The sequence below is a fragment of the Plantactinospora solaniradicis genome (assembly GCF_042658085.1).
Lineage (GTDB): Bacteria > Actinomycetota > Actinomycetes > Mycobacteriales > Micromonosporaceae > Plantactinospora > Plantactinospora solaniradicis.
In genome coordinates, this window is the sequence record NZ_JBHSPR010000001.1 from 714,841 (window position 1) to 769,960 (window position 55,120).

Below are 55,120 nucleotides of genomic sequence, written 5' to 3' on the forward strand. Positions count from 1 at the left end.
GCGCCCGCTCCGACACCGCCACCGCGCCCCGCTCCAGCAGCCGCAACGCCAACCGCGCACAGGCCGCCGCCGCCTCCCCATCCGTACGCAACGTGTGCCGAGCCGGCAACTCATACAGCGCCCACCCCGTAGCCGCCGCCAACTCCAACGCCTCGTCCACCGCCCCACCCCCGAACCCAGCAGCACTGAACGCCAACGACCGCTGCTCAGCGGTAGTCCCCGCCGAGAACCCGGTGAACGGATAGAACGCCTCGGCCACCACCGGTGCCGCCGACGCCGGCAGCCGCCACGACACCGGTAACCGGTGTACCGGCAGCTCCGGGTTGTGCCGCAACAACGCCGCCACCGCAGACTGCATCGGATCCCAGGTCAGCCCGGTCCACCGCTCGGTCTCCACAGTCGAGAACGGATCGAGCTGCCCCGGATCACCCACGAACAACGCCCGGTCGAACCGCCCCGCCACCCTCAACAGCGCATCGGACCGCATCTGGTACGCCTCGTCCACGATCGCCCACGGCCAGCGCCCCTCCGGCACCAGCGCCCATTTGGCGGCCGTACCGATGATCACGGACGACCCGCCGAGATCCGCGACCTTCGCCGCGACCCGGACCGTCGAGTAGTTCTTGATCCGCTCTGTCGCGGTGTACTCGTTGGCGGACAGCCGCCCGATCGGCAGCTCCGGCTTCGCCTGGGCCAGCCGCCCGATCAGGTCGTCGACCTGCTCATTCGTCTGCGCGATCACGATCAGCGGCTCGCCGGCCTCGGCCAGCTCTCCCGCCGCCCGCACCACCAGCGTCGACTTCCCCGCTCCCGGCGGTGAGTCGACGACAACCCCCCGATGCTCCCCAGAATGCAGGTCCGCCAGCACCTCGGCGATCACCCGCCCCGCCGCCTCCCCCGGTGGCAGCGCCAACCTCCCCACCCCGCCACCAGGCACCAACAACCCCGAGGAACCGCTCACGACCACTCCTCCCCGGCGTCCTCGACCGTCGGCTCGACGGCATCCTCGTACGCCGTCGGCGGCCCGCCATGCGTCCACGGCGTCTCGTCCCGCCCCGGGAACTCCCCCGGCGGCATGTACGAGTCGGAAAGCGTCGTGTAGCAGAGCCGCTCCCCCACCTCCGGCACACTTCCCGGCGCCGGACTCAACGATCGTCCCAACCCACCCGACAGCTCCAGCACCACATCCGTCTGGCCGGAGGATTCGTCCGGCGTCACGAACACCACCCGAGCCTTCTGCCCCGGCCGCGCCGGACAGAACATCACCGCCCCCGGCGTAACCAGCACCGGATCAGCCGTCGTCACCTGGATCCGAGGCCGCAGCACCCGCCGCTTCCCGCTGTCGTCGATCCGGTTCGGCTGGGCCAATGTCACCTCACCCACGAAGGCTTCCCCAGTCAGCCGATGGTCGGCCATCACCAGCGGATCGTCGTAGGCCCGCTGCACCGCGTACGACTGCAAGGCCCGCTCCAGCCGGTGCAGCCGTTGCGCCGCGTTCACCGCCCCGTCCCGGCGTGGCTGCGGATGCCCGCCCCCGTCCACGTACAGCACGAAGTTGCTGAACGCGTCCCGGTCCTCGGCCCAGCGCCCCTCCACCCGCGCCCCGGCCGGCAACGCCCGCAACAGTGAAATCGCCCGCCACATCAGCCGCCATGTCGGCTCGACCTGGGCCCGCAGCGCCTCCTCCACCACACCTCGGGCCCGAGCCTGCCGGGAAGCATCACCGGCCGCCTCCTCGTACCCCTTGATGGCCGCGCCCAGGATCTCGTTGTCGAACGTCGGATCGGTCGCCGGCCCGGCCGGCGGCCAGCTCACCGGGTCCTCCGCAACAGCCGCCGCCTGCGCCCCCGTCATCCCGTCCGGCGGGTCGATCCAGCCCAGCAGCGCCGCGAGCTGCGCGTCCTCCAGTCCACTCTGTCCGGTCGCCCAGTGCATGCCCAGCGCCTCGGTCATCGACAGCAGCATCGACGACCCGGGATGTTCGGCCCGATCCGCCAGGAACGTCAACCACTGCCCCAGCAGCGGCACCGAATGGTGCACCGGATAGTCCCCGTCGGTACGCCGGAACCGGGTCGACCGGCCGAACAGCCGCACGAACCCGACCCCGGCCGAGTTCGGCACCAACACCTGCGGCGCGTCGACGTACCGGTAGCGGACCTCCTTGCCCCGGTTCGCCGACACCGCCTCCGTCACGCCCCGGCAGCTTCCCAGGTACGGCAGCAGCACCTCGGCCAGCTCGGCCGCGAACCCGAACCGCTGGTCCCGGTTACGCGGCTGCGGCACGACCAGCAGTTTCGGGTCACCGGGATCGGTGCCGACCATCGCCGCCAGCGGCGCGTTCGCCTCGCCGGCCATGCTCAGCGGGATGAACACCAGCGGCCGGTCGGCGAGGTGCAGGTGTCGTACCGTCGTGATCCGCTGTGCGACCCCGGCCACCACCGCCTCGGCCCGAGCCAGCGTGGTCAGTGTGCTCACGCCACCGCCCCGCGACGCCCGACCCCACCGGAAGCCCAGCCCGCACGAGACCTCACGACCCGACCCCGGCCATCAACTCCGCCCGCAGCCGCGCGGCGGACCGGAGCAGCGCCGCCGCCTCCGCCTGGTCCTCGGCCGGCGCCAGCTTGTCGTGGGCCAGCGCCAACGCCGTCTCGACCCGCTCGATCCCGCCCAGTTCCTCCCGGGCCGAGGTACCGAGGGCAGCGGTGCACCCCTTCGCCTCGTTCCGGCAGAAATATGCCAGCTCGCAGACCGCCAGGCAGTCCGGCGCGTACCGGGCGTCGACCGCGTGCAGCGCCTCGACGAGCGCACCCGGGGCCCGGGTCGGCACCCCGGCCGCGTCCGGCGCCAGGTCGAAGCTCAGGTTCGCCGGCAGCGCGGCCAGCATCTGGTCGACCTTCGTCATCCGGCTGAGCTGCCGCCGCAACACCGACAACTGCTTGCGTACGTCGACCAGCACCGCCGTCGGCTGGTTGGAGAAGTCGCGCGGGCAGACCAGCACCACGTCATGCGACACGATCGTCGGGTCGTACCCAGCATCTGCCAGCATCTCGCGCATCGCCAGCACGTAGACGGCGGCCTGGATCGCCGCCGCCGACACCTTGCTCGGATCGGCCTGCCCGTCCACCACCGCGAACGACTTGATCTCGACGACGTGGAACCGGCCCTCGTGCTGGAACGCGATCAGATCCGGTTCGAGGTAGACCCGCTGCCCCGCCACCTCCAGCCCGAGCAGCGGATGGTCGAAGAGCGTGCCGGCGCCCTCGTCTCCGGAGGCGGCCCGGGTGAGCAGGGCGCGCGAGCGGGCGTACCGGACCTCGGGGCTCTCCTTGTCCCGGCCGGTCACCGACTCCAGGTCGTCGTACGCCACCTCCGGGATCGGCAGCCCCAGCCGCTCCCGCAACAAACTCAGCAGATCAGCGCAGCCGTTCGCCTTCACCTGTGCCTCGAACGCGTTACCCCGAGCGAGCGCGAACTGCGACTGCCCGAACCGCGACGGAAAGTCGATGTACGCCGCCAGTCGCTGCTTGTCCACGCCGGCACCGTCCAGCACGGCCCGCCGGGCACACCCCGGATTACGGGTCAGCGCGGCAATGGTCCGGGCGTTGTGCCGGGTCGGCCGGACCCCGCCCCGGATCGCGGCCAGCCGCTCGGCGGTGCTGTTGCTCGTACCGATGATGCTCGTGCTCGTCATGCCGTCTTCCCCTCGAGCGTCCGCAGCGGGCTGCCGAAGAGCTGCTGCACGTTGTCGAGCTGCCGGCGGGCCCGATCGGCGGCCGATGCCCGCTGCGCCTGGTCGGCGTCGGCGTGCACCTCGCGTTCGGCCTCGGCGGCCCTGATCACCACCTGGGGATCCACTGTGTCATGTCCGGCAAGCCCTGACCGGGAGCTGGTGGCACCGGGAATGTTCGTGGCGAACCGCCACAGCAGCCGGCTCACGGTCGCGGCGCTCCCGTCCGGCACCGAGCCGGTCGCCCGCTCGGCGAGCCGGGCCGCCGCGGTCAGGAAGTCGACCCGTGGACTGAGCGGACCGACGATCCGCCGTTCCAACGGCCAGGTGGAGACCGCGACCAGGCCGCGCGCCGGCGCCAGGTGCTCGGCCGTCAGCGCGGAACAGAGATAGTACGGCCGCGCGTACGGCGCCGTCTCGAACGAGCGCTTCTCGTCCCGGCGCAGGTGGGTGAGCTTGTTGGCGGCCAGGCTCGTCGCCGCCCCGCCGAAGAACGCGGCGTGCACCTCGGCGACCAGTCTCGGCGCGGCCGGTACCGAGAGCAGGGTGAGCGCGTGGTGCACCTGTTCGCGTACCGGCACCAGCGACCCGGCAACCGACCTCTCCGAGTCGGAACCGGAATCGCCGCCCTCCGCGGCACCGCCAACAGCAGCCGGTCCACTGTCGCCGCCGTCAAGGCTGGCAACGGCATCGGATTCGTCGGCGAGGTCGGCGATGGCCTGCTCCCACGTCCGCTCCGCGGTACGCAGCTCGGCCCGCAACGCACGGGTCCGCGCACTGTCCCGAGCCACCACGGAACGCCGGACCTCCGCCCGCAGGGCGTCAATCCGACGCTCGAGCATTTCCATGGACTCGGCCACGGGAAGGAATGGTACAAGTTCCAGTATTCTCCAGCAATCACCATCCATTAGTGGCGTGCGACGAGCTGCCGTACGAGCGCCTGCATTCGAGTACGGTCCCTGGACGAGGCCGACATCTGCTTGAGTCCGGCAGCACCCGGCGTGCCGAAGAATCGGTGCAGCACCTGCGCCGCCTGACGTCCGGTGATGCCTCCGGGCCATGCCGATTCGGACAGACCAGCGGCATACCCGGCGTTGAGCAGCCGCCACAGGTCCGTCGCGTCCTTGGCGGCGAACCGTCCCCGATAGGCGAGCGCCTTCAGACAGAGCGCCGACGACAGGTCCGGCAGCGCCAGCCGCATGGCCAGGTCGCCACCGCTGGCAAGGCGTACCCGGAGATCCACCGCCGTGCCTGGACGACTCAGTGCGAGAAGCAGTCCCGGCACCTCGTCCACGACCAGATCGCCGTATCGCTGGTTCGGTACGAGGGTGCCCAGGTAGGACGGTGCCAGGATGTCGACCACCAGTTCCAGTGGCCCGTACGCGTCCGCATGTCCACGGACGAACCGGTTGGCCGCGCCCTGCGGCAGGTACCCATGATTGGTCAGCGCCGCCGGTAGCCGAGGGTCGGCGATGACCGCCGGCAGCGCGGCAAAGTCGGCATCCGCCGTCTCCCGCATCGGCACCTGATCCGTCACCCCGTACGCGGCGACGAGCAGGGTCACCATGTGTCCACCGACGATCCGGTAGTCAATCTCCAACTCGGCCGCGATCGCGGACAGGTCGGCGAGCGTCAGGTAACCGGCGTCCGACGCGCGGCTGGTGGACGTGACGGAGACCGGCAGAGGCTCCCGAACACCGTCCTGGGTCGGCACTGGCTCGGTCATGCCGCACTCCCCCCGTGGCCACGCTGGCTACGGCGAAGTAGCTCCTGCTCAAGCCGTGCCACCGCTTCGTCGGTGTCCGGCCCGGACGCGCGCCGAACGTCCCAGAGGATCTGCAACGGATCCGCCAGCGGCAGCGGCACCCCGTCCCGGGTCAGGTCCGCCGACAGCACCGGCCACACCCCGGGATCCTCGGGTACGACGAACTCCAGGGTCGCGTCCTCCGCTGCCGCCGGAACCAACCCGACCGCGGTCAGGTCAACTCCCGCACGCGCGTAGACGACCAGACGCTCGGGATTGCGCCAGGGTGCGATGAGATCGGCGGCGACATCGCCGGAGAGCACGGCACGAGGTCGGTCAGCCGATCGCTGAACCGGAAACGCCGCACTGTCGAGCACCGTCACAACCGAGTTCAGCTGTTCGAGGAGGGGACTCAGCCCGTACCAGTACGTGCTGAACCCGCCCGGCCCCGGGTACGCGTCCAGCCACCATCGGACCGTCTGACCGAAATCCCGTACCCGCCAGCCGGCTTCACCACGCTCGACAAGTCGCCCGCTCACTAGGACCTGGAGCGCCTGGGACACCCGGGGCTGCGACACGCGGACTAGGTCCGCCATCTCCCGTTGGGTCGCGTACGGCCGTTCGATCAGCCGCCGTACCAGCGTGAGCGCACCCCACGGCACCCGGCCGGGACGGCGCTGCCGGGAGGCACGTCCGACCCGCCGGTCCGGCCGGTCGAGCTCGATCCGCTGCCCCGCGATCCGCAACGCGCCGATCACTTGCTGACCGTCGTCGACGAGCCAGGACCAGCCGGCAGCCTCGATCGCCGCCCGTACGGCGGGCGTGGCCGCCGGCACGATGACCAGACCCGGCTCGGCTTGTCGACTCACCAGAGCGGCGACATTGCTGGGGGTGACCGGTGTCGGGAAGACGTGGACCCGGACGGTGGCCTGCTGGCCGTCGCGCCGCAGTACGACGCGTTGCGGGTCCAGTGGTACCGCGCCGATCCCCGCTTCGATCAGCGCCCGCCAGGAGTTCGTCGATATAAGCATTATGCGGCTCCCTCAGATAATACTTATAACACGACACCCGGACCGATGCCGGCACGATCCCTTGACAGCAGTCGGTTGCGCTCGACTACCCTCGGACGGAGCGCGTCGGGGATCGCGCCGAGACTCGCCGGAAGGCTCGAAGCCACCCTCATTTTTTGTCGGTACGAGCGACGGACACCGAAGCTCTGTTCCGCCCGTGCGAGTCCGGGCGACGAGCGAGGTGTTTCGTGAAGACGCTCCCCGACAACCCGAACCTCGACCACCTGCGCCAACAGGCCAAGGACCTCCTCGCCGGGCTGCGGGACGCGGATCCGACGTCGACCCTGACCCAGGCGCAGGCGGCACTGGCGGAGCAGTACGGCTTCCGCGGTTGGACCGACCTCAAGGCCGAGGTCGACCGTCTGCGCGGACAGGCCGAAGTCGCCGACCGGGCTCTCGCACGGGCGATTGCCGAGCATTACGGCCTGGGTGAGGTCGTCGGCGAGATGCGACCGATCGCCAGGGCCGACGACACGGGCCGCCGATGGTCGCTTGCCACGGACCGGGGCCGGTGGGCCGTACGCACCATGGACACCTGGTGGCCCATCGTCGACGCCGAGACGGACGTCGCCCTGCAACAGGCCGCCGATGCCGCCGGCGTTCTGCTGCCCGCCCCGGTACGGAGCCGGGCGGGCGGCATAGTCGAATCGATCGGCGGGCACAGCTGGCGCGTCTACGAGTGGCTGCACTCCGGACCGCCGCTGTCGGCCCCGGCCAGCTCGTCGGTCACCCGCGAGGTCGGCCGGATCCTCGCCACCATCCACGGACTCGCCCTGCCGGTGGACCGGATCAGCCCATGGCACCACTCCCGCCTCTCCACCGTGGGATGGCCGGAACTGGCGGCCACCGCGACCGCCGCGCGCGCCGGTTGGGCCGCCGCACTGGGCGAGGCCGTACCCACCTTGCTGGATCTCGACGCGATCGCCGCCCCGGACACGCCCGCACCGGAACCAGTGCTGACCCACAACGTTCTCGGCCCGGCGAGCACCCGGCTGACGGCGAGTGGCCGCCTCGTCGTCGTCGGTTGGGAACACGCGGGCGGCCAACCGCCGAGCTGGGAACTGGCCAACGCGTTGCTGGACTGGACCGTCAACCCGGCGGCGGGGTGAACAGGGCCGGCGCCCGCGCCCTGGTCGACGGCTACCGCGCGAGGGCCGGTGCGCTTCCGCCGCTGGACCTGACCATGTTCCGCGGCGCCGTCAACAGCCTCGCCAACTACGTGTTCGGGCAGGTGCGGACCGCCCTCGACACCCACGAGAGGGAAGACCGACGGTACGCCGACCGCAGCGTGCGACATCTGCTGTCGCACCTGCCGACGCGAGCCATCCTGGAACAACTCCTCAGCGTGGCCGTTGCCACGACGCGCCTGTGACACCGGCGCTGATCCCCACAGAACCGGGCGACGCCGGATAACTCACTCCGTACCCACATGATGCTGGCTCCGGCGGGTAAGCGGGCAGTCGAGATGATCGGTGGGCGGAACGTCCCCCGTGGGGCACCCGTGCCACCGCCGGAGACCTGAGGAGTCGTCTTGTCGCTCTGCTACTCCCTCCACGTCGCGCCGCCCAAGCCGACGGCTACCGGCGACCCGGCGCCGGGCGAGAAGCAGCAGACCTGGTCGCCGACCACCGCCACCCTGATATCCGGGGACCGCGACGCGGTGCTGGTGGACGCGCTGATGACCGTGGCCGAGGCGCGGAAGCTGACCGACTGGATAGTCGCCACCGGCAAGAATTTGACCACCATCTACATCACGCACGGCCACGGCGACCACTTCTTCGGCGTGTCGACCGTACTGGAACGCTTCCCGGACGCGCGGGTCGTGGCGACGCCACGGGTGGTGAAGGCCATGCACGAGCAGGTGGGGCCAAAGGTACTGGACGGCTTCTGGCGCCCCCTCTTCCCGGACCAGATCGCCGACCGCCCGGTCGTCGCCGAACCGCTGACGGAGCCCTCCTTCGAGTTGGAGGGCGAGCCACTGATCCCCGTCGAGCTGGGCCACAGCGACACGGACAACACGACCGCCCTGCACATCCCGTCCATCGGGGTCGTGATCGCCGGAGACGCGGTCTACAACGACGTACACCCCTACCTCGCGGAGTCGGCGGACGGCGGGATGGACGCCTGGTTGGTCGCCCTGGAGGTCATCGAGGCGCTGGATCCGCACACTGTGATCGCCGGGCACAAGCGCCACGGCGCCGACGACGGCCCGCACAACATCACGGAGACCCGCCGCTACATCCACGACTTCGCCTCGGCGGCCCGGGACACCGGCACCGCCCTCGAACTGTACGAACAGGTGCTCGCCCAGCATCCCGACCGGGTCAACCCCGGCGTGCTCTGGAACTCCGCCCGAGCCGCCAAGGGGTAGCACGGCGTGCGACAAACTGCGCAACGGCGGGAACGGCTTCCACCAACACCCGCTCGCCGTCGTACCGGTTCACGGGGTTGACGCCCGACACCTCGTACACCTGGATGGTGCGGGCCTCCGACGGCCGCGACCAGAGCGGCTTCTCCGCACCGGTGACCTTCCGGACCGACCCGGCGCCGCAGGACACGGAGCCGCCGAGCCCGCCCGACGCACCGGTGATCTCGGACGTCACCGCCACCACGCTGACGCTGGACTGGGCCCCGTCCACCGACAACGCCTCCGCGCCGACCTACCAACTGCACGCGGACATCGAGGGCACCGGCAGCACCCCGATGGTCGGCGGCCTACCCGAGACCTCGACCCGACTGAACCGGCTCATCCCCGACCTGCACTACCGGTTCCACCTGGTCGCCCGCGACCTCTCGGGCAACGTCTCCGCTCCCTCGCCGACCGCCGGGCAGCGCACCGCCGCCGATCCCACCGCGTCGTGCCGGGCCGGCTACCGACCGGCCACCGCCGGCAGCCCGGCGGCCGTGCTGGTGACCAACACCGGGCCCACACCGCTGTCCGGCTGGTCGGTCCGGTTCAGCTTCCCCGGCGACCAGCAGATCTGGTACGCCTCGCACGCCTGGGCCCAGCACGGGCGGGACGTGGTGCTCTGGTGGTCCGGTTGGGCCGACGAATTCGGCGTGGGCGAGACGGAGGACCTGGCGCTGGAACTCGCACCCGGCACTCCGGCCGTCCCGCTTAGCGGCGTCACCCTGAACGGCGCCCGCTGCACCGAGGACTGACGCCCGGTACGACCTCAGGAGCCCGTACCCGGGGTCCGCAACGGTTTGTCGGCCCTCGGCGGCTCGTACTGCCGGCACGCCTGTCGGGCGCCGCGCATCACCGGACCGTTCTCCGTCGCCCGCAACTGGTCCGACATCGGGAAGTTGCCATCGGCGTCGGGATCGGGGAAGTCCGGTACGCCCTTCTCCCGCATGCACGCGGAATACCGGCGCCGTTGTTGCATCTCCTCGGCCGTCGGCCCGTCCTGCTCCTTGTCATTGGCCTTCTGGCCCCGCACCAAGTCCGCACACGCCTCCGGCACGGAGTAGTCGGAGATGCTGTCCGGGTAGGTCCAGTTGCCCTCGTCGTCCCGGACGGGGTCCGGAAAGTCGGGGTGGCCGTTGGCCCGCATACAGTTCGCGACGTCGGGGGCCGAGGGGGCGTCAGCGGTGAGTGAAGGGGCCACCTGACCATCGGGGTCGCCACCGGTGCAGCCGGCCAGGGCGAGCGTCGCCGCCACGACCGCCACCAGCGTACGTAACTGATTCATCTGCCCAGACTCCCGGCGGGCGGCCGGCACCGCTCCCCCCAAATGTGGCGACCCCCGACCCGATTCTGGGGGACGGACCGAGGAGCCTGAGGTAGTAGTCCGATCAGTCGGCCCGGACCAGCCACTCCAGCATCGCAGGGGTGGCATCGAAGTGGCCGGCGTGTCCGACGTCGGCCCGGGTGGCCAGTGTGGCGCCCGGAATGCGCGCCGCCAGCCACCTGCCGTGGCCGACCGGTACGGCCTCGTCCAACTCGCCGTGCCACAGCCGCACCTGCCGGCTGATGGTCGCGGGGTCGAAGCCCCACGGCAGGCCGAACAGGGCGAGGGTCTCGTCGACCCAACCGGCGATTCCCGGCCGTAGCGCCTCGGCGAACGCCGTACGGACCATCGCGCCGATCTCCGGTCGGGCCAGGATCGCCTGGTCGTTGGCGGGGAGCAGCGACGGCGCGCTCGCGGACGCGTGCGCGCCGAGGTGCGCCGTGAGCGCCTCGACCCCGCGCATCGCCTCGGCGGCGCTGGCCCGGTTGCCCGCCCCCATCCCGTCCGTCCAGTCCAGCCCGTCGGCGTCCCGGGGCGCGAGGCTGGCCAGCGCGGCGGCCCTGACCACCCGGTGCGGGAAGCGGGCCGTGAAGGCGAGCGCGTGGGGCCCGCCGCCGGAGACACCGAAGATCGGGAACCGGGCCATCCCCAGCGCGTCGGCGATGGCGGCGATGTCCTCGGCGGCGTCGACGACCCGGCGGCCGGGTTTCGGGGTGGAGTAGCCGAAGCCCGGCCGGTCGTACGTGATCAGCCGGATCCCGAGCCGCGCGAAGAGTCCCGGGTCGGGGTACCGGGCGAGCCGGCTCATCGGACTGCCACAGACGTAGAGGACCGGCGTGCCGTCCGGCTCGCCCCACTCCTCGACCGCCAGCACCCGACCATCGTTACCGATCACCTTCTGCATGGCCGTAAAGCTAGCCGCGCCCGCCGGCCGGCACCTGACGCGCCGACCGTGGTTCGCTGCCCGCGTAATCCGGTTGGCCCCACGGCGGGCGCCGGACGCCGGACGGCGCTCAGGCGATCCAGTGCGGTCGCCGGGTGCCGGACGACGACGTTGCGGATCCGACGGCGAGTGCGGTCGCCATCCGGCGTACGGCCTCGCGCAGGGTGTTCGGAGACGTGGTGTACGGGATGCGGAGGCGCTGTTCGAAGATGCCCGGATCGGTGGCGAAGTAGCTACCGGCCTCGATCCGCACCCCGTAGTCCAGCGCCCGCTCGGCCAGCACCGAGGCGATGGGCTCGCCCAGGTCGACCCAGAGCGACAGACCGCCGGCCGGCGTCTGCCAACTCCACTGTGGGATCTGCTCGGCCAGGGCGGCGGCCAGCGCGGCACGCTGTTCGCGGATCCGTTCGAGGCGGGGCGGCAACAGTTCGGCCGACCGGGCCAGCAGGGCGAGGGCCAGCAGTTGGTCCACGACCGGTCCGCCCATGTCGGTGGCGACCCGCTGGCCGGCGAGTTCGGTGACCAGCCGCGCCGGGGCGCGCAGCCAGCCGATCCGCAGCCCGGCCCAGTGGGTCTTGCTCATCGAGCCGATGGTGATGACCTGACTGGTCTCGCCGGGAGTGCCGTGGGAGGCGAGCGGCGGCGGAGCCGGAACGTCGAGGGCGAGGTCGGCCAGGGTTTCGTCGACGACCAGCCAGGTGCCGGAGCGTGCCGCCGCCCGCAACAGGCGGACGCGCTCCTGATCGGGCAGGAGGCAACCGGTCGGGTTCTGGAAGTCGGGGATCAGATAGGCCAGCGGGGGAACCGCCTGACGCAGGGTCGACTCGATGATCTCGATGTCCCAGCCGGTGTCGGTCACCGGGACCGGCACGGTACGCAGCCGGGCGCGGCGCATGGCGTCCAGGGCATTCGGGTACGACGGGTTCTCAACCATGATCCGGTCGCCGGGCCGGCACAGCAGCGCCAGGACCAGTGTGAACGCGTGCTGGGCGCCCGAGGTCACCAGGATCTGTTCGGGCACCGTGGCCAGGCCCCGCGCGGTGAATCGCTCGGCCACGGCGGCGCGCAGTTCCGGAAGGCCGTACGGGTGGTAGCCGGGCGTGTGTGCGTGCTCGGCCAACAGCGGCGTGACCTGGACGAGAGCCTCGGTGAGCGTCCGCACCGGCATTGCCGGGGCGGCTCTGGCGAGGTCGATCGCGGTGTCTCCGGACCCGAGGAGCCGGGTGACGCCCTTGGGCGTACGGCCTGCCGGCAGGTCAGTCCAGGTACCGGAGCCCTGCCGGCTGTGCGCGTAGCCACTCTCCCGCAGCAGGTCGTACACGGCGGTGATGGTGGCCCGGCTGGTTCGCAGGGCGGTGGCCAGTTCCCGCTCGGCGGGGAGTCTGACGTGCAACGCGATGCGTCCGTCCAGGATCAGGGTGCTGATCGCCTGGGCCAGGTGCCGGTAGGCGGGCCGCGCTCCGGCCGGGTCGGGCAGCATGCCGGCCAGTTGCCGGCTGCCCAGGGTCCGGTCGGCGTGGTCCGCCCGCTCCACTGACCGGACCGCATCGGCGTCCGCCATGCCATTCTCCCGAAATTGGCCGGGGTTTCTCAGCCAATCACCCTACAGACTCGCTCCCATTGGCCTGATGGCATCCCCGCACCACCTGGAGGCGACCGGCATGGCGCAGCAGATCACGGACCACCACGGGCGGAAGCTCCTTCCGCCGCTCACCTATGTCCGCCTCGGTGAGCGTCCGTTGCGACGCCTTCCCCAGCTCTTCGTCGGACTCGCCCTGTACGGATTCAGCCTCTCCGTCATGGTCCGGGCCGCCCTGGGCGTCAACCCGTGGAGCGTGCTGTACGAGGGCCTGGCCCGGCACACCCCGCTGAGCTTCGGCACGATCAGCGCCGTCGTCGGTGTGCTCGTCCTGCTGCTGTGGATCCCCCTCCGGCAGAGGCCGAGGTTCGGCACCTTCGCCAACATCGTCGTCCTGGCGTGCTCGGCCGACCTCGGTCTCCTGCTCGTCCCGCCGTACCTCGGGTTCCCCGCCCGGGTCGGCCTGCTCGTCGGCGGGATCCTCCTCAACGGACTGGCCGTCGCCGTCTACGTCGGCGCGCGTCTCGGCCCCGGGCCCCGGGACGGCCTGATGACCGGCGCGTCCGCCGCGACCGGGCACTCCATCCGGCTCGTCCGCACCCTGATCGAGATCACCGTGCTCGCCGTGGGCTGGCTGCTCGGCGGGACCGTGGGCGTCGGCACTGTGCTGTACGCGCTCACGGTCGGACCGGTCACGCAGTTCTTCCTGCCCCGGCTCAGCTACCGCAGCGTGGCCGAGCCCTCAGACGGTCAGCGTGGGGAGTGCGCGTCGACCGGGGTCGGCGCGGCCAGGTGCTGACGGGCGAACTCCAGCGCCTCCCGCAGGTCACCCTCCCGGTCGGCCCGGCTCTTCGCCCGGCGGGTGGAGACCTCCACCGCCACCGACCCGGTGAAGCCCCGACCGGACAGCGAGGCCAGCAGTTCACCGCAGGGCTGGGTGCCCCGGCCGGGCACCAGGTGCTCGTCCCGGCCCTCGCCGGTGCCGTCCCCGAGGTGTACGTGGGCCAGCCCGGCCCCCATCTGGTCGGCCATCTCCAGCGAGTCGCTGTGCGAGGCGGCGCAGTGCGACAGGTCCAGGGTGTAGGCGTCGTACCCGGTGTCGGTCGGATTCCAGCCCGGCATGTACGGGACGAACTCCCGCCCCGCCATCCGGACCGGGTACATGTTTTCCACCGCGAACTGGACTCCGGGGTGCTCGGCGCTCAGTTTGCCGATTCCGTCCGCGAACGTCCGGGCGTAGTCGCGTTGCCAGGTGAACGGCGGGTGCACCACCACCGTCGGCGCCTCCAGGGACTCGGCCAGCACCGCCGACCGGCGCAGCCGCTCCCACGGGTCGGAACTCCAGACCCGCTGGGTGACCAGCAGGCAGGGCGAGTGCACCGAGAGCACCGGTACGCCGTAGTGCGCCGCCAGCCCGCGCAACGCCCCCGCGTCCTGGCTCACCGCGTCGGTCCAGACCATCACCTCGACGCCGTCGTAGCCGAGCGCCGCCGCCATCTCGAAGGCGGCCGCCGTCGGCTCGGGAAAGACCGAGGAGCTGGACAGCAGTACGCGGGTGGTCACGTCCTCAGGGTAGCCCCACCGGGAAAACCCCACCGGGGACAAGCCGGCCGGCCGCGCCCATCAGGTCGATGAATCCCCAGCTCAGCACGGCTGCGCCGGCAAAGTCAGACCGTCTCTCTCGGGTCCTGTGCCGGCTCCAGCAGGTCCAGCCGGCGCAGGATGACGCCCTCCCGGAGCGCCCACGGGCAGATGTCCAGCACCTCCACCCCGAACCGGCGCATCACCGCCTCGGCCACGATCGCCCCGGCGAGCAACTGGTGGGCCCGGCGGGCGCTGACCCCTTCCAGTTCCGCGACCTTGCTCGGCGGAATGTGCCGGATGAACCCGATCACCTGCCGCAGCCCGGTCTGGGTCAGGCTGCGCCGGGCCCAGAGCCCGTCGGACGACGGCGCCGCCCCGGCCAACCGGGCCAGGGTCCGGAACGTCTTGCTGGTGGCGGCGACCCGGTCCCACCCGATCTCGGTCATCTCGTCCACCACCGCGTCGAGCATCTCCTCGACGTACTCCTCCAGTTTTGCCACCGCCGCCGCCGACGGGGTGTGGTTGCTGTCCGGACCCACATCCAGCCAGTCCCTGGTCAGCCGGCCGGCGCCGAGCGGCAGCGACTGGGCGAACTCGGGCTCCTCGTCGATCCCGGCCGCCATCTCCAGCGAGCCGCCGCCGATGTCCAGCACCAGCAGCCGACCGGCGGACCAACCGAACCACCGGCGTACGGCGAGGAAGGTCATCCTGGCCTCGTCGGCGCCGGAGAGCACCTGGAGTCGTACCCCTGTCTCGGCCCGGACCCGGGCCAGCACCTGCGGCGCGTTGGTGGCGTCCCGGACGGCGGAGGTGGCGAACGCCAGCACGTCGTCGGCGGTCAGCCGGGCCGCCGCCATCTTCGCCTCGGTCACCGCCGCGACCAGCGCGTCCGCTCCCGCCGTGGTCAACGCACCGTCCCGGCCGATCTGCTCGGCCAGCCGGAGTACGGCCTTTTCCGAGTGGGCCGGCCACGGGTGGGCGCCGTGGTGCGCATCCACCACCAGAAGGTGCACCGTGTTGGAGCCGACATCAAGCACGCCGAGTCGCATGGGAAAGACACTAGACGCAGGTCGCGGGACGATAGCGGGCGTAGGCTGGCCGGGTGGCAGCACGCAACCAGCTCCGGATCCTGGTGGACGACCCCGGCGACCCCCGCAACCGGGAGGTCCCACTCGACTTTCCTCGGGAATGGATCGAGTTCGCCGACCCGGCCGACCCCGAGCATCTGATCCGCGCCGACCTGACCTGGCTGCTGTCCCGCTGGACCTGCGTCTTCGGCCAGGCCTGCCACGGCATCATCGCCGGCCGCGCCGCCGACGGCTGCTGTTCGCACGGCGCCTTCTTCACCGACGCCGACGACGAGAAGCGGGTCCGGGCGGCGGTCAAGCTGCTCACCCCGCAGACGTGGCAGCACTACCGGCGCGGCTTCAAGAACTACACCGAGATGGACTCGGTCGACGGCGAGACGCCGGCCCGGCGTACGGCCACGCAGTCCGACGAGGCGCCCTGTGTCTTCCTCAACGACGCGGACTTCGCCGGTGGGGGCGGGTGTGCGCTGCACGCCCAGGCGTTGCGCGACGGCGTACATCCGCTGGAATACAAGCCGGACGTCTGCTGGCAGCTCCCGGTACGCCGGGACCAGGACTGGGTGAAGCGGCCGGACGACACGAAGGTGCTGGTCTCGACGCTGGGCGAGTTCGACCGGCGCGGCTGGGGCGCGGGCGGGCACGACCTCGACTGGTGGTGCACCTCGTCGCCGGAGGCGCACGTCGGCACCGAGCCGATGTACGTGTCGTACTCCCCGGAGCTGACGGCGCTGATCGGCAAGGCCGCGTACGCCAAACTGGCCGAGTTGTGCGCCGAGCGGGAACGGCGTGGCCTGGTGGCGATGCACCCGGCGACCGCCGGAGCCGATCCGGTGCTCACCACCGGTCCCCAGGAGGGCGGCCGGGAACCGGCCAGCCCGAAGGCCGCCGCCGCTGGCCGCCGCCCCGCGCCACAACGCAACCGCGGCGCCACCCTCTGACCTCCGGCGCCACCCTCTGACCTCCGGCGCCACCCTCTGACCTCCGACGGCGGGCTCCGACCTCCGCCGAGTCGGCCCGCCGGTCCGGCCTACGGCTCGAACTTGTAGCCTAGGCCCCGGACGGTGACGATGAACCGGGGCGTCGACGGCTCCGGCTCGACCTTCGAGCGCAACCGCTTCACGTGTACGTCCAGCGTCTTGGTGTCGCCGACGTAGTCCGCGCCCCAGACCCGGTCGATCAACTGTCCCCGGGTCAGCACCCGCCCCGCGTTGCGGAGCAGCAGCTCCAGCAGTTCGAACTCCTTCAGCGGAAGCTGCACCGCCGAGCCGTCCACGGTCACCACGTGCCGTTCGATGTCCATCCGCACCGGCCCGGCGGCCAGGGTCGGGGTGCCCGGCTCGACGGTCTCGTTGCCACGCCGCCGGAGTACGGCCCGAACCCGGGCGACCAGCTCGCGCGGCGAGTACGGCTTGGTGACGTAGTCGTCGGCGCCGATCTCCAGCCCGACCACCTTGTCGATCTCGCTGTCCCGGGCGGTGACCATGATGATCGGCACCTGGGAACGCTGGCGGAGCTGACGGCACACCTCGGTGCCGGACATCTCCGGCAGCATCAGGTCGAGCAGCACGATGTCCGCGCCGGTGCGGTCGAACTCGGTCAGCGCGGCGGTGCCGGTCGCCGCCGCCGAGACCTCGAATCCTTCCTTACGCAGCAGGTAGGAGAGGGCGTCCGAGAACGACTCCTCATCCTCGACCACGAGTACGCGGGCCACGGACTTTCCTTTCTCTGTCGGTACGGCCGGAACTATCCGAACGAACCGGTTTCGATCTCAACTGACGGGGCTGGCGGTAGGAAGGCGTCTGGTGGACGTGCGGGGAGCCGGAGGGTGAACGTCGAGCCACCCCCAAGAGTGCTGGAGACCTCCACCCGACCGCCATGGTTGGTGGCGATGTGTTTGACGATCGCCAACCCGAGGCCGGTCCCGCCGGTCTGCCGCGACCGGGCCTGGTCGGCCCGGTAGAACCGCTCGAAGATCCGGTCCACGTCGTCCGGGGCGATGCCGATGCCCTGGTCGGCGACGGAGATCTCGATGTGCTCGGCGCTGCTCCGGACGGTCACCGTCACCTGGGTCCGTTCGCCGGAGTAGGCGATCGCGTTCTCCACCAGGTTGCTGACGGCGGTGGCCATCTGGCTGTCGCTGCCGTACACCGTCAGGTCGCGTTCGCCCTCGACGACGACGGTGACCTCCCGGGCGGAGGCGGCGGTACGGGTCCGGTCCAGCACCTCGGCGGTGACCCAGTCCAGCGAGACCGGGTCCGGGGCGGGGAGCGGCTCGGCACCCTGCAACCGGGTGAGTTCGAGCAGTTCGTTGACGAGTTTGCCGAGCCGGGTCGACTCGTGCTGGATCCGTACGGCGAATCGGCGGGCGGCCGCCACGTCCTCGGACGGGTCGAACACGCCGTTTCCGGGGGTCTGGTCGGTGGCGTCCAGCAGCGCCTCGGCGAGCAGTTGCAGCGCGCCGATCGGGGTCTTCAGCTCGTGGCTGACGTTGGCGACGAAGTCCCGGCGTACCCGGGCGACCCGGTGCGACTCGGTGACGTCGGCCGCCTCGACGGCGATGTACCCGGAGCCCAGGCCCATCGCCCGGAGGTGTACGCCGAGCGGGTCGGACATCCCGCCCTCGCGTCCGCGCGGCAGGTCCAGTTCCACCTCCCGGCGTACGCCGGTCCGCCGTACCTGTCCGGCGAGGGTGCGGATGATCGGATGCGCGGCGACCGTGCCGGGGGCGGTGCCGACCCGGAGCAGACCCATCGCCCGAGCGGCGGGGTTGACCAATACTGGGACATCATGGGCATCGAGGACAACCACCCCGACCCGGAGCGAATCAAGACTCTTCCGGCCGAGTCCGGGCAGGCCGGCGGCCATTTCGTCGTTGGCGATCGCCGGCCTCCTGTTGCCTAGTGCGCCACCCCTGCTGGAGGCGACGCCACCCGACCTGAACCGGCCCACGATCCGGTGACGGAGCGGATTGAGGGCCAGGCCGAGGCCAAGCCCTGCGAGCACACCCACGACCACCCCCCACTCCACGCGGCGATCGTAGGGTCATCGTTAACCTATCGACCAGGCAAAATTGGGCGAATCACGCTCGCAACCAGGAATGTTCACCCACCGGTCCAGTGCCGTTCACCGATGTTCACCCCGGCGCCGCCGGATCGCCCTACCGTGGGCGGCACCCAACCATCCGTACCGCCGCAGTCGGTCCGCCGGTGCGGCATCCGTACGGCAATCCCCCCGACCACGGCGAACCCAGTGGGACGTGATCATGCGCGAGGAATTCCGGATCGACCTGAACATCGTGAGCCAGTTGCTGGTGGACATGGCGGAAGCGGTCCGTGCCGCCATGCGCCAGGCCACCCGGGCACTGCTCACCGCCGACCGGAAAGCCGCCGAGGACGTGATCGCCCGGGACGCGGAGATCGACTCCCTCTACCGGCAGATCGAGGAGCGGGTCTGCGACCTGCTGGCCCGGCAGGCCCCGGTCGCCTCCGACCTGCGGGCCCTGGTCACGGCCCTGCACGTCGCCGCCGACCTGGAACGGATGGGCGATCTCGCCGACCACGTGGCGAAGACCGCCGTACGCCGGCACCCGTCGCCGGCCGTACCGGCGGAGCTGCGCAAGGTCTTCACCGAGATGGCCGCCGTCGCGGACCGGATCGCCAACAAGATCGCCACGGTGCTCTCCAAGCCCGACGCCACCCTCGCGGCCGAACTGGAGCAGGACGACGACGCGATGGACGACCTCCACCGCGAACTCTTCGCGCTCCTCCTCGCCGACGACTGGCCGTACGGCGTCGAAACCGCCATCGACGGCACCCTGCTCGGCCGCTTCTACGAGCGCTACGCCGACCACGCCGTCAACGCCGGCCGCCGCGTCGTCTACCTCGTCACCGGCGAAACCATCACCGACTGAAGTGCAAGGAAGGGCCCCTTCTTATCGCTTTTTGCATAAGAAGGGGCCCTTCTTAACACCTATGCTCTAGCGGCCCTGGTTGGCGACGGCGGCGGCGGCCTCCTTCGCGGCCTCGGGGTCGAGGTAGGCGCCGCCGGCCACCAGCGGACGCATCGACCGGTCGAGGTCGTAGCGCAGCGGAATGCCGGTCGGGATGTTGAGCTTGGCGATCGCCTCGTCGGAGATGCCGTCGAGGTGCTTGACCAGGGCCCGCAGCGAGTTGCCGTGCGCGGCGACCAGCACGGTCCGGCCAGCCAGGACGTCCGGGACGATCGAGTCGAACCAGTACGGCAGCATCCGGTCGACGACGTCCTTCAGGCACTCCGTCTTCGGCATCAGCTCGGGCGGGAGCAGGGCGTAGCGCGGGTCGCCGGCCTGGGACCACTCGTCGCCGTCGGCGATCGGCGGCGGCGGAGTGTCGTACGAGCGGCGCCAGAGCATGAACTGCTCCTCGCCGTACTCGGCCAGGGTCTGCTTCTTGTCCTTGCCCTGTAGTGCGCCGTAGTGCCGCTCGTTCAGCCGCCAGGACCGGCGTACCGCGATCCAGTGCCGGTCGGCGGCGTTCAGGGCCAGTTCGGCGGTGCGGATCGCCCGGCGCAGCACGCTGGTGTGCAGCACGTCCGGCAGCAGGTTGTGCTCGCGCAGCAGTTCACCGCCGCGTCGGGCCTCGCTCTCGCCCTTGGCGGTGAGGTCCACGTCGACCCAGCCGGTGAAGAGATTCTTGGCGTTCCAGTCGCTTTCGCCATGCCGGAGCAGCACCAACGTGCCCACCGCGGCTCCCTCGCCCGCCACCGTGGATCCTCCCGGCTCAGTCCTCGTGCTCGCAGTCATGCGCATCATCCTGCCGGAACCGTCGAGCAGGCACGCGGCGACCCAGGGTGACGACCGACACGTGGAAAAACGGATGACCGGTCAGGACCTGTCCGACTAGCTTCGTAAGGAATACAAGAACAAATGGTCATTACCGGACGGGGGGCGGCCGGGTGCGGACGGTTCGAGATTGGTTCCAGGACACCACTGGTGGACTACCCAGGACGTTCTGGTACCTCTGGACCGGCACCCTGATCAACCGCCTCGGCTCCTTCGTGATCATCTTTTTGGCGATCTACCTGACCGAGGTACGCGGGTTCGACGAGTTCCAGGCCGGGCTGGTGCTCGGCCTCTGGGGAGCCGGCGGCGCGGCCGGCACGCTCACCGGCGGTGTCCTGGCCGACCGCTGGGGACGCCGCCCCACCCTGCTCACCGCCCACCTGGGCGCGGCCACGATGATGCTGGCCCTCGGGTTCGCCCGGGAACTGTGGATGGTCGCACTCGGGGCCCTGCTGCTCGGGATGTTCGCCGAGGCGGCCCGCCCGGCCTTCTCCGCGATGATGATCGACGTCGTGCCGGAGCGGGACCGGCTGCGCGCCTTCACGCTCAACTATTGGGCGATCAACCTGGGCTTCGCCTGCGCGGCGACCCTCGCCGGGCTGGCCGCCGAGGCCGGTTACCTGCTGCTCTTCGTCGTCGACGCGGCGACCACCCTGACCACCGCAGCGGTCATCTTCCTGAAGGTGGGCGAGACGCGGTCGGCGCGCGGCGGCCAGCAGCCGCAGGCCCAGGCCCACGGCCAGCAGTCCCAGGCCCACGGCCAGCAGTCCCAGGCCCACGGCCGGCAGCCCCAGGCCCACGGCCAACCGACCGCCCCGCTGGCGGCTCCGCATCGCGGCGGTCTGCGTACGGCCCTGTCCGATCGGGTGTTCGTCGGCTTCGTGGCCCTGAACGTCCTACTCGCGCTGGTCTTCATGCAGCACGTCTCGATGCTGCCGATCGCGATGAGCCAGGACGGGCTGTCGCCGTCGACCTTCGGGGCGGTGATCGCGGTCAACGGGGTGCTGATCGTGGCCGGGCAGCTCTTCGTACCCCGGCTGATCCGGGGGCGCAGTCGGTCCCACGTACTGGCCCTGGCCGCGCTGGTCGTCGGGGTCGGCTTCGGCCTGACCGCGTTCGCGGACGCGGCCTGGTTCTACGTGCTGACGGTCCTGATCTGGACGCTCGGCGAGATGTTGAACTCGCCGTCCAACTCGACCCTGATCGCCGAGCTGTCGCCGTCGGCGCTGCGCGGCCGGTACCAGGGGGTCTTCTCGCTCTCCTGGTCGTTGGCGACGTTCGCGGCCCCGGTCGCCGGCGGCTTCGTCCGGGATCGGCTCGGCGACTCGGCGCTCTGGATCGGCTGCGCGGCCATCGGCGGCGTGGTGGCGGTGGCCCACCTGCTCTCCGGTCCGGCCAGGGAGCGCCGGGCCGCCGAGCTGCGTACGCCGCCGACCAGTCCCGCTCCACGGAGCACCACGCCGACCGGTCCCGCCGGACAGGGCACCGCGCTGGCCGGCACCGGCACGGGTACCGGCACCGGCGTCTGACCCCCGCACCGACCGGCCTATCCGGACCTGTCGTTGCCGGGTCAGGCATCAGGTCAGGCGAAGTCGACTGGCCGGATCTTACGTAATTACGTAAACTCGAAAACATGACGCTGGAGGAGCGGGTAGCGGAGCTGGAACGCCGGCTCGACACCCTGGAGCAACGGACCGGCGGAGACGGGCCCCAACCGCACCGGCGGCCGACCGACGGCGACTTCTGGGCCCTGCAGGGTCTGAAGGCGCAACTGGCGGAGCACGGCGCCGAGCAGGGCGGCGTCCTGTTCACCGGCTCGGTCCGGCTACCGACCCACGACCGGTACGACTGGCAGTACGCCCTGCCGACGGAGGCGCTCCTCGACGCCGAGGAGCGCTGGACGGAGGCGGCGGAATCCTTCGCCGCGCTCGGCCATCCGGTCCGGATGCGACTGCTCCGCGAAATTCTGGGCGGCCGCCGCACCGTCGCCGAGCTGACCGCGCTCGACGGCATCGGCACCACCGGACAGGCGTACCACCATCTGCGGCAACTGACCGCCGCGGGCTGGCTGCACAACCCGGGCCGGGCGCGCTACGAGGTGCCGCCGGGCCGGGTCGTCCCGCTGCTGGTGGCGTTGGCCGCCGCCCGCCCCTGAACCGGGCACCGCCCTCGAAAGGAGAACCTGATGCTCAAGACACTGATGATCCTGCACCGCTGTTGCTGGGCGTCGTTCCTGGTAATCCTCGTGGCAGGGTTCTTCCTCGACTTCTCCTCGCTCTGGGGATGGCTGGTGATCGCGGCCGCCATCGCCGCACGATTCGTGATGGGCCGACTGCTCAAGCCGTCCACCGAGGAAGCCGCCGATCCCCCGCGACCGGTCGAGGTACTGGCACCGGTCACCGGCCGCTGGTCGGCACTGAACAGCCCGGGGAGCAAGGTGCCGAGTCACGGCACCCGGGCCTACGGTCAGGCGTACGCGATCGACGTGCTCGCGGAGCCGGAGGACCGGGTCCGCCCAAGCTTCGGTTGGTGGCCGGTGGCCCGGCGCAACCGGGACTTCCCGGCGTTCGGGGCGCCGCTGCTGGCGGTCGCCGACGGCACCGTGGTCCGCGCCGTCGACCGCAACCGCGACCATCTGAGCCGCAACTCGTTCCCGGCCCTGCTGTACCTCGTCGTCGAGGGACTGTTCCGGGAAATCGCCGGCTCCGGCCAGATCCTCGGCAACCATCTGATTCTGGATCTTGGCAATGGGACCTACGCCGCGTACGCCCATCTACGTCGGGGCTCACTACTCGTCGGTAAGGGCGATCGGGTCCGGGCCGGGCAACCGGTGGCACAGTGCGGAAACTCCGGCAACTCCACCGAGCCGCACGTGCACTTCCAACTGATGGACAATCCGGATCTTGACGTGGCCCGGGGAATTCCGTTCACCTGGCGCGGCCTCGGCGTACCGGCCAACGGTGAGGTTTTCTCGGTCGACCCGGCACAAGGTGCGGGCCCGGCACAAGCCGGCCCGGCGCAACCTGCGGGCCCGACACGCTCGACGGAGCGCGCTCAGCCGGCGGAACAGGCAGAAGTGACCCGGTAAAAGAATGGACCGGCGGCGGCGGGCGACGTTCACCCCCGTAAACGTCGCCCGCACACACCGCCGGTTACAGGTGGCCGCGCCGTCCCCCAACGGCTCATGCGCCACCCGTCCCCCTGCGCCGTCACTCGGTGCACGAATCTGATCGATCCGCGGTTCCCCCGAACTTTTCCGAGCGTGGCGCGTGCAATAACGTTAGTTGTCGCCGGATCAGCCACACAACCCGGTATCTCTGTCTCGCCGATCACACCGGGTGAGAGCGGTCGATCTCAGCGCCTCGTAGAGCACAACCACTCTGAGGTGCGGAGACATTCCCGCTCACCCCGCCGACGCTCTCACCCGTCCTCGCGATCCGGCGATTCGGTACGGAAGAAGTTGCTCTGCCGACCGTCGGAAAGCTGCTCCTGGTAAATGAAGTTCAATCCTCGCAGGTCGAACGTGTGGAACCACTCGTCCCAGCTAACCGGCTTCAGTCGTCCGCCTTCCCGCCAACCGGGGAAGTCAAACGTCAGTACGCCGAGTCGACCTTCGCGCTCGGTGCCCTCGATTGTCGCCGGTTGGGCGTTTCGGCCCTCGGCCCAGCGCCGGATGACATCGTGCTCCCGGGTCACCAGGCTCCGCCCCGGCCGCTCGGGCTGATCCTGCGGCGAGGAGATCGGCTGGGCGTACTTCAGGGACTTGGACTGCCCGCTCCCCTGCCCGCCCCCGGCCGACGCGGCCTTCCGCGCCCCGCCCGGGGCCCGGGCCCCGCCGGTGGCCTTCGCCGTCTTGGTGGCGCCCCGGGCGGCGCTGCTCTTCCGCGCGGGTGCCGTCGCGGTCTTGCGCGTGGATGCCGTCGCGCTCTTCCGCGCGGGTGCCGTCGCGCTCTTCCGCGCTCCGGTGGCCTTCCGTGCGGATGGACTGGTCGTGCCACCGCCCGCCGCCGTCGCCTTCCGGACCGTGGCGGTGGTCGTCCGGCTCGCCCCGGTGGTCTTCCTGGCCGCGGCGGTGGTCTTCCGCGCCCCGGTCGTCTTGCGGGCGGTCGTGGTGCTCTTCCGCGCCCCGGTCGTCTTGCGGGCGGTCGTGGTGCTCTTGCGCGCCCCGGTCGCCTTCCGGGCCGGGGCGGTGGTGCTCTTGCGCGCCCCGGTGGTCTTGCGCGCGGCCGTGGTGGTCTTACGGGCTCCGGTCGCCTTCCGGGCCGGCGCCGTGGTCGTCCTGCGCGCCCCGGTCGTCTTGCGCGCGGCCGACACGGTCTTGCGGGCCGGCGCCTTCTTCGCGGCAGCCGTTCTGGCCGGCGCCTTCTTCGCGGTGGCCTTCCTGGCCGGCGCCTTCTTCGCGGTGGCCTTCTTCGCCGGCGCCTTCTTCGCGCTCACCCGCTTCGATGCCGCCGCGCTCACCCGCTTGGATGCCGATGTGCTCGCCCGCTTCGATGCCGCCGCGCTCACCCGCTTGGTTGGCGACGCGCCGGCCCTCTTCACTGCGGTGCCGCCTCGGCTCTCCGCCCGCAGGGTCCGGACCAGGCTCTTCACCAGGTCCATCTTGCGAAGCGCGGATATGCCCGAAATGCCACGCTTCCTGAGCTGCCCCCGGATGTCGTCGGCCTTCATGGAGCCGATTTTGCTCTCGTTGATCTCGGCCGTAGTGCTGGCTCGGCGCCTCGTGGCGGTCGCGGTTGCGCCGCGACCGGAACTGTTCCGTTGGACCATGAGATCCTCACGCTCCCTACCCAGTCTGTCCTCGGCAGGCGGCACGGTCATCGCTGCGTGCGGGTGCCGCCGCGGGGGCATACCCGTCAGGGGCGGTCCAAATCCGAGTTTTCCACCGCCGACCGCTCGAAGAGGTGCGCGAACGCCCGCAGGTTCGCCAGGGATTCCCCCCGCTTCACCCGCCACTCCCACTCACGGCGGATCGCCGAACCGAACCCGATCTCGAGCATGGTGTCGAACGACTCGTCCGCGTACGTCAGCACCGAGCCGAACAACCGGTCCAACTCGTCCTCGTGCACCCCGGACAGCCCCACCCGGCCGGTGAGGTAGATGTCGCCGACGGCGTCGACGGAGAACGCCACTCCGTACATCCGGGCGTTGCGCTGCAACAGCCAGGTCCAGAGTTCCTCGCGCCGTTCGTCCGGCTGCCGCATGACGAACGCCTCGACCCGGAGCGCGTGCTCACCGACGATCAGGTTGCAGACCGTCTTGAGTTTGTGCGTACCCGGCAGGGTGACGGCGTACGAGAACTCACCCGTCGACTCGCAACTCAACTGCCGCTCGGCGCACACCGACTCGATCAGGCGCCCGATTTCGGCCCGGGACCTCATATCCGCCACCTTCCCGGCCCTGCCTCAGCAGGTTGCCAGTGGCAGCGCCGCCGCCCCGTCCGCCATCTCGGAGACGATCTGGTTGCGCTGCTCCGCCACCGCCTCACGGTAGACCGCCAGCAGTCCGGCGGCCGTACGTGCCCAGGAGAAGGCGCGGGCGTGCTCGACCGCGCCCCGGGACAACTCGGCACGCCACCCGGGCGCGGCCAGCAGTCCGGTGAGCGTCCGGGCCCAGTCCAGCGGGTCGTGCCCGTCGACGAGCACCCCGCTCACCCCGTCCCGAACGGCGGTGACCAGGCCACCAACGGCGGCAGCCAGTACCGGCGTACCGCAGGCCTGCGCCTCCAGGGCGACCAGGCCGAACGACTCGTTGTGCGAGGGCACCGCCACCAGGTCGGCCGCCCGGTAGAGGGCCGGCAGGTCGTCACCGGTCTGCGGCGGCAGGAACCGCACCGCGTCGTCGATGCCCAGCTTGGCGGCCAGCTCGATCAGCGCGGTCGGCCGGTCCAGGCCGGTTCCGCTCGGCCCGCCCGCGACCACCACGGTGACCGTCTCGGCCAGCCGGGGCTCCCGGCCGCGCAGCTCGGCAAACGCGTGCAGCAGCACGTCCGGCGCCTTGAGCGGCTGGATCCGGCCGACGAACGCCACGATCGTGCCCCGTTCGGGCAGCCCGAGCCGGCGTCGCGCGGCGAGCCGGACGTCCGCCTCCCGGCCGACCGGGGCTGGTGTGAAGCGGTCCAGGTCGACCCCGGGCTCCACCACCTCGACCTGGGCCGGGTCCGCGCCGTACCGGGCGATCAGGTCGCGGGCCTCGACCTCGGTGTTCGCGACCAGCCGGTTGGCCTCGGCCACCACCTGCTCCTCGCCGATCACCCGGGCCTTCGGCTCGGGCCGGTCCCCCTCCGCGAGCCGGGCGTTCTTCACCTTGGCCAGGGTGTGCGCCGTGTGCACCAGCGGAACCCCCCAGCGCTCCTTGGCCAGCCAGCCGACCTGCCCGGAGAGCCAGTAGTGCGAGTGGATCAGGTGGTAGAAGCCGGGCGGTCGGGCGGCCTCGGCCCGCAGCACCCCGGCGGTGAAGGCACAGAGCTGGCTCGGCAGTTCCTCCTTGGCCAGCCCTTCGAACGGCCCCGACGTGATGTGCCGGACCATCACCCCGGGCGCCATCTCGACCGTCGGGGGCAGGTCACTGGAGGTGGCCCGGGTGAAGATCTCGACCTCGACGCCGGCTTCGGCCAGCCGTCGGGAAACCTCCACGATGTAGACGTTCATGCCGCCCGCGTCGCCCGTGCCGGGTTGGTGCAGCGGTGAAGTGTGTACGGACAAAGTGGCGATCCGTCGTGGCGTCGGCCACGGTTGGGTACCTCGCTGCCGGGCAACGCCGGTGTGCAGTTCCGCCACGTCCGCTCCTTCTGTCACGGTTGTTACGCCATCCCGCACGACCGGGGTACCGCAAAGAGCAACCACCTCGATGAGTGTCATCTTCCCGATCGGGCGACGGCCAATCGTCCGGGCGTCCGTGGAGGTGACCGACCTCATTCGGGCCCAGATCACGGTGTCGGGTCAGGTTGGGCCAGAATGTCCCGATGACCTCTGTCGCGATCGTCACCGGCGCGTCCAGCGGAATCGGCGCCGCCACCGCCCGCCGGCTCGCCGCCGAGGGCTTCCACGTCCTGGCCACCGCCCGGCGCGCCGACCGGCTCGACGCGCTCGTCGAGGAGATCCGTTCCGCCGGTGGGACGGCCACCGCACAGGTCTGCGACGTCACCTCCGACGAGTCGGTGGCGGAGCTGGCCGCAGCCGTACGGGACCTGCCCGGCCCGGCCACCCTGCTGGTCAACAACGCCGGCGGCGCCCGGGGGCTGGATCCGGTCGAGTTGGGCTCGGTCGCCGACTGGCAGTGGATGTACGACGTGAACGTGCTCGGCACCCTCCGGGTCACCCAGGCGCTGCTTCCCGCGCTGGAATCGTCCGGCGCCGGCACCGTCGTGGTGCTCAGCTCCACCGCCGGCCTGATCGTGTACGAGGGCGGCGGTGGCTACGCGGCGGCCAAGCACGCGCAGACGGCGTTGGCCGAGACCCTGCGGCTGGAACTCTGTGGACGGCCGATCCGGGTGATCGAGATCGACCCGGGGATGGTCCGGACCGACGAGTTCGGACTGGTCCGGTTCGGCGGCGACGCCGATCGCGCGGCGGCGGTCTACGCCGGGGTGGCCGAACCGCTGGTCGCCGACGACGTCGCCGACTGCATCGCCTGGTGCGCCACCCGGCCGCAGCACGTCAACGTCGACCGGCTGGTGGTGCGCCCACTGGCCCAGGCGGCCCAGCACAAGGTGCACCGGGTCCAACCCGACACCGGAAGCTGAAGCCCGCCGTGCCGGCCGCGCGCTCGCGCCCCGTCGGCGCGGTGACCCGGGGGACCACGAACCCCAACCGGCTGCGCCGGGTGGACAACTGGATCGCGGCCACCTGCGCGGACCTGATCCGCGACACCCCGGACCCGCTGGTGGTCGACCTCGGCTACGGGGCCAGCCCGGTCACCGTGGTCGAGCTGCGCGCCCGGTTGGCCGCCGCCGTCCGGCCGGACGTCCGGGTGGTCGGGCTGGAAATCGATCCGGTACGCGTCGACGCCGCCGCACCCGCCGCCGACCCCCCGGGGCTGACCTTCGGCCGGGGCGGGTTCGAGCTGGCCGGGCTCCGCCCGATCCTGGTCCGGGCGTTCAACGTCCTCCGCCAGTACGCCGAACCCGAGGTCGTACCGGCGTGGCGGACCATGACCGGTGCGCTGCAACCGGGCGGCGTACTGGTCGAGGGGACCTGTGACGAGCTGGGCCGGTTGGCCGCGTGGTTGCTCGTCGACCCGGTCGGCCCGCGCTCGCTGACCCTGGCCGCCCGGCTGTCCACACTCGATAGTCCGGGCTCGCTGGCCGAACGGCTGCCGAAGGCGCTGATCCACCACAACGTTCCCGGTGCCGGGGTACACGCGCTGATCCGGGCGCTGGAGGACGGCTGGCGCGACGCCGCCCCGTACGCCACCTTCGGTCCCCGGCAACGCTGGCTGCGTACGGTGGAATCCGTCCGGGCGGCCGGCTGGCCCGTCCTGGACCGGCCGGCGCGGTGGCGGCTCGGCGAGGTCACCGTCGCCTGGGCGGCCGTCGCCCCGCCCGGTACGGCCGCCCCGTCGTCGTCCTGAGCAGGTTCCGGCACGGCAGGCTGCTGATCGGCCGAGTGGGCGGCGGCTACCGGGGCGCGAGTTCGGCGGGTGTGACGGCGGTGAGTCGCCGGATGCGAATCTGCAGGTAGAGTCCGGCTGCGGCGAAGGGCACGACGAGCATCAGCAGTAGGGCGACCAGCGAGCCCAGGCTCACGTCCTGGAAGCCCAGCACTTTCAGCATCACGAAGAGCCCGACGCAGCTGAGCAGCAGGGCTGTTCCGATGACCTTGTCGCGGAGCCGCCAGACCCGGGACAGCCACAGCAGCCCCGCGATGACCACCGGTACGGCCTGCCAGGGCCGGACCGGCCCGAACGGGATGAAGACGCTCGGGACGAGCACCAGCAGCGGGCCGAAGCAGTTCAGCAGCAGCACCAGCGTCTCCAGGGGACCCCTGCGGGGCGGCGGGATGCCGAACCGCTCCCGCGCGTCCGCCCCGAGCGCCGCCGGATCACCCAGCCGGTCCAGCATCGCCCGCACCTCCGCCTCGCTCCGCACGTCCGGCTCCGACCGGCGTACGGCGATGTGCTCGCCGATCTGGTCGAGCACCTCACGTCGGCGGTCCTGCGGCAGATCGCGCAGTTCGTCGCGGAGTCTCCGCAGGTACCGCCGGACGAGTTCGTCTGGGGTGGTCGGCTTCATGCGCTCTCCTTCGGAATGACGAGGGAATCCACCGCGTCACGGAACCGGATCCACTCACCGACGAACTCGTCGAGTCTTTCCCGGCCCGCCTCGGTCAGCCGGTAGTAGCGGCGGGGCGGTCCGCTCGGCGATTCGTGCCAGGCGGTCTCCACCAGTCCGTCCCGGCGTAGCCGGGACAACAGGGGGTAGATGGTGCCCTCGCTGGTCACCATGCCGTCGATCGCGCCGAGTTCGCGGACGAGGTCGAGGGCGTAACGCTCGCCGGGTCGGAGCAGGGCGAGCACGCAGTACTCCAGCGTTCCCCGGCGCAGTTGGCCGGGGAGTGTGGCTGGTCGTCTCGGCTCCACGACTAGTGGTGTCCGTGGACGGGGCTGGGCGGTTCCTTGCTAAGCATGGTACCTGTTCTAGCATGGATGATGACGTCCGTCGACCCCTGAGCACGCACCGGCCCGAGGTGTCGATCAGCCGACCAGCCACCCCCGGATCGGTGGAGTCGGTGGCCTCCTCAGGCACCATTAACGTCTGGCCCGGCATTCGCCCTAGGCTGGAAGGCAGCCCGGCCGGTGGCGGCCCGGTCGCACGGGAGGATCGTCATGAGCAGATTGCACGGCACCAAGGACTTCTGGATCGGGGCACTGCGTGCCGAGGGTCCGACCTTCGGCGCCGCGATCGCCGAAGCCCCGCTCGACATGCGGGTGCCGTCCTGTCCCGAGTGGAACATGACCGATCTGGTGCATCACCTCGGCTCGATCTACCAGTGGGTCCGGGGCGTGGCCAGTCTGGGGGCCGTCCAGACGCCGGCCCCCCGGGTCGTACCCGACGACCTGCCGACCGGTCCGGCCGTGATCGAATGGTGGCGGTGGGAGTTCGACCAGCTGATGGCCGTGCTGGACCGGCTCGACCCGGAGGCCCCGGCATGGAACTGGGCGCCCCAGCCGAAGAAGGCCGGGTTCTGGCACCGCCGGATGGCGCACGAGACGGCGGTGCACCGCTGGGACGCCCAGATGGCGATCGCCGCCGGTGAGCCGGTCGAGGCCAAGCTCGCGGCCGACGGCATAAGCGAGGTGCTGGACACCTGGCTGCCAGCCGGCCGGCGGGCCTCCGACCAGCCGTGGCACGGCGTGGTCCAACTCGTCGCGGTGGACGCCGGCCAGGAGTGGTTCCTGCGGCTGCGCGGCGAAGGCGTCGCACTGCTGGACACCGACACCATCCTGGACAGCGACGACCACCACGCCCGCGCCCACATCTCGGGTACCGCCAGCGACCTGCTGTTGGCGCTCTGGGGCCGACTCGGCTTCGACGCCCTCGACGTGGCCGGCGAAGCCCAGTTGCTGGAAGGGCTGCGCGCCGGCAAATGAGCCGACCCACCCGAACCCGTACGACGGGGTTGTTGACCTTCACGACCACGTGAAACGATTTCTCGGCGAAGGAGCTGAGGAGCGGAAATGGCGGTGGCCCGCGCGCGGCCCACGCTGGAGGCGGTAGCCCAACGGGCCGGAGTGTCCCGGGCCACCGTGTCCCGGGTGGTGAACGGCTCGACGACAGTCGCCGAGCCGATCCAGCAGGCGGTCCGTCGAGCGGTCCAGGAGCTGGGGTACGTACCCAACCTTGCCGCACGCAGTCTGGTCACCCAGCAGACCGACTCGATCGCGCTGATCCTGCCCGAGGCGTCCACCCGGGTCTTCTCCGACGACCAGGTCTTCCCCGGCATCATCCTCGGCGTCAGCCGGGAGCTGGAGGCCGCCGGCAAGCAACTCGTGCTGACCCTGGCCGAGTCGGCGGCCAGCCACGAACGGGTCGAGCGCTACGCGATGGGCGGGCACGTCGACGGCGTACTCTTCGCCTCGTTGCACGGGGTGGACCCGCTGCCCGGCGCACTCGCCCGGACCGGGCTGCCGGTGGTCTGTGGCGGTCGCCCACTCGGCGAGTCACCCGTCCCGGTGGCGTACGTCGACGTCGACCACATCGGCGGAGTACGCGGAGCGGTCCGGCACCTGCTCGACTCCGGCCGGCAACGGATCGCCACCATCGCCGGGCCGCCGGACATGGTGGCCGGGATCGAGCGGCTGACCGGCTACCGGGCCGAACTGCGGGAGGCGGGACGCCGGCAGATCGTCGCGCTGGGCGACTTCACCCGGGAGTCGGGCGCGGTCGCCATGCGGGAACTCCTCGACAAGGACCCGAACCTGGACGCCGTCTTCGTCGCCTCCGACCTGATGGCCCACGGCGCGCTGCGTACGCTGCGCGAGGCCGGCCGCCGGGTGCCGGACGACGTGGCCGTGATCGGCTTCGACGACATCGAGCTGGCCGGTTACACCGATCCGCCGCTGAGCACCGTCCGGCAGCCGATCCAGGACCTCGGCCGGACGATGACCCGCCAACTGCTCCGGCTGGCCGCCGGGGAGCGGATCGAACCGGTGGTCGTACTCCCCACCGAGCTCGTGCTACGCCGGTCGGCCTGAGCCACCGGGGCCGGGGTCGGCGTCACCAGGGCCGGGGGCCGGCGTCACCGGGGCCAGGGCCGGCGTCGCCGGGGCCGGGGTCGCCGACGGGCGGAGGCCCGGTCAGCAGCCGCTGGCGTACCTGGGTCGCGGTCGCGTGGGTGACGGCGTCGAAGAGCACCAGCCGCGCGCTGGAGACCGTGGCCGGGCGCGCGGCCGCGAGCACGGTCAACGCCTGCCGCACCGCGTCCTCGACCGGCCAACCGTAGATGCCGGCCGAGATCAGTGGAAAGGCCACCGAGCTGGCTCCCAGTTCGTCGGCGATCCGCAGACTGTTTGCGTAGCAGTCGCGCAGCAGCGGCGCCCGGTCCTCGGACGCCGACCAGACCGGTCCGACGGTGTGCACCACCCAACTCGCCGGCAGGTTCCCGGCCGTGGTCGCCACCGCCTGCCCGGTCGGCAGCCCCCGCCCGTACCGGGACGCGCGCAGCGCCCGGCACTCGGCGAGAATGGCCGGCCCGCCCCGTCGGTGGATCGCGCCGTCCACCCCGCCCCCGCCGAGCAGTGACGAGTTGGCGGCGTTGACGATGGCGTCCACCCGCTGCGCGGTGATGTCGCCCTGGACCAACTCGATCTCCATCATCCCTCGACGGTGGGCTGGGCACCGGTGGTCCCGGCGCCGGTGGACTCGGCGGTGTTGGACTCGGCAGTGTTGGACTCGGCAGTGTTGGACTCGGCAGTGTTGGAGGAATCTGCGGCGATGGACTGGCCGAGCGTGCGGCGGGCCAGCAGTGCGGCCCCGGCGACCGCCGCCGGCATGAGCAGCACCGCGCCGAGCGGGATCAGGAAGCAGAGGAAGACGGCGACGCCGAAGCCCAGCGCGAGCGGGCGGTTCGCCCGGAGCACCCGGCGACGGTCCGGCAGCCGCAGGCCGCGCCGGTAGAACGGGACCCCGACCAGCTCCACCGCGAGAAACCAGCCGGCGACCAGCGCGGCGACGACCGGTACGACGAACTGACCGACGATCGGGATGAACCCGGCGACGAACAGCGGAATGCCGATCAGCACCGATCGGACGAGCAGCCGTGCCGAGTCGACGAGGCTGCGTCGCAGCGAGCGCCACCAGGGCGCCTCGATCTCGTCCGGTACCCCGCCGTACCGCGCCTCCACGCGTTCGGAGATCCGCTCGTAGAACGGGTCACCGATGAACAACGTGATCGCGGTGAAGGTGAGCACCCCGAGCAGGCCGCCCAGGCCGAGGAAGGCGAGCGCGGCGATCAGCCGTACGACGTCGCGGGCCCAGCCGGCCCAGTCGTCGGCGAACGGGGTGATCAGCTCGGCGAGGTCGGAGACGAAGTAGATCAGGGTGCCGAAGGCGGCGAGGTAGAGCGCGCCGGAGAGCAGGCCGGGAATGATGCCGAGCAGCACCAGGCGGGGATTGCGGGCGTAGATCCCGAGTCCCCTGAACAGCAGCCCGACGCCGGAGCCGAACCCGGACAGGAACGTACCGACCCGGCCGCCGGCCGGCGCGTTGACCGTGGGGGTGTACACGACCGGGAAGCCTATCGGGGAGTACGGCACCCGGCATGGCAGCGGCGCGACACCCGGCGGGCAGGATGGGGGAATGCGCGCCGCCCGGCTGATCTCCCTGGTCCTGCTGTTACAGAACCGGGAGTCGATGACCGGCGCCGAACTGGCCCGCGAGTTGGAGGTCTCGGAGCGGACGATCTACCGGGACGTGCTGGCGCTCGGTGCCGCCGGCATCCCGGTGTACGCCGACCGGGGACGGGCCGGCGGCTACCGGCTGCTCGGCGGGTACCGGACCCGGCTGACCGGGCTGAGCCGGGACGAGGCCGACGCGCTCTTCCTGTCCGGGCTGCCCGGACCGGCCGGCGAGATGGGACTGGCCGAGGTGGCGGCGACCGCCCGGTTGAAGGTGCTCGCCGCACTGCCGAGCGGGCTACGGGACGCGTCGACCCGGGTCGAACGGCGGTTCCATCTCGACGTACCGGGCTGGTTCCGGGAGGCGGATCCACCGGTCTGGCTGACCGAACTGGCCCAGGCGGTGTGGCAGGACCGGACCGTGCAACTGCGCTACCTCCGACGGGACCGGGAGGTGAGCCGGACCGTCGAGCCGTACGGGCTGGTGCTCAAGGGTGGCGGGTGGTACCTGGTGGCCCGGGTCGGCGCGAACCACCGCACCTACCGGGTCGACCGGATCGTCGGGGTCGAGGAGGCGGACACCACGTTCAGCCGCGACGAATCGTTCGACCTGGCCGGTTACTGGGCCGACCAGGCCGAGCGGTTCGTTCGGGAGATCCTGGCCGACGAGATCACGGTACGGCTCAGCCCGGCCGGCCGGCGCGCCCTGCGGTACGTCGCCGAGGCGCCCGCCGTCCGGGAGGCGGAGGCCAACGCCGGGGAACCCGACGAGCGGGGCTGGGTGGTCATCCGGCTGCCCGTCGAGTCGCCCGACGTCGCGTACGGCCAACTGCTCAGCCTCGGCCCGGAGGCGGAGGTGCTCGAACCACCGCAGTTGCGGGCCCGCCTCGCGGCGGCAGCTCACCGCCTCGCCGAGCTGTACGCCCCCTGAGGCTGAGGTGTTAGGAAGGGGCCCTTCTACAACAGAAAACGATAACGAGGGGCCCTTCCTTACATGCTTACCGGTAGCCGGTGGCGTCGGCGGGCTTGCCGGTAGCCTCCACCTCCACCATGTACCGCCAGGCGTCCGGCTGGCTGCCGTCGAGATCGGTGAAGCCGTACACCTGGGCGAGTTGACCGCTGGAGAGTGACTGGCCGGACCAGCGAGCCTTGTCCGGGTCGGCGGCCAGCGCCGCGACCGCCCGGCCGACGTACGCGGGACTCTCCGAGACGACGAAGTGCGGCTGCTTCTCCGTCGCGTCCTGCCAGTTCTCCTCGGTGACGCCGAACTCTTCGAGCATGAACTCGGAGCGCAGCCAGCCCGGGGTGAGGACCACCGCCGTACCGCCGTGCTCGCGCAGTTCGTGCGCCCAGACGAACCCGAGCCGGTTCACCGCCGTCTTGGCCAGGTCGTAGAAGGCCGAGAGCCGGTAGTTGGTTTCGTTGTACTCCCGGGTGCCGTCGCCGATCTCGACGACCAGGCCGCCCGGGTTGCGGATCAGCAGCGGCATCGCGAAGTGGCTGGTGATGATGTGGGTGTCGACGGCGAGTCGGAGCGTACGGAAGCCGTCGTCCAGCGACTGTTCCCACACCGGTTTGTTCCACCCGATGAACGGGTCCGCTCCCCACACGTCGTTGACCAGTACGTCGAGCCGGCCCTGTTCCCGGTCGATCCGTTCGACGAGTGCGCGGACCTGCTCCGGCGCCAGGTGGTCGACCTGCACCGCGATCCCGGTCCCGCCGGCCGCGGTGACCAGTTCGGCGGTCTCCTCGATCGTCTCCGGCCGGTTCATCTCCGAGCGTTGTTTTCGGGTGCTGCGTCCGGTGGCGTACACGGTCGCGCCGGCAGCGCCGAGTTGGACGGCGATCTGCCGGCCGGCGCCCCGGGTCGCCCCGGCGACGAGTGCGATCTTTCCAGTCAGTGGTCCTGTCGTCATACTGTCGACCCTGTCAACGAATTCTGACAACCGCCGTCCGGATTTAGCGGCCGATCCGGCCGGTGTACGTGAGCCCCGGCTCAGTCGGCGGGGTCGGCGGCGTCTGAGGCGGTCAACTCGGTTGCCCAGCGGTCGGACCAGCGGACGAGCGGGCGCAGCGCCTCGTACGCCCCCCGGCCCAACTCGGTGAGGGCGTACGTACTGTCGGGACGCTGCGCCACGAGCCGGGCGTCGAGCAGTTCCCCGAGCCGTTGTCGCAGGACGCTGGAGGACATCTGGTCGCAGTGCTGTTGCAGGGCCCGGAAGCCGAGCGGCCCGCCGTGGAGTTCCCAGACGATCCGCAGGCTCCACCGCCGGCCGAACAGGTCCAGCGCGGCCATCAGGGGACGACCGGTGGTCGAGCCCCGGACCCCCCGGCCCGGCTTCGGCGTGGCTCCGGTCGTTCCGCCCATTTGCGCCACACCTTTCCGCCGAGGGTTTCCGGCTCCCGTCAACGGCTTGCCGCTGCCGCCGGCGCAGACATCGCTGCCGGCGCAGATATCGCTGCCGACGTCGCCGCCGGTGGCGGCGTCGCTGGCGAGACGGCCTCTGGCGCTTCGATTATCGACACACTATCGTCACCGCAAGTGCTTCTGATTCCGAATCACCCATCCGCATCGTGGGGCAGGTCATGGATGAACTGGTCACACCATTGTGTCGACGGCTGGGAATCACGGCGCCGGTCGTCCAGGCGCCGATCGGCTCGGCCGCCAGCCCGGAACTCGCGGCTGCGGTCTCGGGCGCGGGTGGGCTCGGCATGCTGGCCCTGACCTGGGCCACCGCAGACCAGGCCCGGGATCGGATCCGGCGGCTCAGGGGACTGACCGACCGACCGTTCGGGGTCAACCTCGTGCTGGACTTTCCCGTCGCGGAGAACCTCGCGGTCTGCCTCGACGAGGGCGTACCCGTCGTCTCCACGTTCTGGGGCGACCCGGCCGAGGTGCACGGGGCGATCCGGGCCACGGGTGCGGTGCACTTCCACACCGTCGGTGCGGTGTCGGAGGCCCGTCGAGCGGCCGAGGCCGGCGTCGACGTACTGGTCGTGCAGGGTTGGGAGGCCGGCGGCCACGTACGCGGTCAGGTCGGCACGATGGCCCTGGTGCCTCGGGTGGTGGACGAGGTTGATCCGCTACCGGTGGTCGCCGCGGGCGGCATCGCCGACGGCCGTGGTCTGGCCGCGGCCCTCACCCTCGGCGCCCAGGCCGGCTGGCTCGGCACCCGGTTCGTCGCCGCCGTGGAGGCCGGGAGCCATGCCGAGTACCGGCGCAGCGTGCTGGCGGCCGAGGCCGAGGACGCCGTCTACACCAGGTGCTTCGACGGCGGCTGGCCGGACGCCCCGCACCGGGCGCTGCGCAACACCACCCTGGACCGCTGGGCGGCGGCCGGGTCGCCGGCGAGCCCGCACCGGCCGGGCGAGGGCGACGTGCTCGCCACCGACGCGGACGGGCGCGACCATCTCCGGTACGGGGACATGATTCCGGTACCCGGGATGACGGGCCGACTCGACGAACTCGCCCACTACGCCGGCCAGTCCGTCGGCGGGATCCACGAGGTGGCCCCGGCAGCCGACATCGTGGCGGCGCTGGTCCGCGACGCGACCTCCGCGCTCCGGCGGTTCGCGGTCAGCTGACGAGCCGGACGCGTACCCGGCGGTTCGCCCGGCCCTTGCTCTCCACTTTGACCACCTGGACCTTGCCGATCTGGGCGGTCGAGGCGACGTGGGTGCCGCCGTCGGCCTGCACGTCGAGCCCCACGATGTCGACGATCCGGATCTCCTGCTCGTCGGCCGGGATCAGGTTGGACTGGGTACGGATGATGTCCGGCAGCGCCAGCGCCTCGTCCCGGGCCAGCACCTTGACCGCGACCGCCCGGTCGGCGGCCACCTCGGTGTTGACCAGTTCCTCGAGGCGGGCCTTGAAGTCGGACGGGACCTCCGGCAGGTTGAAATCCATCCGGGCCTCGCCCGGTTCCATGTTGCCGCCAGTGACCAGGGCACCGAAGTCCCGGAACACCACGCCGCACAGCACGTGCAGGCCGGAGTGGGTACGCATCAGCAGGCTGCGGCGATCGTCCTCGACCGCGCCGGTGACCGCCGTACCGACCGGCGGCAGCGGATCCCCGTCGGCCGGAATCAGGTAGAGGTCGTCGCCCTTGCGGGTGCCGACGATCCTGGTCTGCACGCCCTGCCAGAGCAGCACGCCGTGGTCCGGTGGCTGGCCGCCGCCACCGGGATAGAAGGCCGAGCGGTCCAGCACGATCCCCTGCTCCGGATCGGCGGCGAGCACCGTGCACTCCCACTGCCGCAGCGTCGGGTCGGCGAGGTCGAGCCGGCTGGTCCGGCCGTGCTGAGAGACACCCATGGAGCGCCAGGTTACTCCGGCGCGCGGCGTTACGGCGGGAGGCCGAAGTTCCCGGCGCAGGCCCCTGGTGGGGCGGGGTCAGTGTCCGGGCGGGGATCACTGTCAGGGCGGGATCAGTGTCCGGGCGGGATCAGTGTCCGGGCGGGATCAGTTGAGGAAGTTGGAGATCCGCTCGCGCACGTCGGCGCGGTTCGACCAGAGCAGGCCCGGCTTGTCGTACACGTGCAGGGTCGCCGCCGGCAGCGCGGCGGCGAGTTGCTCGGCGACCGGGACCGGATGCAGGTCGTCACCGGCGCACCCGATGACCAGCGCGGGGGCGGTGACGGCGGCGAGGTCCGCCCGCTGCCGGATCGCGACCTGGGTGGCCAGGCTGGCCAGCCCGGCGCCGAGGCCGTCCCGGGTCAACTGGTCGACCCGCTGCCGCAGGTACGCCCAACCCGCCGGGGTGTTCCGGACCGCCGGCGGCACCTCGACGGCGACCGCCTCGGCCACCGTGGCGGCGTCGCCGCTGCGGATCGCGGCGAGGAGTTCGGTGAGCCGCCGTCGCGCCACGTCCGGCCGGGGCTCGTCGAGTACGGCGGGCAGCACGAACACCACCCGCTCGAAGCGCTCGGGACTCTCCCACAGCACCCGGCAGAGCGCCCCCGCGCCGAGACTCACCCCGAGCGCCCGGGTGGCGCCGCCCAGGTCGGCGATGGCCCGCAAATCCCGGGCCAGGTCGGCGTAGCTCCATTCGCCGTCCGGCGCGTCGGAGCGGCCATGACCACGGAACTGGAAGAAGATCTTCCGACCGGCAACCGCGCTGCCCAGCGGCCGGGTGGTGGAGATCCCGGTACCGAGTCCGTGCGCGAACACCGTGGTCGCGTCGCCGTCGCCGGTCACCAACCGCTCCAACCGGACGCCGTGCGGGGTGGTGACCAGTTCGGTCTCCGGGTCGGGCAGAGCCGGCCGACCGCTCCGTGGCGCGGTAGGTCCGGGACCGTACGTCCGTGGCCCGCCGTCAGGCGGCGGCGGCCAGCGGAAATCTCTCACCAGAAGCCTTTGCCGTCGGTGAGGTCGCGCAGGCCGACCCGGACGTCGAGCAGATAGATCAGCGCGGCGGCGATTCCGATCAGGGCGAACAGGCTGATCGGCCCACGCAGCAGCAGGGTCAGCACCAGGCATACGGCCAGGATGGCGATCCAGGCTCCCTTGGGGATCGTGCCGATCGCCGGGAACGCGTCCGAGCGCTGGGTTATGCAGTGCACGAGCGCGACGCCCTGGATCACGAGGGCGAAGACGATCAGCACCAGGTTGATGATGGAAACAACGTCGTCGAAGAAGAGCGGCGCGGCAGTGCCCATGGCGTGAAGCTTATGTCGGCCACCCCGGGTGCGTGCCACTTGCCGCACCCACCCGAGGTGGCCAGGCGCTTACTTGTCGGTTGCCGGGCGGGTGCGCTTGACGGCCGGGCGGGTCGACTTGGCCGCGGACCGACGCTTCGCGGCCGGGGCCTTCGCCGGCTCGTCACCGGTGCCGACCGCATCGGCGGTGCTCGCGGCGGCGGGCGCCTTGACCTGCTCGACGACCTCGGCCGGGGTGCTGCTGGCCGGGGTGGCGGTCACCGCCGGGGTCTCGGTCGCCTCCATGTCGGCGTTCACGGTGTCGGCGGCCTGTACGACGCCGGAACCGACCACCCGCTCGCCCCGGGCGACGAGTTCGCCGTAGACGGCGAGGGCCCGCTCCTGGGCTGCCTGGGCGCCGGCCACCACCACTGCCGCGTTCCGGATGGTCGCCTCGCGCAGTCGGTCGAGGTCAAGCTCGCCGTTGGCCGCGCGGTTGCGCAGGGTCGCCGCGCCGGAGTTGGCGTTGCGCAGCGTCAGCACGGCCTTCTCGCGCAGTTCGGCGGTGGTCGCCACGGCCTTCTCACGCAACTCGGCGGTGGTCGCCGCGGCCTTGTCCCGCAGTTCGGTCCGGCTGGCCTCGTCGCCGAGCCCGGTCACCACGGCGGGCAGCCGGCGGAGCTGCTGGTAGGCGATGTCTCCGGCGCCGGCCACGGCGTAGAGCGGAGCGGGGATACGGGTCGTTCGGGGCTGGCTCATGACTACTTCTCCTCGTCAGTGGCCGGGGTGGCCGGCGGGGCCGGCGGCGCGGCCTTCTTGACCGCCTTCTTGGCGATCTTCTTCACGGGTGCGGGTGCGGGTGCGGGTGCGGCCTTCGGCGTGGACGCGGCGCCCGCGCCGGGCGGCGGGCTGGTCGGCGGCGCGGCGGCGGCGCCCGCCTCGGTCACCGCCACGGATTCGAGTACGGCGTCAACCGGCGCCCCGGCACCGCCACCGGTCGAAGCGCTGGTACCCGCCGGTGTGGTGGTACCGGCCGGCGTGGTCGGTCCGGTGGGGGTGTCGATTGGTTCGGTGAGCCCGGAATCGTCGAAGTCGTCCGGCTCGGCGTGCCGGAGGTTCTCCCGGCGGAACGTCTCGTAGATCTGGGCCAGCGACTGCTTCTGCGGCATGGTGAGATCGGGATCGGCCGCGATGGCCGCGAGCACTCCCTGTCCCTCCCGGTCGTCGAGCAGCCCGGCCCGCAGGTACATCACCGGGGTGGAGACGCGCAGGGCGCTGGCCAACTGCTGGAGCACCTCCGCGCTCGGCTTGCGCAGCCCGCGCTCGATCTGGCTCAGGTACGGGTTGCTGACCCCGGCCTGCTCGGCCAGCTGCCGCAACGAGATCTTCGCGTTACGGCGCAGGTCACGGATGAACCCACCGATGTCGCGGGGAAGGTCCTTCGGATTGGCCATGACTTCGACGGTAGCGACCCGCGCTTGCTCCTGCAAGCAAAACGCTTGCGATAGTTAGCGACGTCTCAGGCGAGCGCCACGCCCGAGGATCACCAGCGGGCGCGTACGGAGCCGACCGGCTCGCCCCCGCCGGACAGCGCCGACTCGGCCAGGAGGTCGAGCACCGGAGCATCCAGCGCCGACCCGTGCACCGACAGCCGGCGCAGCGCCGAGACCAACACCGGCATCCGAGCCCGCGCCGCTCCGTCGTCGATCTTGATTGCCACCGCCCCGACCCCGGGCAGCGCCACCGCGACCACACCCTCCGCACCGCTCTTGGCGAGCAGTCCGGGAATTCCGGTCATCAGCCGGGTGTCGTCCCCACCGGTGCCGGCCACCATCAGCGGATGGGCCCGCATCGCGTCGGCGACGGCGCGCTCCGCCGAGCCCTCCTCCGCCGACACCAGCCGCAGGTACGCCCCGGCCAGCCCGGCCAGCGAAACGGCCAGTACCGGAGCGCCGCAGCCGTCCACCCCGACGGCCGCCGCCGACTCGCCGGTGAACTCCTCGACGGTCGCGGTGATCCGCTGCTGCAACGGATGGTCGGGCTGCCAGTATCCCGCCACCGGCCAGCCGGCGGCCTGGCAGGTCAGCAGCATCCCGACATGCTTGCCGGAACAGTTCATCCGGAGCCGGGACGCGGCACCACCGGCCCGGAGCACCGCATCGCGGGCGTCGTCCGACAGCGGCAGGTCCGGCGGGCAGCGCAACGCCGACTCGTCCAGCCCCGTGGTACGCAGCAGCGCCTCGATCCGGGCCAGGTGGTGGTCTTCGCCGTAGTGGCTGGCGCAGACCACGGCCAGATCGGCCGGGTCAGCCAGGCGCAGCCCGGAGCGGATCATGCCGATCGCCTGCATCGGCTTGTTCGACGAACGGGGAAACACCGGCGCCCGGACGTCGCCGGCCGAGGCCAGCACCGCCCCGTCGGCGTCCAGCACCACCACGGAACCCCGGTGTACGGACTCCACGAAGCCCGACCGGACCGCCTCCACCAGCGGAACGCCGCCGTTGTAAGTCTCGCCCATGGTCGGGCACCTTACCGACCGGCCCGGCTCGACGGCCCGAAGGCCCTAGCGCTGTGGTGCGAGTCCCAGCAGTTCACGTGCCTGCCTGGTGCCCAGCGGCGGGCGCTGGGCCAACTGCGCGAGCCCGACCGCCCGGGCCACGAGCTGCATGTTGGACTCGACCGGCCGCCCCTTGGCGTAGGTGACGGTGTCCTCCATGCCGACCCGCAGGTGCCCACCGGCCGAGACCGAGGCGAGCATCACCGGGATGGTGCTCCGACCGATGCCGGTCGCCGAGAAGGTCGTCCCCTCGGGCAGGTCCCGCAGCGCCTGCCGGCAGGCGACCAGCGCCTCGGTGCTGCCCGGCATGCCGCCCGGCACCCCCATCACGAGGTCGACGTGCACGTGCCCGCCGGCCGGCAGGCCGTACCGGTCGAGCAGCCGGTGCAGCGCGGTCAGGTGCCCGAGGTCGAAGATCTCGTACTCGGGCACGATGCCCCGGTCCTGCATCCGGGTGTGCAGGTCGACGATGAACTCCCAGCGGTTGAGGAAGACGTCGTCGCCGAAGTTGACCGTGCCCATCGTGCAGGAGGCCATCTCCGGGCCGGCGTCCAGCACGGCCAGCCGGTTCGCCTCCGGGTCGGTCACCGCGCCGCCGGTGGAGAGCTGGACGATCAGGTCGGTGCCGTCCCGCAGCGCCGCGACGGTGTCCCGGAGCCGGCCCGGGTCGAGGGTGGGCCGGGCCTGGTCGTCCCGGATGTGCACGTGGATCACGGCAGCGCCGAGCGCCTCGCACTCCTTCGCGGTGAGCAGCAGCTCGTCGAGGGTCACCGGCAGGGCCGGGACCTCCAGCTTCGCCGACTCCGCGCCGGTCGGCGCGACCGTGATCAGCGTCCCAGTCGTCATGCCGGCGATCCTAGCCCCGGCCGATCCGGGCAGCCCGGCCGGCGAACGCCGCTACTCCGGGTCGGCGCCCGCCACTACTGCGGCTACTCCGGGTCGACTGCGGCGGCGGAGTCGCCGACCCTCAGTGCCGCGTCGTCGGGGACCGACCGCTTGAGCACCGCGAGCGCGACCGGACCCAACTCGTAATGCCGGACCGCCGTGCCGACGAACCCGACCGTACGGCCCTCGACGGTCACCGGAGCGCCGACGGTGGGCAGTTCGTCGGTGGTCACCCCGTCGAAGTGCAGGAGTACCAGCCGGCGCGGCGGGCGCCCCATGTTGTGCACCCGGGCAACCGTCTCCTGACCCCGGTAACAGCCCTTGTCCAGGTGTACGGCGGGACCGACCAGCCCGACCTCGGCCGGAATGGTCCGGTGGTCGGTCTCGAAGCCGACCCGGGGCAGCCGGTCCGCCACCCGCAGCGCCTCGTACGCCCACAGTCCGGCGACCGGCGTTCCGGCGGCGGTCAGCGTGTCGGCGACCTCCGCCATGGCGGCGCGCGGCACCAGCAGGTCGATTCCGAGCCGGACCCGACGGGCCCAGCCCCCGGCCGGCAGCGACTTCACGTCGTACACGATGCTCGGGCGGGGTGGCACGGAGCCGGCGGCGAACTTCGGACCCGGCACCCCCAGCGCGTCCGGTTCGGCCAGCCCGGAGACCCCGAGCACGGCGACCGCCTCGGCCGCGCGCGGGCCGACCAGCGACAGCAGCGCCCAGTCGGCGGTCGCGTCCCGGGGGTCGACCGGGGTGAAGAAGCGCATCTTCTCCAGATACGTCAGCAGCCCGGCCGTGTCTCCCGGCTCGGTGTCCAGCCAGGTGGTCTCGCCGTCCTCGGCGACCATGGCGTGCTGCTCGACGTGTCCGTGCGGAGAGAGGACCAGCAGTTCACTGCCCTGCCCGGCGCCGAGCTGGGCCAGGTGCTGGCTGGTCAGGGTGTGCAGCCAACTTGCCCGCTCCACCCCGGGTACGGCGATCACTCCCCGGTGCGACCGGTCGACCAGGCCGACCTCGGTGGCGAGCAGCCGCTGCTCGCGCATCGGGTCGCCGTAGTGGGCGGCCACCGGGCGTACGCCCGCCGCCGCGTGTTCCGGGTCCGGCTGGTCCCGGGTCTGCTCGTCGATGGCCTCCACCGTCACCGCGCCCGCGATGTCGATCATTCCCGCCGCTCCTCGCACTCGGTCCTGCCGCAGACGCCGAAGAGCGCCACGTGCCCGATGTCGACCTGGAAGCCCCGTTCGGCCGCCAACTTGTCGGCCAGTGGCCCGAAAACCTCCGGGTCGACCTCGTCCACCGACCCGCAGAGCCGACAGACCAGGTGTACGTGGGTGTCCTCACCCGCGGCGTGGTACGTCGGTGACCCGTGGGACAGATGCGTATGGGTAACCAGTCCGAGGCGTTCGAGTAGTTCCAGAGTGCGGTAGATAGTGGTGATGTTCACTCCGGCGGCGACCTCACGCACCGCCGAGTGCACCTGCTCCGGCGTGGCGTGGCCGAGGTCGAGCACGGCTTCGAGGACCAACTGCCGCTGCGCGGTCAGCCGCAGTCCGCGCGAACGCAGCATCTCCGCCAGCGACGATTCCGACACCGACAAAGCATAGTGCGGAACGCCGAACAGCGTCCGGAGCCCCACGACGACTAGCCTCGATGAGGTGTCGAGCCGGCAGATGGTCGTCGCGGTGCTGGGTCGGGGCGTGGTGCCGGTCGACGAACCGGTGATCCGCGCCGACGACCGGGGCGTACTGCACGGCGACGGGCTCTTCGAGACCATGCACGTCCGGGCCGGACGTGCATGGCTCGCCGGGGAGCACCTGGCCCGGCTCACCCGGGCGGCGGTGGCCCTCGACCTGCCGCTGCCCGACACCGCCGCACTCCGCGAACTGCTCGACGCCGCCTGCGCCGGCTGGCCGGTCGGGACCGAGGGGGCGCTGCGGCTGGTCTGCACCCGGGGGCCGGAGGGCGGCGGGCCGGGCACGATCTACGCCACCCTCGCCGAGGTGCCGCCCGCCTCCCGCCGCGCCCGGCGGGACGGCATCACCGTGGCCACCCTGCCGCTCGGCGTCGCCGCCGACGCCCGCAGCCACCGGCCGTGGCTGCTCGCCGGGGTCAAGAGCATCTCGTACGGGCCGAACCAGGCCACCCGGCGCTGGGCGGCGGCCAACGGGGTCGACGACGTCCTCTGGACCTCCACCGAGGGGTACGCCCTGGAGGGGCCGAGCGCCAACCTGGTCTGGCTGGCCGGGGACGAGCTGTGCACCGTACCGGCCGAGGAGACCGGGATCCTGCCCGGCGTGACGGCCGACTGGTTGCTCGGGCACGCCGGGGACCTGGGCTTCACGGCGGTCCGCCGACACGTCACCCCGGCGGAGTTGCGGACGACCGACGGGGTCTGGTTCACCTCGTCGGTACGCGGCCTCGCCGAGGTCCGCACGCTGGACGGCACCCCGCTGCCCGCCTCCCCGCACACGCCCGCCATCCGAGCCCTACTCGGCTTCGAGGTGTGAGGAAAGGCGTTAGGAGGGGGCCCTTCTTATACAGAAAACGATAAGAAGGGGCCCTTCCTTACACCTCAGCCGCCGACGCGGAGCAGGCGGGCGGAGAGGTGTGGGGAGAGCGGGTGCCCGACCGCGGCCATGTCCTGGGCGTAGAGCAGGGCGCCCTCGACGATGCCGTAGAGGCGGTGCCCGGCGGTGACCTCCTTGGCGGTCGACGTACGCAGCACCGCGTCGGTGACGATCTCGACCCGGGTGCCGGTGACCTTGCCGAGGTGGAGTTCCATGATCCCGGTCGGAACCGCCAGCATGACCTCCAGCTCGTCGGTCGCGCTGCCGTCGTCGTTCAGGACCGGTCGCCACCAGCCGACCTCCCGACCGGCCGGGCGAATCGGTTGACTCTGCTCGTCGAGCAGCCAGGAACGGGACTCGTAGTGCAGGAACGGCCGGCCGTCGTGGCTGATCCGAATCTCCTGCGCGTAGTCGAAGTCCTCGATCGTGGGGAATCCGCCCCGGCCACGGCCCCGCCACAACCCGACGTACGGCAGCAGGCCGAGCAGGGCCGGATGCAGGTCCGGACCCTTGCGCAGGTCGTACGTCTCCTCGTAGGGATACGGGTCGACCGGTGGCGCGTTCAGCCAGGGCGGCGGCTGAATCGGGTTGTCGCTGTCGCTGTCGCTCACCGGCTCACTCCTCGCACTCACCAACGTCCTCTCGAAATTCGTACGGCCAGATACACCAGGCAACCTGCGAGCGCGCCGAATCCCGCCACCAGCAGGCTGACGAACCCAATCTCGGTAACCATGACGGGTTGATCCTATGCTGGCGGCATGGCTCGCACCCTGGTCGTCAAGGCCACCGCCGGTTCGGACTCGCCGGAACGCTGTGCCCAGGCGTTCACCGTGGCCGCCACCGCGGTCGCCTCCGGCGTCGACGTGTCGCTCTGGCTCACCGGCGAATCGAGTTGGTTCGCGCTGCCCGGCCGGGCCGAGGAGTTCGACCTTCCGCACTCGGCACCGCTGGCCGAACTGCTGCACGTGATCCTGAGCGGCGGCCGGGTCACCCTCTGCACCCAGTGCGCCGCCCGGCGGGAGATCACCGAGTCGGACGTGCTGCCCGGGGTACGGATCGCCGGGGCGGCGGTGTTCGTCGAGGAGTCGGTGGCCGACGGCGCCCAGGCGCTGGTGTACTGAGAAGGACCCGCGGGGACAGCCCCCGACACCGGGGGGTCTTCGGGTCAGCTCTGCCCGCAGGCGTCGGTCTCCGGGTGGACGAGCAACGCGAAGGTCTTGGCGAACACCGGCTCCGATGGTCGGGGCCACGGCAGGGCGAGCAGTGCCTTCCCGGATTCGGGGTGCTCGCGCCCGTTGATCCGTACCTCGGCCACCTCGGCGCCCGCGACCCCGCCGAACAGGATCTTGACTCCGTTCAGGTGCCCCCGGTCCAGGCCGCCCGAGATGACCGACGACAGTTGCGGGATCAGCGAGTTGTCGGTGGCCCACCCGGCGAGTGCCCCGGGCTCACCCCGGCCGAACCCGATGAAACCGGCGGAGATCGTGTGCCAGCCGAGGAAGCCGCCGGGATCGTTGCCGTGGTAGTGGTCGGCGAACTCGTTGGCCGGCCGCATCAACTCGACGACGACGGCGGCGGTCAGGGTTGCCCAGATCCCGACACCCTGCTGCCAGGCATCCCGGGCAGTCGCGCCGTACCCGGTCACGCAGTCGCTGATCGTGGTCTCCGCCGGTCGGTCCACGTTGAGGACGAAGTCGAGATCGAGGTGCTCGTCATGGTCGGTGTGGTTGTCCCGTAGGGCGACCGCCCAGCTTCCCGCCCCGGTCAACCGGCTGCCGTCGACGGTCGCCGTCCAGTCCGGGCCGAAGGCGTCGAGGCGTTCCGCGACGATTTTCAGCACCTCGGCCGTCCGTCCGGACTGGACGTCACCGTCCGGTCCGTTGCGCGGCCACTTCCCCACCGGTGTCATGCGGGGGACGGTATCAGCGCAGGATCATCGATTCCGGCCCGCTGCGACCGGCCCGCTGCGACCGGGCCGCTCCGACCGGGCCGCTCCGACCGGGCTGGTGCGACCGGGGTCCGAGGTCGCGGAGGGGCGCCGTGGCCCGGGACAGCCTCCGGGCACCGGTGGGATCAGGCGGGGCAGCCGGTGGTGGTGGCGACCCGGATCCGGCCGTCGCCGCTCTCGACCACCACGCTGACCGCGCCGGCCCGGTAGGCGTACACCTCGGGGGTGTCGGTGACCACGACGGTGCCGACGGGCCGCGGCAGCACCGCACCGGGCGGACCGGTGGAGGTCCCTCGGCCGGCGGAGCGGGCGGTCCGGACCGTGCCCTGGCCCGGGCAGTCGACCGCGATCAGGTCCACCGGGTCGAGATCGGTCGCGCCGAGCGCGGTGAGCACCCGGACCGGATCCTCGTCGGTCGACGACGGCGGCGGCGTCATCCGGTCGTCGGATTCGCCGGAGGTCGGCCGGCAGCCGGTCTGCACGGTCAGGCTCACCACGCCAGGTTCGACCAACTCGCCCTCGACCGCGACGAACTCGCCGGCATCGGCCCGCAGCGCGTCGGCGGCACCGTCGGACCGGTGTCGGACACCCGCCTGGTACGTCGCCGGCAGCCGACTGGCGATCCGGTCGAGTACCTCGGGCGCCTCCGCCTCGGGGGCGCGGATGGTGATCGCCGCGTCGATGGCGGCACCGCTGCGGAACAGCGTGATCTCACAACCGGTCCGCAGCCGTCGCTCGGCGAGTTCGACGACGACGTCCGGTCCGGCCGCCGCGACGAGGTCGCCGAGTGCCCGGTCCACGACCGGCCCCGCCTGCTCGATGCTGCGCTGCTCCCGTACGGTCGGATCGTCGTGGCGCACCGAGACGTAGGTCGCCACCAGCAACACCACGATCCAGCCCGCGAGACCGGCGGCCAGCCAGCGCCGCCGCCGCTGGGTGCCCGGGGGGTCCGGCTGGCCGGGCGGTGCCGGCCACGGGGCGTCTGTGGTCACGCCCGCCATGGTGGCACGGCGGCTCCGGGCCGGCGGGACCGCCGTCGGCGGACCGGAGCGGCTCCCGTCGGCGGACCGGAGCGGCTTCCCCGGACCGCCGCTGATCAGCGTCCCGGGGTGGCTCCGCGGAACCGCGCTCGATCAGCGTCCGTGGCCACCAGCGAGGCCACGTCGGTGGTGTCGGTCGTGTCCTTCGCCGGTCCGCACGCCGATCAGTGTCCCGGTGCGAGGCGGTAGCCGACGCCCCGCACGGTCTGCACCTGCGGTCCACCTTCGACGGCGCGCAACTTGCGGCGCAGCCGCTTCACGGCCGAGTGCAGGATCGCGGTGTCGCCCAGGTAGGCGCCACCCCAGACCGACCCGAACAGCCGTTCGTAGGTCCACACTCCCAGTGGCGCACTGGCCAGCCGGGCGAGCAGTTCCCGCTCCAGCCTGGTCAGCGCCAGGGGCTCACCGCGCCAGGTCACCAGGTGTCCACCCGGGTCGACGGACAGGTCGCCGAGACTCACCGGGCCGGACTCCGGGTCCGCGCCGTTGCCGGTCAGCGGAAACAGCATTGCCCTCAATTCGGACAGATCCGCGCAGATCACGACGGTGCCGAAGTCGTCCAGGCGTCGAACCACTCGTTCCCGCACCGCGACGTCCGTAGACACGCACACCACTAGCGGGACTTCTCCGTTTGCCACCCCACTCCACTCCTCCCCCGTCGGCTCCGACAAGACAAACCCGTTTGGCCGGGCGAGTCAACAGCGACGCTAACCGATGTCCGTCAGATAGCAGGCCCCTGACCGAGACACGCCTGGTTACTGCCCAAATACTGGCCGACACCGGGCATTGATCACTACCCCTGGGCGCAAGAGCATTACTCCAAGCCGATGTGGGGGGCGCTGTCCGTGAGCAAACGTCGGACCCACGCGTGCCGACAGCGCCGGACGTCCCGGAGCTGGGTGGGCCGGCACCCGAACGGATCGGGATGCCGAACATTCGGGGAGGACCCATGCCGCATCGACCCGGGCGCAGCAAGGCTGGCCGGCCAAGACTCTGGCGGATGACCGCCATCGGGCTCGCCGTGATCCTCGGCCTCACCGCGCAGCCCGCAGTGGCAACGGCGGCCGGACCGGAGGCCGGGCCGGAGGCCTCGGTGAGCGCCGAACTGCTCGCCGAACTGGCCGCCGAGGGCACCGCCACCTTCACCGTCTACCTGCGGGAACGGGCCGACCTGAGCGGCGCGGCGAAGCTGGCCGACTCGGACGACCGGGCCACCACGGTCTACCGGCAACTCACCGGCACGGCAGACCGCAGCCAGCGCGGACTCCGCGCGGAGCTGGACAAACTCGGCGTGAAGTACCGGTCCTTCTGGATCGCCAACGTGCTCCGGGTGCAGGGCGGTCGGGACCTGGTCGACACCATCGCGGCACGCGCCGAAGTGGAAAGCATCGAACCGAGTCGCACCTACGAACTGATCAAACCTGAACCGATCCGGGCAACCACCGACGCCGGCACCAATGCGGTCGAGTGGAACCTCAGCAACATCGAGGCCCCCCGGGTGTGGTCCGAGTTCGACACCCGGGGTGAGGACCTGGTCGTCGCCAACATCGACAGTGGCGTCCAGTTCGACCACCCGGCGCTGGTCGGTGCCTACCGGGGCAACACCGGCGGCGGCACCTTCGACCACAACTACAACTGGTTCGACGCGGCCGACGTCTGCGCCAGCCCGGCACCGTGCGACAACAACGGCCACGGCACGCACACCATGGGAACCATGGTCGGTGACGACGGTGCCGGCAACCAGATCGGCGTCGCGCCCGGAGCCCGCTGGATCGCCGCCAAGGGCTGCGAGACCAACACCTGCTCCGACGGCTCGCTGCTCGCCGCCGGTGAGTGGGTGCTCGCGCCGACCGACCTGAACGGCGACAACGCCCGGCCCGATCTGCACGCCGACATCGTCAACAACTCCTGGGGCGGTGGCCGCGACGACGAGTGGTACAAGCAGACCGTCGAGTCCTGGCGCTCCGCCGGCATCTTCCCCAGCTTCTCCGCCGGCAACGACGGCCCGGGCTGCAACACCACCGAGAACCCGGGCGACTACCCCAACACCTACGGGGTGGGGTCGTACGACATCAACAACACCATCTCCAGCTTCTCCGGCCGGGGCTCGTCCAGCATCGACGGCGGAATCAAGCCGAACATCTCGGCACCGGGCAGCAACGTCCGGTCGAGCATCCCCGGCAACGCCTACGGGACGGGCAACGGTACGTCGATGGCGGCCCCGCACGTCTCCGCCACCGTCGCGCTGATCTGGTCGGCCGCCCCGGCGCTGAAGGGCAACGTTCCGGCCACCGAACAACTGCTCGACGACACCGCCACCGACGTCGACGCGCTCACCTGCGGCGGCACCGTCGACGACAACAACACCTTCGGCGAGGGCCGGCTCAACGCGTACCAGGCGGTCAACGCCGCACCGCGCGGCGACGCCGGCCGGGTCACCGGCACCGTCACCAAGGCCGGCACCGGAGACCCGGTCGCCGGTGCCCGGGTGGTCACCGGAACCTTCAGCGCGGTCACCGGAGCGGACGGGAAGTACGCACTGGTCCTACCAGTCGGAGTGCACGAGCTGACCGCCACCGCGTACGGCTACACCGCCGGCACGGCGACGGTGACCGTTGCCCGGGGTGACGTCCTCACCCAGAACTTCGGGCTGGCGGCGGCGCCGATGGTCACCGTCTCCGGCAAGGTCACCGACGGCTCCGGTCACGGCTGGCCGCTGTACGCCAAGATCGAGGTCTCCGGTCGCCCCGACGGCCCGGTCTACACCAACCCGGTGACCGGCGCCTACTCGTTCACGGTGCCCGGCAACGCCGGGTACCAGCTGACCACCACGGTCAACTACCCCGGATACCGGCCGGTGACCACGGACGTCGCACTCGGCACCGGAACCCGGACCCTCAACATCACCGCTCCGGTATCGCCGGGCTGCACCGCCGCCGGCTACCTCGCCGGGATGAGCGAACCGCTGCTCTCGGAGAGCTTCGACGGCACCACGGCTCCGGCCGGCTGGTCGGTGGTCAACCGCACCGACAAGGGCGGCTGGGCGTTCAACGACCCGGGAACCCGGACCAACCTGACCGGTGGTACCGGCAACTTCGCCATCATCGACAGTGACAAGCTGGGCAGCGGCAACACCCAGGACACCGACCTGATCCCGCCGGCACTGGACTTCTCGGCGGTCAACGCGCCGCTGCTGCGGTTCAACAGCGACTGGCGGGCCGTGGGCACCGGCGACACCGCCGACGTCGACATCTCGACCGACGGCGGCACCACCTGGACCAACGTCTGGAAGCAGACGGCCAGCCGGCGCGGCCCACGGGTCGAGGAGGTCCCGCTGGACGCCGCGGCCGGTGCGGCGGACGTCCGGGTCCGGTTCCGCTTCCGGGGCACCTTCGCCTGGTGGTGGGAGGTCGACAACGTCCAGGTGGTCAACCGGCTCTGCACGCCGAAGCCGGGTGGCCTGGTCGCCGGCTTCACCACCGACGCCAACACCGGCGCGGCGTTGAACGGGGTCACCGTGGCCAGCAACGGCCAGCCGGCGGACCGGGGCGTTTCGGCGGCGACGCCGGACGACCCGAACATCGCGGACGGCTTCTACTGGCTCTTCTCCAGCCTGACCGGCGCGCAGCCGTTCACCGCCAGCCTCGCGCCGTACCAGCCACTGAGCAAGTCGGTGACGGTGGTCGCCGACAGCACCCGGCAGGCCAACTTCGCACTCCGGGCCGCCCGGCTGACGGTCACCCCGACCAACCTGGAACTGCATCAGCCGTACGGCAGCACCCGCAACGTCAAGGTGACGGTCACCAACACCGGAAACGCGCCCGCCAGCGTGCAGTTGCTGGAACGGGGCGGACAGTTCAGCATGCTCTCCGCCAAGGGCGCCGAGCTGGTCGAGCACCGGATGAAGGGGATCAGCAAGAGCCGCACCGGCATCGCGTACGGCGCCGGAACGGACACCGCCGCGGCGGCACCGCTGGTCGACGAGGCCTGGACCCGGGTCGCCAACACGCCGGCCTCGGTCTTCGACAACTCGGCGGTGACGCTGGGCGGCAAGGTCTACTCGATCGGCGGCGGTAGCGGCACCGGCAACGAGCGGAAGACCTGGGTGTACGACCCGGCGGCCAACACCTGGGCCGCGTTGCCGGACATGCCGACGGCCCGATCAAAGCCGGCGGTCGCCGCGCTCAACGGCCGGATCTACGCCGTCGGCGGCTGGGGCGCCGGCTCCACGCCGGTGGCCACGGTCGACATGTTCAACCCGGCCACCGGCAGCTGGAGCACGTTGCCCGGGGTGACCAACCCGGAGCCACGGGCGGCAGCCGCCTTCGCGGTCGCCGGCGGCAAGCTCTACGTCGTCGGTGGCTGTGCCGACAACGAGTGCTCCGCGGACTCCGCCGACGCGACGGTGTTCGACCCGCTGACCACCCAGTTCAGCAGCGTCGCCGACTATCCGCAGGGCGCCTCCTGGATGTCCTGCGGCGGTATCGGCGGCAAGGTCTACTGTGCCGGCGGGGTCGGCGCGGCGGAGTTCAAGAACGGGTACGTCTACGACCCGGCCGGCAACACCTGGTCGCCGCTGCCGGACATGCCGCTCGACCTCTGGGGCTCTCAGTACGCCGCGGCCGGCGGCATGCTCGTACTGGCCGGCGGGGCGACCGCCAACTCGACGGTGCTCACCAACCGGACGGTGGCGTACGACCCGGTGGCCGGGGCCTGGGTGAACCTGCCGAACGCGCAGTTCGCCCGGTACCGGGGTGCCGGCGTCTGCGGCGCGTACAAGGTCGGTGGCTCGCCGAGTTCGTTCGTCGGGTCGGCGGAGACCGAGCGGCTGGGTGGCCTGGAGGCCTGCCTGGAGGCCGACCAGGCGTCCTGGCTGACCACCGAGCCGAGCACCTTCACCCTGGCCGCCGGGGCGTCCAAGGTCGTCACGGTCAGCCTGACCGCCACGGCCGCGGCCGGCGTCGCCCAGCCCGGCACCTACACGGTGGATCTGGGCCTGGTCACCGACACCCCGTACCCGGTCCCGGTGATCGGGGTGGAGATGAACGTCTCCCCGCCGGGGACCTGGGGCAAGATCCAGGGCACGGTCATCGGCCGGACCTGCGGCGGCGCCGAGGTTCCGCTGCTGGCGACGGTCCGCGCCAACCTGGTCGGCGACCCGAGCACCGGCTACACGTTGTCGGCGAACAACCAGGGGAAGTACTCCTGGTGGCTGGCGAAGGGCCGGTACGACGTCATCGTCGCGAAGGACGGCTGGGTGCCCCAGGTGAAGCGGCAGCAGATCCAGCCCAGCCTGGTCACCACGCTCGACTACGTACTCGATCCGGTGAACCCGTGTCCCGCCCGGCTCGGCGGGATCTGACCGGCGGACCGGCCGGGTGTTGACCCGGAGGTAGGCCACGACCGGCGGTGCCCGTCGTCCCGGCAGGGGCGGCGGGCACCGCCCGTTTGCCCCGGTCGGGCCGCTTCGGCGATTTCTGCCGATCGGCCCGGGGACCGGGTCCCGCCTTCCTAGGCTGGGACCAGCACCGCCGACGACGTACGCCGGCAGCACCGTTGACCACGCACGCCGGCAGCACCGTTGGCCATGTACGCCGGCAGTATCCGTACCGAGTACGCCGGCAGCATCCGTACCGATGCCGAGGAGAGCAGATGGCCGCACCTTCTCCGGTGCCTCCGTTCACCCGGGACACCGCCATCCAGAAGATCCGACTGGCCGAGAACGCCTGGAACTCCCGGAACCCGGAGAAGGTGGCCCAGTCGTACACTCCGGACTGCCGGTGGCGGAACCGGGCCGAGTTCATCAACGGGCGGGACGAGATAATCCAGTTCCTTCACCGTAAATGGGCGAAGGAACTGGAGTATCGCCTTATCAAGGAACTCTGGTCCGTCGACGGCAACCGTATCGCCGTACGCTTCGCCTACGAGTCGCACGACGACTCCGGAAACTGGTTCCGCTCGTACGGGAACGAGAACTGGGAATTCGACGACAACGGCCTGATGCGGGTACGACTGGCGAGCATCAACGACGTACCGATCCAGGACGCGGACCGGAAGTACCACTGGCCGCTCGGGCCGCGCCCCGACGATCATCCAGGGCTGAGTGACCTCGGCCTCTGAGCGGTTGACCTCGGCCGCTGACCGCCGACCGGCCGACGACCGCACATCGGCGATTGCCACTGGAATCGGCATTGATCAATTGTTGGCGCCGATCATCGGGTGACTGATACTTTGCCACCGCTGGATCGACTGCGATCAACGCGGGGGCCTGGCATGACGGTGCGGGTGAACACGCCGGAGTTACGGAGCCTGGGCGGCAAGGTCATTTCCGTCGGGAGCGATCTGAAGAACAACAATTCTTCGGCCGAGGGCAAACTCGCCCCCGCCAAGGGTGCGGGTTCCGCCGGATGGGCCACCTCCACGGCCGCCGCCACCGCGTCGCAGGGCTGGCACGACTACCTGAACGGACTCGTCGGCCGGCTGGAGAAGGCGGGGCAGGCGATGATCGACGCCGCCAACAACTACCAGTCGTCCGACGACCGGGCCGCGAACCGGTCCGGCAGGGCGGCAATCTGATGCCGGGTCTGACCTCCGAGGCGCTGCTGAACGTCGACGCGAAGTCCTTCCGTACGGCCGCGACCGGCTGGGGGACCTGGCCCAGGCGATCGACGACCGGGCCGACGCGCTGGATCCGCGGCGACCTGGAGCGGGTCGACCGCCGAGGAGGGTGCCGGCGACCTGCGGCACTTCCAGTCCGGGCTTCGGGTCACCCACGAGGGCGACTCGTCGCACAACGTGGTGCTGGGGCACAGCTACGGCACGACGGTGATCGGGCAGACCGCCTCGGAGCAGGCGGGACTGAACGCCGACGA

Annotated in this window: 59 protein-coding genes (2 of these 59 running past the window's edge); 22 read left to right on the forward strand and 37 right to left on the reverse strand. The window is 71.4% G+C overall.

Annotated features, from left to right (window positions below):
• The 6 genes in view from ACFP2T_RS03275 to ACFP2T_RS03300 are tightly spaced (at most 52 nt apart) and all read right to left on the reverse strand, a layout consistent with a single transcriptional unit that may run on beyond the window.
• Positions 1–907 carry the 5' portion of an AAA domain-containing protein gene (locus ACFP2T_RS03275; protein ID WP_377417871.1) on the reverse strand. Its footprint begins 404 nt before the window's first position, so the window shows 907 of its 1,311 coding nt (coding positions 1–907); its start codon is at positions 905–907; the stop codon falls past the left edge of the window.
• Positions 908–957: 50 nt separating this feature from the next.
• Entirely contained in the window at positions 958–2,475 is a 1,518-nt protein-coding gene (locus ACFP2T_RS03280; RefSeq protein WP_377417044.1) for a hypothetical protein, read from the reverse strand.
• A 52-nt stretch (positions 2,476–2,527) separates the two neighbouring features.
• Positions 2,528–3,691, reverse strand: coding sequence for a hypothetical protein (locus ACFP2T_RS03285; RefSeq protein ID WP_377417047.1), 1,164 nt, complete (start codon positions 3,689–3,691; stop codon positions 2,528–2,530).
• Positions 3,688–4,587 carry a hypothetical protein gene (locus ACFP2T_RS03290; protein ID WP_377417049.1) on the reverse strand — a complete coding sequence of 300 codons (900 nt, stop codon included), beginning with the start codon at positions 4,585–4,587 and terminating at the stop codon, positions 3,688–3,690. Before ACFP2T_RS03290 ends, ACFP2T_RS03285 begins: the two co-directional genes overlap by 4 nt.
• 47 nt (positions 4,588–4,634) lie before the next feature.
• Positions 4,635–5,453: a hypothetical protein gene (locus tag ACFP2T_RS03295; protein ID WP_377417052.1), complete on the reverse strand. Its 819-nt coding sequence runs from the start codon at positions 5,451–5,453 to the stop codon at positions 4,635–4,637.
• The gene (locus tag ACFP2T_RS03300; protein WP_377417054.1) at positions 5,450–6,502 is read right to left on the reverse strand and encodes a MarR family transcriptional regulator; all 1,053 of its coding nucleotides are present in this window, start codon (positions 6,500–6,502) and stop codon (positions 5,450–5,452) included. The genes ACFP2T_RS03295 and ACFP2T_RS03300 overlap by 4 nt, the downstream gene beginning before the upstream one ends.
• 227 nt (positions 6,503–6,729) lie before the next feature.
• Between ACFP2T_RS03300 and ACFP2T_RS03305 the strand changes: the two genes are divergently transcribed.
• From ACFP2T_RS03305 to ACFP2T_RS03320, 4 genes are all read left to right on the forward strand, one after another.
• Entirely contained in the window at positions 6,730–7,650 is a 921-nt protein-coding gene (locus ACFP2T_RS03305; RefSeq protein WP_377417057.1) for a phosphotransferase, read from the forward strand.
• On the forward strand, positions 7,647–7,913 hold the full coding sequence (locus tag ACFP2T_RS03310; RefSeq protein WP_377417060.1) for a hypothetical protein: 267 nt from the start codon (positions 7,647–7,649) through the stop codon (positions 7,911–7,913). The genes ACFP2T_RS03305 and ACFP2T_RS03310 overlap by 4 nt, the downstream gene beginning before the upstream one ends.
• Positions 7,914–8,072: 159 nt before the next feature.
• Positions 8,073–8,912 (forward strand): MBL fold metallo-hydrolase, encoded by an 840-nt coding sequence (locus ACFP2T_RS03315; RefSeq protein WP_377417062.1) that lies wholly within the window; start codon positions 8,073–8,075, stop codon positions 8,910–8,912.
• A 77-nt stretch (positions 8,913–8,989) separates the two neighbouring features.
• Positions 8,990–9,703 carry a cellulose binding domain-containing protein gene (locus tag ACFP2T_RS03320; RefSeq protein ID WP_377417065.1) on the forward strand — a complete coding sequence of 238 codons (714 nt, stop codon included), beginning with the start codon at positions 8,990–8,992 and terminating at the stop codon, positions 9,701–9,703.
• A 14-nt stretch (positions 9,704–9,717) separates the two neighbouring features.
• On the opposite strand, the gene ACFP2T_RS03325 is transcribed toward ACFP2T_RS03320, so the two are convergent.
• From ACFP2T_RS03325 to yczR, 3 genes are all read right to left on the reverse strand, one after another.
• Entirely contained in the window at positions 9,718–10,233 is a 516-nt protein-coding gene (locus ACFP2T_RS03325) for a hypothetical protein (RefSeq protein WP_377417068.1), read from the reverse strand.
• Between the two features lie 103 nt (positions 10,234–10,336).
• Positions 10,337–11,176 (reverse strand): alpha/beta fold hydrolase, encoded by an 840-nt coding sequence (locus ACFP2T_RS03330; protein WP_377417071.1) that lies wholly within the window; start codon positions 11,174–11,176, stop codon positions 10,337–10,339.
• A 109-nt stretch (positions 11,177–11,285) separates the two neighbouring features.
• Positions 11,286–12,776, reverse strand: a complete 1,491-nt coding sequence (yczR, locus tag ACFP2T_RS03335; protein WP_377417073.1) for a MocR-like transcription factor YczR — start codon at positions 12,774–12,776, stop codon at positions 11,286–11,288.
• A gap of 67 nt (positions 12,777–12,843) precedes the next feature.
• Between yczR and yczE the strand changes: the two genes are divergently transcribed.
• A complete protein-coding gene (gene yczE / locus ACFP2T_RS03340; protein ID WP_377417075.1) occupies positions 12,844–13,593 on the forward strand; it encodes a membrane protein YczE in 750 nt (249 codons plus the stop codon).
• Here yczE and ACFP2T_RS03345 read toward each other — a convergent pair.
• Together ACFP2T_RS03345 and ACFP2T_RS03350 are read right to left on the reverse strand one after the other, a co-directional pair.
• Positions 13,545–14,291, reverse strand: a complete 747-nt coding sequence (locus ACFP2T_RS03345; RefSeq protein ID WP_377417873.1) for a sugar phosphate isomerase/epimerase family protein — start codon at positions 14,289–14,291, stop codon at positions 13,545–13,547. The two genes, yczE and ACFP2T_RS03345, sit on opposite strands and share 49 nt — an antisense overlap.
• 170 nt (positions 14,292–14,461) lie before the next feature.
• On the reverse strand, positions 14,462–15,427 hold the full coding sequence (locus ACFP2T_RS03350) for a Ppx/GppA phosphatase family protein (protein ID WP_377417078.1): 966 nt from the start codon (positions 15,425–15,427) through the stop codon (positions 14,462–14,464).
• A 77-nt stretch (positions 15,428–15,504) separates the two neighbouring features.
• Here ACFP2T_RS03350 and ACFP2T_RS03355 point away from each other — a divergent pair, with 77 nt between their 5' ends.
• A complete protein-coding gene (locus tag ACFP2T_RS03355; RefSeq protein ID WP_377417875.1) occupies positions 15,505–16,404 on the forward strand; it encodes a DUF3109 family protein in 900 nt (299 codons plus the stop codon).
• Positions 16,405–16,493: 89 nt separating this feature from the next.
• Here ACFP2T_RS03355 and ACFP2T_RS03360 read toward each other — a convergent pair whose 3' ends face one another.
• Positions 16,494–17,177 (reverse strand): response regulator, encoded by a 684-nt coding sequence (locus tag ACFP2T_RS03360; protein WP_377417080.1) that lies wholly within the window; start codon positions 17,175–17,177, stop codon positions 16,494–16,496.
• A gap of 32 nt (positions 17,178–17,209) precedes the next feature.
• Positions 17,210–18,415 carry a sensor histidine kinase gene (locus ACFP2T_RS03365; protein ID WP_377417877.1) on the reverse strand — a complete coding sequence of 402 codons (1,206 nt, stop codon included), beginning with the start codon at positions 18,413–18,415 and terminating at the stop codon, positions 17,210–17,212.
• A gap of 313 nt (positions 18,416–18,728) precedes the next feature.
• On the opposite strand from ACFP2T_RS03365, the gene phoU reads away from it, so the two are divergent.
• Positions 18,729–19,376 (forward strand): phosphate signaling complex protein PhoU, encoded by a 648-nt coding sequence (gene phoU, locus ACFP2T_RS03370; protein ID WP_377417082.1) that lies wholly within the window; start codon positions 18,729–18,731, stop codon positions 19,374–19,376.
• A 66-nt stretch (positions 19,377–19,442) separates the two neighbouring features.
• On the opposite strand, the gene ACFP2T_RS03375 is transcribed toward phoU, so the two are convergent.
• Positions 19,443–20,207: a phosphoglyceromutase gene (locus tag ACFP2T_RS03375; RefSeq protein ID WP_377417084.1), complete on the reverse strand. Its 765-nt coding sequence runs from the start codon at positions 20,205–20,207 to the stop codon at positions 19,443–19,445.
• 191 nt (positions 20,208–20,398) lie between these two features.
• Between ACFP2T_RS03375 and ACFP2T_RS03380 the strand changes: the two genes are divergently transcribed.
• From ACFP2T_RS03380 to ACFP2T_RS03390, 3 genes are all read left to right on the forward strand, one after another.
• Positions 20,399–21,814, forward strand: coding sequence for an MDR family MFS transporter (locus ACFP2T_RS03380; RefSeq protein WP_377417086.1), 1,416 nt, complete (start codon positions 20,399–20,401; stop codon positions 21,812–21,814).
• 104 nt (positions 21,815–21,918) lie between these two features.
• Complete coding sequence (locus ACFP2T_RS03385) at positions 21,919–22,440, forward strand: ArsR/SmtB family transcription factor (RefSeq protein WP_377417088.1); 522 nt, start codon at positions 21,919–21,921, stop codon at positions 22,438–22,440.
• A 30-nt stretch (positions 22,441–22,470) separates the two neighbouring features.
• The gene (locus ACFP2T_RS03390; protein ID WP_377417091.1) at positions 22,471–23,373 is read left to right on the forward strand and encodes a M23 family metallopeptidase; all 903 of its coding nucleotides are present in this window, start codon (positions 22,471–22,473) and stop codon (positions 23,371–23,373) included.
• A 332-nt stretch (positions 23,374–23,705) separates the two neighbouring features.
• Here ACFP2T_RS03390 and ACFP2T_RS03395 read toward each other — a convergent pair whose 3' ends face one another.
• The 3 genes from ACFP2T_RS03395 to mshA form a co-directional block, all read right to left on the reverse strand.
• The gene (locus tag ACFP2T_RS03395) at positions 23,706–24,956 is read right to left on the reverse strand and encodes a hypothetical protein (RefSeq protein ID WP_377417093.1); all 1,251 of its coding nucleotides are present in this window, start codon (positions 24,954–24,956) and stop codon (positions 23,706–23,708) included.
• A gap of 185 nt (positions 24,957–25,141) precedes the next feature.
• The gene (locus ACFP2T_RS03400; RefSeq protein ID WP_377417096.1) at positions 25,142–25,666 is read right to left on the reverse strand and encodes a type III secretion system chaperone family protein; all 525 of its coding nucleotides are present in this window, start codon (positions 25,664–25,666) and stop codon (positions 25,142–25,144) included.
• A 24-nt stretch (positions 25,667–25,690) separates the two neighbouring features.
• A complete protein-coding gene (mshA, locus tag ACFP2T_RS03405) occupies positions 25,691–27,064 on the reverse strand; it encodes a D-inositol-3-phosphate glycosyltransferase (protein WP_377417098.1) in 1,374 nt (457 codons plus the stop codon).
• Positions 27,065–27,249: 185 nt separating this feature from the next.
• On the opposite strand from mshA, the gene ACFP2T_RS03410 reads away from it, so the two are divergent.
• Positions 27,250–28,029, forward strand: a complete 780-nt coding sequence (locus tag ACFP2T_RS03410; RefSeq protein ID WP_377417101.1) for an SDR family oxidoreductase — start codon at positions 27,250–27,252, stop codon at positions 28,027–28,029.
• Positions 28,026–28,856 (forward strand): class I SAM-dependent methyltransferase, encoded by an 831-nt coding sequence (locus ACFP2T_RS03415; protein WP_377417879.1) that lies wholly within the window; start codon positions 28,026–28,028, stop codon positions 28,854–28,856. The genes ACFP2T_RS03410 and ACFP2T_RS03415 overlap by 4 nt, the downstream gene beginning before the upstream one ends.
• A 46-nt stretch (positions 28,857–28,902) precedes the next feature.
• Here ACFP2T_RS03415 and ACFP2T_RS03420 read toward each other — a convergent pair whose 3' ends face one another.
• Both ACFP2T_RS03420 and ACFP2T_RS03425 read right to left on the reverse strand, forming a co-directional pair.
• Positions 28,903–29,517: an HAAS signaling domain-containing protein gene (locus tag ACFP2T_RS03420; protein WP_377417103.1), complete on the reverse strand. Its 615-nt coding sequence runs from the start codon at positions 29,515–29,517 to the stop codon at positions 28,903–28,905.
• Positions 29,514–29,864 carry a PadR family transcriptional regulator gene (locus tag ACFP2T_RS03425; protein ID WP_377417106.1) on the reverse strand — a complete coding sequence of 117 codons (351 nt, stop codon included), beginning with the start codon at positions 29,862–29,864 and terminating at the stop codon, positions 29,514–29,516. Before ACFP2T_RS03425 ends, ACFP2T_RS03420 begins: the two co-directional genes overlap by 4 nt.
• Positions 29,865–30,110: 246 nt before the next feature.
• On the opposite strand from ACFP2T_RS03425, the gene ACFP2T_RS03430 reads away from it, so the two are divergent.
• Together ACFP2T_RS03430 and ACFP2T_RS03435 are read left to right on the forward strand one after the other, a co-directional pair.
• Entirely contained in the window at positions 30,111–30,875 is a 765-nt protein-coding gene (locus ACFP2T_RS03430) for a maleylpyruvate isomerase family mycothiol-dependent enzyme (protein ID WP_377417108.1), read from the forward strand.
• An 87-nt stretch (positions 30,876–30,962) separates the two neighbouring features.
• Positions 30,963–31,979: a LacI family DNA-binding transcriptional regulator gene (locus ACFP2T_RS03435; protein ID WP_377417111.1), complete on the forward strand. Its 1,017-nt coding sequence runs from the start codon at positions 30,963–30,965 to the stop codon at positions 31,977–31,979.
• A 22-nt stretch (positions 31,980–32,001) separates the two neighbouring features.
• On the opposite strand, the gene ACFP2T_RS03440 is transcribed toward ACFP2T_RS03435, so the two are convergent.
• Both ACFP2T_RS03440 and ACFP2T_RS03445 read right to left on the reverse strand, forming a co-directional pair.
• Positions 32,002–32,598 carry an O-acetyl-ADP-ribose deacetylase gene (locus ACFP2T_RS03440; protein ID WP_377417881.1) on the reverse strand — a complete coding sequence of 199 codons (597 nt, stop codon included), beginning with the start codon at positions 32,596–32,598 and terminating at the stop codon, positions 32,002–32,004.
• The gene (locus tag ACFP2T_RS03445) at positions 32,598–33,509 is read right to left on the reverse strand and encodes an EI24 domain-containing protein (protein ID WP_377417113.1); all 912 of its coding nucleotides are present in this window, start codon (positions 33,507–33,509) and stop codon (positions 32,598–32,600) included. The genes ACFP2T_RS03440 and ACFP2T_RS03445 overlap by 1 nt, the downstream gene beginning before the upstream one ends.
• 73 nt (positions 33,510–33,582) lie before the next feature.
• On the opposite strand from ACFP2T_RS03445, the gene ACFP2T_RS03450 reads away from it, so the two are divergent.
• Positions 33,583–34,551, forward strand: a complete 969-nt coding sequence (locus tag ACFP2T_RS03450) for a helix-turn-helix transcriptional regulator (protein WP_377417116.1) — start codon at positions 33,583–33,585, stop codon at positions 34,549–34,551.
• A gap of 67 nt (positions 34,552–34,618) precedes the next feature.
• On the opposite strand, the gene ACFP2T_RS03455 is transcribed toward ACFP2T_RS03450, so the two are convergent.
• Positions 34,619–35,536 (reverse strand): SDR family oxidoreductase, encoded by a 918-nt coding sequence (locus tag ACFP2T_RS03455; RefSeq protein WP_377417118.1) that lies wholly within the window; start codon positions 35,534–35,536, stop codon positions 34,619–34,621.
• A gap of 80 nt (positions 35,537–35,616) precedes the next feature.
• Entirely contained in the window at positions 35,617–35,988 is a 372-nt protein-coding gene (locus ACFP2T_RS03460) for a winged helix-turn-helix transcriptional regulator (protein WP_377417120.1), read from the reverse strand.
• Positions 35,989–36,206: 218 nt separating this feature from the next.
• Here ACFP2T_RS03460 and ACFP2T_RS03465 point away from each other — a divergent pair, with 218 nt between their 5' ends.
• A complete protein-coding gene (locus ACFP2T_RS03465; protein ID WP_377417123.1) occupies positions 36,207–37,205 on the forward strand; it encodes an NAD(P)H-dependent flavin oxidoreductase in 999 nt (332 codons plus the stop codon).
• On the opposite strand, the gene ACFP2T_RS03470 is transcribed toward ACFP2T_RS03465, so the two are convergent.
• From ACFP2T_RS03470 to ACFP2T_RS03510, 9 genes are all read right to left on the reverse strand, one after another.
• Positions 37,198–37,935, reverse strand: a complete 738-nt coding sequence (locus ACFP2T_RS03470) for an alanyl-tRNA editing protein (RefSeq protein WP_377417125.1) — start codon at positions 37,933–37,935, stop codon at positions 37,198–37,200. The genes ACFP2T_RS03465 and ACFP2T_RS03470 overlap by 8 nt on opposite strands.
• A 147-nt stretch (positions 37,936–38,082) precedes the next feature.
• On the reverse strand, positions 38,083–38,967 hold the full coding sequence (locus ACFP2T_RS03475; RefSeq protein ID WP_377417127.1) for an alpha/beta fold hydrolase: 885 nt from the start codon (positions 38,965–38,967) through the stop codon (positions 38,083–38,085).
• Positions 38,964–39,278, reverse strand: coding sequence for a DUF2516 family protein (locus tag ACFP2T_RS03480; protein WP_196206121.1), 315 nt, complete (start codon positions 39,276–39,278; stop codon positions 38,964–38,966). The genes ACFP2T_RS03475 and ACFP2T_RS03480 overlap by 4 nt, the downstream gene beginning before the upstream one ends.
• Positions 39,279–39,347: 69 nt before the next feature.
• A complete protein-coding gene (locus tag ACFP2T_RS03485; RefSeq protein WP_377417130.1) occupies positions 39,348–40,016 on the reverse strand; it encodes a hypothetical protein in 669 nt (222 codons plus the stop codon).
• Positions 40,017–40,018: 2 nt separating this feature from the next.
• Entirely contained in the window at positions 40,019–40,711 is a 693-nt protein-coding gene (locus ACFP2T_RS03490; RefSeq protein WP_377417133.1) for a helix-turn-helix domain-containing protein, read from the reverse strand.
• Positions 40,712–40,800: 89 nt separating this feature from the next.
• Positions 40,801–41,775, reverse strand: a complete 975-nt coding sequence (locus tag ACFP2T_RS03495) for an asparaginase (RefSeq protein WP_377417135.1) — start codon at positions 41,773–41,775, stop codon at positions 40,801–40,803.
• A 45-nt stretch (positions 41,776–41,820) separates the two neighbouring features.
• The gene (locus ACFP2T_RS03500; protein ID WP_377417138.1) at positions 41,821–42,660 is read right to left on the reverse strand and encodes a beta-keto acid cleavage family enzyme; all 840 of its coding nucleotides are present in this window, start codon (positions 42,658–42,660) and stop codon (positions 41,821–41,823) included.
• Between the two features lie 83 nt (positions 42,661–42,743).
• Positions 42,744–43,856, reverse strand: coding sequence for a CAF17-like 4Fe-4S cluster assembly/insertion protein YgfZ (gene ygfZ, locus ACFP2T_RS03505; protein ID WP_377417141.1), 1,113 nt, complete (start codon positions 43,854–43,856; stop codon positions 42,744–42,746).
• Positions 43,853–44,284: a Fur family transcriptional regulator gene (locus ACFP2T_RS03510; RefSeq protein WP_377417144.1), complete on the reverse strand. Its 432-nt coding sequence runs from the start codon at positions 44,282–44,284 to the stop codon at positions 43,853–43,855. Before ACFP2T_RS03510 ends, ygfZ begins: the two co-directional genes overlap by 4 nt.
• Positions 44,285–44,363: 79 nt before the next feature.
• Between ACFP2T_RS03510 and ACFP2T_RS03515 the strand changes: the two genes are divergently transcribed.
• Positions 44,364–45,200, forward strand: coding sequence for an aminotransferase class IV (locus ACFP2T_RS03515; protein ID WP_377417883.1), 837 nt, complete (start codon positions 44,364–44,366; stop codon positions 45,198–45,200).
• Positions 45,201–45,265: 65 nt separating this feature from the next.
• Here the strand turns inward: ACFP2T_RS03515 and ACFP2T_RS03520 are convergent, their stop codons facing one another.
• Both ACFP2T_RS03520 and mtfM read right to left on the reverse strand, forming a co-directional pair.
• Positions 45,266–45,871 (reverse strand): heme-binding beta-barrel domain-containing protein, encoded by a 606-nt coding sequence (locus ACFP2T_RS03520; RefSeq protein WP_377417147.1) that lies wholly within the window; start codon positions 45,869–45,871, stop codon positions 45,266–45,268.
• Positions 45,872–45,888: 17 nt separating this feature from the next.
• Positions 45,889–45,993 (reverse strand): small membrane protein MtfM, encoded by a 105-nt coding sequence (gene mtfM / locus ACFP2T_RS03525; protein ID WP_267145312.1) that lies wholly within the window; start codon positions 45,991–45,993, stop codon positions 45,889–45,891.
• A 25-nt stretch (positions 45,994–46,018) separates the two neighbouring features.
• Between mtfM and ACFP2T_RS03530 the strand changes: the two genes are divergently transcribed.
• A complete protein-coding gene (locus ACFP2T_RS03530; protein ID WP_192766689.1) occupies positions 46,019–46,381 on the forward strand; it encodes a DsrE family protein in 363 nt (120 codons plus the stop codon).
• Positions 46,382–46,425: 44 nt separating this feature from the next.
• Here the strand turns inward: ACFP2T_RS03530 and ACFP2T_RS03535 are convergent, their stop codons facing one another.
• The 3 genes from ACFP2T_RS03535 to ACFP2T_RS03545 all read right to left on the reverse strand — a co-directional run bounded on the left by ACFP2T_RS03535 (position 46,426) and on the right by ACFP2T_RS03545 (position 48,886).
• Entirely contained in the window at positions 46,426–47,169 is a 744-nt protein-coding gene (locus ACFP2T_RS03535) for a DUF6348 family protein (protein WP_377417150.1), read from the reverse strand.
• Positions 47,170–47,333: 164 nt separating this feature from the next.
• A complete protein-coding gene (locus ACFP2T_RS03540) occupies positions 47,334–48,200 on the reverse strand; it encodes a hypothetical protein (RefSeq protein WP_377417153.1) in 867 nt (288 codons plus the stop codon).
• 212 nt (positions 48,201–48,412) lie between these two features.
• A complete protein-coding gene (locus tag ACFP2T_RS03545) occupies positions 48,413–48,886 on the reverse strand; it encodes a winged helix-turn-helix domain-containing protein (protein ID WP_377417155.1) in 474 nt (157 codons plus the stop codon).
• Positions 48,887–49,197: 311 nt separating this feature from the next.
• Here ACFP2T_RS03545 and ACFP2T_RS03550 point away from each other — a divergent pair, with 311 nt between their 5' ends.
• From ACFP2T_RS03550 to ACFP2T_RS03565, 4 genes are all read left to right on the forward strand, one after another.
• Positions 49,198–53,610, forward strand: a complete 4,413-nt coding sequence (locus ACFP2T_RS03550; protein ID WP_377417158.1) for a S8 family serine peptidase — start codon at positions 49,198–49,200, stop codon at positions 53,608–53,610.
• A 290-nt stretch (positions 53,611–53,900) separates the two neighbouring features.
• Positions 53,901–54,368 (forward strand): nuclear transport factor 2 family protein, encoded by a 468-nt coding sequence (locus tag ACFP2T_RS03555; RefSeq protein ID WP_377417160.1) that lies wholly within the window; start codon positions 53,901–53,903, stop codon positions 54,366–54,368.
• Between the two features lie 153 nt (positions 54,369–54,521).
• Positions 54,522–54,824: a hypothetical protein gene (locus ACFP2T_RS03560; protein ID WP_377417162.1), complete on the forward strand. Its 303-nt coding sequence runs from the start codon at positions 54,522–54,524 to the stop codon at positions 54,822–54,824.
• 162 nt (positions 54,825–54,986) lie between these two features.
• Positions 54,987–55,120, forward strand: partial view of an alpha/beta hydrolase gene (locus ACFP2T_RS03565; protein ID WP_377417885.1) — the start only. It continues 469 nt past the right edge of the window; only the first 134 of its 603 coding nucleotides appear in the window; it begins with the start codon at positions 54,987–54,989; the stop codon falls past the right edge of the window.

What these genes read in the sequence shown, in the direction of transcription:
- ygfZ (WP_377417141.1), bottom strand. Translation starts at nt 43,856, where the DNA reads ATGATCGACATCGCGGGCGCGGTGACGGTGGAGGCCATCGACGAGCAG.
- ACFP2T_RS03455 (WP_377417118.1), bottom strand. Translation starts at nt 35,536, where the DNA reads ATGACGACAGGACCACTGACTGGAAAGATCGCACTCGTCGCCGGGGCG.
- ACFP2T_RS03490 (WP_377417133.1), bottom strand. Translation starts at nt 40,711, where the DNA reads ATGGCCAATCCGAAGGACCTTCCCCGCGACATCGGTGGGTTCATCCGT.
- ACFP2T_RS03440 (WP_377417881.1), bottom strand. Translation starts at nt 32,598, where the DNA reads ATGGAGATCGAGTTGGTCCAGGGCGACATCACCGCGCAGCGGGTGGAC.
- ACFP2T_RS03345 (WP_377417873.1), bottom strand. Translation starts at nt 14,291, where the DNA reads ATGGCGGCGGCGCTCGGCTACGACGGCGTCGAGGTGATGGTCTGGACC.
- ACFP2T_RS03390 (WP_377417091.1), top strand. Translation starts at nt 22,471, where the DNA reads ATGCTCAAGACACTGATGATCCTGCACCGCTGTTGCTGGGCGTCGTTC.
- mtfM (WP_267145312.1), bottom strand. Translation starts at nt 45,993, where the DNA reads ATGGTTACCGAGATTGGGTTCGTCAGCCTGCTGGTGGCGGGATTCGGC.
- ACFP2T_RS03435 (WP_377417111.1), top strand. Translation starts at nt 30,963, where the DNA reads ATGGCGGTGGCCCGCGCGCGGCCCACGCTGGAGGCGGTAGCCCAACGG.
- yczR (WP_377417073.1), bottom strand. Translation starts at nt 12,776, where the DNA reads ATGGCGGACGCCGATGCGGTCCGGTCAGTGGAGCGGGCGGACCACGCC.
- ACFP2T_RS03500 (WP_377417138.1), bottom strand. Translation starts at nt 42,660, where the DNA reads ATGACGACTGGGACGCTGATCACGGTCGCGCCGACCGGCGCGGAGTCG.
- ACFP2T_RS03465 (WP_377417123.1), top strand. Translation starts at nt 36,207, where the DNA reads ATGGATGAACTGGTCACACCATTGTGTCGACGGCTGGGAATCACGGCG.
- ACFP2T_RS03550 (WP_377417158.1), top strand. Translation starts at nt 49,198, where the DNA reads ATGCCGCATCGACCCGGGCGCAGCAAGGCTGGCCGGCCAAGACTCTGG.
- ACFP2T_RS03330 (WP_377417071.1), bottom strand. Translation starts at nt 11,176, where the DNA reads ATGCAGAAGGTGATCGGTAACGATGGTCGGGTGCTGGCGGTCGAGGAG.
- ACFP2T_RS03460 (WP_377417120.1), bottom strand. Translation starts at nt 35,988, where the DNA reads ATGGGCGGAACGACCGGAGCCACGCCGAAGCCGGGCCGGGGGGTCCGG.
- ACFP2T_RS03300 (WP_377417054.1), bottom strand. Translation starts at nt 6,502, where the DNA reads ATGCTTATATCGACGAACTCCTGGCGGGCGCTGATCGAAGCGGGGATC.
- ACFP2T_RS03285 (WP_377417047.1), bottom strand. Translation starts at nt 3,691, where the DNA reads ATGACGAGCACGAGCATCATCGGTACGAGCAACAGCACCGCCGAGCGG.
- ACFP2T_RS03450 (WP_377417116.1), top strand. Translation starts at nt 33,583, where the DNA reads ATGCGCGCCGCCCGGCTGATCTCCCTGGTCCTGCTGTTACAGAACCGG.
- ACFP2T_RS03420 (WP_377417103.1), bottom strand. Translation starts at nt 29,517, where the DNA reads ATGAAGCCGACCACCCCAGACGAACTCGTCCGGCGGTACCTGCGGAGA.
- ACFP2T_RS03495 (WP_377417135.1), bottom strand. Translation starts at nt 41,775, where the DNA reads ATGGGCGAGACTTACAACGGCGGCGTTCCGCTGGTGGAGGCGGTCCGG.
- ACFP2T_RS03530 (WP_192766689.1), top strand. Translation starts at nt 46,019, where the DNA reads ATGGCTCGCACCCTGGTCGTCAAGGCCACCGCCGGTTCGGACTCGCCG.
- ACFP2T_RS03295 (WP_377417052.1), bottom strand. Translation starts at nt 5,453, where the DNA reads ATGACCGAGCCAGTGCCGACCCAGGACGGTGTTCGGGAGCCTCTGCCG.
- ACFP2T_RS03470 (WP_377417125.1), bottom strand. Translation starts at nt 37,935, where the DNA reads ATGGGTGTCTCTCAGCACGGCCGGACCAGCCGGCTCGACCTCGCCGAC.
- yczE (WP_377417075.1), top strand. Translation starts at nt 12,844, where the DNA reads ATGGCATCCCCGCACCACCTGGAGGCGACCGGCATGGCGCAGCAGATC.
- ACFP2T_RS03485 (WP_377417130.1), bottom strand. Translation starts at nt 40,016, where the DNA reads ATGAGCCAGCCCCGAACGACCCGTATCCCCGCTCCGCTCTACGCCGTG.
- ACFP2T_RS03395 (WP_377417093.1), bottom strand. Translation starts at nt 24,956, where the DNA reads ATGAAGGCCGACGACATCCGGGGGCAGCTCAGGAAGCGTGGCATTTCG.
- ACFP2T_RS03480 (WP_196206121.1), bottom strand. Translation starts at nt 39,278, where the DNA reads ATGGGCACTGCCGCGCCGCTCTTCTTCGACGACGTTGTTTCCATCATC.
- ACFP2T_RS03555 (WP_377417160.1), top strand. Translation starts at nt 53,901, where the DNA reads ATGGCCGCACCTTCTCCGGTGCCTCCGTTCACCCGGGACACCGCCATC.
- ACFP2T_RS03430 (WP_377417108.1), top strand. Translation starts at nt 30,111, where the DNA reads ATGAGCAGATTGCACGGCACCAAGGACTTCTGGATCGGGGCACTGCGT.
- ACFP2T_RS03410 (WP_377417101.1), top strand. Translation starts at nt 27,250, where the DNA reads ATGACCTCTGTCGCGATCGTCACCGGCGCGTCCAGCGGAATCGGCGCC.
- ACFP2T_RS03385 (WP_377417088.1), top strand. Translation starts at nt 21,919, where the DNA reads ATGACGCTGGAGGAGCGGGTAGCGGAGCTGGAACGCCGGCTCGACACC.
- ACFP2T_RS03560 (WP_377417162.1), top strand. Translation starts at nt 54,522, where the DNA reads ATGACGGTGCGGGTGAACACGCCGGAGTTACGGAGCCTGGGCGGCAAG.
- ACFP2T_RS03400 (WP_377417096.1), bottom strand. Translation starts at nt 25,666, where the DNA reads ATGAGGTCCCGGGCCGAAATCGGGCGCCTGATCGAGTCGGTGTGCGCC.
- ACFP2T_RS03350 (WP_377417078.1), bottom strand. Translation starts at nt 15,427, where the DNA reads ATGCGACTCGGCGTGCTTGATGTCGGCTCCAACACGGTGCACCTTCTG.
- ACFP2T_RS03515 (WP_377417883.1), top strand. Translation starts at nt 44,364, where the DNA reads ATGGTCGTCGCGGTGCTGGGTCGGGGCGTGGTGCCGGTCGACGAACCG.
- ACFP2T_RS03325 (WP_377417068.1), bottom strand. Translation starts at nt 10,233, where the DNA reads ATGAATCAGTTACGTACGCTGGTGGCGGTCGTGGCGGCGACGCTCGCC.
- phoU (WP_377417082.1), top strand. Translation starts at nt 18,729, where the DNA reads ATGCGCGAGGAATTCCGGATCGACCTGAACATCGTGAGCCAGTTGCTG.
- ACFP2T_RS03535 (WP_377417150.1), bottom strand. Translation starts at nt 47,169, where the DNA reads ATGACACCGGTGGGGAAGTGGCCGCGCAACGGACCGGACGGTGACGTC.